Here is a 56,069-nt window from a genome sequence, read left to right as displayed (position 1 = left end):
TTGATGAGCGCGCGGCCCAGCGCCACACGCTGCGCCTGCCCGCCGGAAAGCTGTTTCGGCAGACGGTCTAGCAGCGGCTCGATTTCGAGAATGCGCGCGACATTGTCGATTGCCTTTTCGATTTCGGGTTTTGCGACACCGGCGATCTTCAGGCCGAAGGCGAGATTGCCGCGCACCTTCATATGCGGATAAAGCGCATAATTCTGAAACACCATGGCGATGGAGCGCTTGCCGGGCGGCAGGTCGTTGACACGCTGGTCGCCGATCAGGATTTCGCCGCCGGTGATTTCCTCCAACCCCGCCACCATGCGCAGCGTCGTGGATTTGGCGCAGCCGGAAGGGCCGACGAATACCATAAACTCACCATCCTCGACATTGAGATCGATGCCGTGCACCGCCTTGAAACTGCCGCCATAGACTTTTTCGAGATTTTTAAGTTGAACGCTTGCCATTTTCAGCCCTTGACCCCGCCAGACGAGATCCCTTCAATGAAATACCGTTGCGCCGCGAAGAACACGATCAGCGCAGGTGCGATCGTCAGCACCGACATCGCCAGGATGCGGTTCCATTCGAAGGCTTCGGTGGTGTCGATGGAGAGTTTGAGCGCAAGGCTCACCGGATATTTGTCGACCGAGGACAGGTAGATCAGCGGCCCGAGAAAATCGTTCATCGTCCACATGAACTGGAACAGGCAGACCGAAATCAGCGCCGGGGCCAGCATCGGCACGACGATGTAAATCAGCGTCTGCAAGCTGTTGGCGCCATCCACCCGGGCGGCCTCTTCCATATCCGATGGCAGTGAGCGCAGGAACTGCACCAGCATGAAGACGAAGAAGGCATCACCAGCGAGCGCGGATGGCACCCAGAGCGGCAGGAAGCTGTCCAGCCAACCGAGATCGCGGAACAGGATATATTGCGGAATGCGGGTGACGACATTCGGCAAAAGCAGGATGGCGATGACCGAGCCGAACAGGATTTTCTTCAGCGGAAAATCGAAGCGGGCGAAGGCGTAGGCCGCCATAGTGCAGGAAATCGCCGTGCCGATGACCTTCGGCAGGATGATCAGGAAAGAATTCCAGAAGAACCGGCCGAACGTATAAGGCGTCGAGGTTTCCCAGCCGCGGACATAGCCGTCCAGTGTCGGGTTTTCCGGGATGAAACCGGCACCGGAGAAGATTTCCGAATTGGTCTTGAAGCTTGCGCCCACCAGCCAGATCAGGGGATAAAGCATGATGAGGCCGACCGCGAAGAGAAGCACGTAGCGCACCGAGGTGGAAAGCAGCCTGAGCCTTGCCCGGCGGGCCGCCTGCATGTCGTTGAGGGTTGCGATATCGGTCATGGTATCAATTCCGCTTGTCGCCGGCGTAATAGACCCACTTCTTCGATGACCAGAAGGCCACGAGGGTCAGCACGGTGATGATGGTGAAGAGCACCCAGGCAATGGCGGAGGCATAACCCATGTTGAACTTCTTGAAGGCCTCGTCATAGATGTAGAGAGGCAACAGGTAAGTGGACTTCAGCGGCCCGCCCTGGGTGATGATGTAAGGTCCGTTGAACTCCTGGAACGCCTGCACCATCTGCATGATGAGGTTGAAGAAGATCACGGGTGTCAAAAGCGGCAGCGTGATGAAGAAGAAGGTTCTCACCTTGCCGGCCCCATCGATGGCGGCCGCTTCATAAATCGACTTGTCAATGGATTGCAGGGCCGCGAGAAAGATCACCATCGCCGAACCGAATTGCCAGCAACGCAGCAGCGTGATGGTGAAAAGGGCGTTGCCAGGATCGCCGAACCAGTCCATCGGCGACAGGCCGACGGCGGCCAGCGCCATATTGGCAAGCCCCTCGCTCGCGAAGATATAGCGCCACAGCACCGCAATCGCGATCGAACCGCCAAGGATGGACGGCACATAAAAGGCAGTGCGGAAGAAGTTGATGAATTGCAGCTTGTAATTGAGGATCGCAGCAATGAAGAGGGCAAAGGCAAGCTTCAGCGGCACCGTCAGGAACACGTAGAACAGGGTGACGTTCAGCGATTTCATAAACGTGCGGTCGCGGGTGAACAGCCGCTCGTAATTGGCCAACCCCGCCCATGTGGGATCGCTCATCAGATCGTAACGGGTGAAGCTGAGATAGAGCGAGCCGAGGAACGGGATGGCCGTGAAGACCAAAAGCCCGACGATATAAGGCGTCAGATATCCCAGCCCGAGGAAACGCTGAGATTTCATAATGCTCCTCCCCGCGTCCCGACGGAACGCGAATGACAGAATACAATTTCGTACAAGTGATTCTCCCGGAACGGCCGGCGGCGAGCGCGCGTGATGGCGCAGTTTCTCGCCGCGACCGATCTCCTCCCTCATTGATACGGCGCATAAAAGCAATTTATGCGGTGACAAAACCAAATTTCCGCGCCAAGGTGAATTAACAAAGACGAGGAAAAAGATGGACGAAATCGAAGGTGGCATACTCTCGTCCGTTCCGCCTGCGGCGCTCAACCTCAACCTGACGCGCGCCACGATCAAGATGGAACATTCGCGCACCTGGCAGATCGACAAATCCAACCCGGTCGACGATCTGATCATTTGTCTGGAAGGGTGCGGACACTATCTTATCGATGGCGAGGCGCGGATGCTGGAACCGGGTGACGCGATGCTGATTTTTCGGGGTCAGCGTTTTATCGGCTGGAACGAGCAGGCCGTCACCTATCGCGGGGTGGCGCAGCATTTCACGCTGGATATTTACGGCCGCCACAACCTGATCGCGCAGATGGACCTGAAACCGAAAGTGAAGCTGAGCCGCTGGCCGCTTTTGGAACCGCTGGTGCGCCACTACCGGCAGAGCGCCCCACCCTCCTCCGTCACGCTTGGCCAGCACCATCTTTTCATGGTGCTTCTCATCGCCTTCATCGACGACGCCTTCCTCGGATGGATCGACCGCCCGAGTTTCCAGCCGGAGGGGACGGAAGGCCTCGATCTTGCGGTGATGAAGGCGATCACCATGATCTCGGCCAATCCGCTCGACCCCGATATTGCCGGCAGGGCGACCGAGGCGGCTCCCTATAATCGCGATTATTTCTTGCGGGAATTCCAGAAGCGGGTCGGTCGGACGCCGCGCAAATATCAGGAGTTCAAGCGCATGGAACGCGCCATGCATTTTCTTGAGGCGGGTCTTTCGGTTTCGGCAGCGGCCGCCGAGGTGGGTTACGGCGACCCCTATTATTTTTCACGCATGTTCAAGCGCACGCTCGGCTTAAGTCCGCGCGACCATATGAACCGGATACGCCGCAGCCGGCACGGCAATCTCATGGCCTTTGACGAACACGAACAGCAAAGGCTGCTTGCCGATGAAATGGAAAAGGCCCCGGCATAGCGGGGCCTTGTAACGAAGGAGTATGATTATCCCGAATTGACCTATGCCGCCTTGAATGGAGGCAGCTTGAACAGCGCTTCCGGGTTTTCCACCAGCGCCCGATGGCGCGCCGCTTCATCCGGCAGCCAGCCGAGTATGAGTTCCGCAAGGCGGGCATCGTCGGGATAGGCGGCCGTTTCGCGAATGGAATTATGCGGCCAGTTGGTGCCCCACACGATTCGTTCCGGCGCATGGGCGGCGACAACGCGCGAAAAGGCGGCGACGTCCTCATAGGGCCAGTTCTCACGCGAACTTTCGTAAACGCCGGCGAACTTGAACCAGAGATTGCCGCGGTCGATGAGTTTCAAAAGCGCCGCCATTTCCGGGCCATCGGTTTTGATGCCCTCGAAGAACTTGCCGTGATGATCGAACACCCAACGCGAGCGGATGTTCTGAAGGCGCGGCAGATGATCGAGAAGACCATTGCCGTCGAATTGCACCGCCACCATCCAGTCGGCCGCATGCGCGCGCTCGTCCACGGCTTCCAGCTCGGACAGGTTTACCGCACCGCCCGGCAGGTCCATGATGCGCGCCCCGACCGCGCCGCTGGCGGTAAGCTTTTCCATGTCCTTTTCGGTCGTCGTCGCATCGATGATGACCACGGCGCGGGCTGCCTCACCCATCTCTGCGACGCAGGCGAGCGTGTTGCCATTATCGCGCTGATGGGCATTGCCCTGCGTGATGATGACCCGGTCTATCCCGAGCCATTGCATGAGGCGACGATAATCCTCCGGTCCAGGCAGAGCGCCCGGCGGCAGGCCAGGGCCACCCGGCAAGGCAGGATAGTGGGGCAGGTACATGTGCATCTGCGTATCGACCGCGCCTCTCGGAAAGGCAGGATTCGGCGCTACGCCGCTCAGTTTTCTGACGAGTTCGCTCATGGGTCTGGCATTCTGAATTCGGTCAATGCGTCGCGGTTGATCTCGATGCCGAGACCGGGACCATCGGGAATGGCGACAATGCCGTTCACCGCCTCGAGAGGCTTTTGCAGCACGGCCTGGCGGAACGGATTATGGGTGCGGTCAAATTCCATGATTGGCTCAATGGGATTGACCCGCACCGGATCGGGCGTCATCGCCGCCATGAATTGCAAGGCGGCGGCAATCTGCACACCGGTGCCCCAGACATGCGGCACGATGCGCACGCCGTGCAGCGTGGCGAGCGCTGCAATCTTCTGGGTTTCGGAAAAGCCGCCGCAGCCGCAGAGATCGGGCTGGAGAATATCCACGGCGCCGGCGCAAAGCGCCTGCCACATGCCATAACGCCCGTGCCAGGTCTCACCGCCCGCAACCGGGATCGGCTGGCCCGCCCGCACCCGGGCATAGGCATCAAGCTGTTCGGGGACCACCGGTTCCTCGAACCAGTCGATGCAATATTCAGCGGCACGGTTGCCAAGCGTGATGGCTTCGGTAACGGTGTAGCCGTGATTGGCGTCGATCATCAGCCGCATATCCGGCCCGATCGCTTCGCGCACGGCGGCGATGACGCGAAGGTCTTCCTCGATGCCGAAGCCGATCTTGATCTTGCAGGCATGAAAACCCTCTGCCCGCCGCTGCGCCATTTCGGAGGCGTTGTCGGAGACTCGGTCGACGCCATCGCGCTTGAAGCTGCCGGTCGCGTAGGCCTTCACGCTTTCGCGCCAGCGCCCGCCAAGCAGCATCGAGATTGAAGTGCCGTAGTGCTTGCCCTTGATATCCCAGAGCGCGATATCGATGCCCGACAATGCCGTGAGGCTGAGGCCGCGCTGGCCCTGATCACGCAGGGCATTATAAAGCACCGCCCAGATCTTTTCGGTCTGGCGCGGATCCTGGCCGATGAGCCAGCCGGAATAGGCCTGAACCACGGCCGCGTTGGGCCTCGCCGGACCGAGGCATTCGCCCCAGCCGACGGTCCCGTCGTCGCATTCGATTTCCACCAGAACATGGGCCCGCCGGTCGAAACGCATGGAGGCGCTTTCGAACGGCGTGTCCAGACGATGTTCAAGCAGATGCGTCCGCACCGCTGTGATTTTCATCGCTCCCCTCCCGTCATTCCGTCCTCAGGCCTTGCGCTTGTGCGTGCCGATCAGGGCTTCGAGCATTCCAACTTCCTCATTGGTCAGATCCTTCAGCGGCGCACGCACCGGACCGGCATCGAAGCCCTGCAGGCGCACGCCAGCCTTGATGGCGGAGACGGCGTAACCCTTGGCGCGGTTGCGGATCGCCATGAACGGATAGAAGAATTCCGTCAGGATACGCTCGCAGGTGGCGCGTTCGCCGGCTCGCAGGGCGGCGTAGAACTCATTGGCAAGACCGGGAACGAAGTTGAAGACGGCCGAGGAATAGGTGGTGAAACCAGCGCCGAGATAGGCTTCGGCAAACAGTTCCGCCGTCGGCATGCCACCGAGATACATCAGGCGGTCGCCCATCTTGGCGGTGATCTGGCGAACGAGGCCGATATCGCCGGTGCCGTCCTTGAAGCCGACGAGGTTCGGGCATTCGTCGCAGAGACGCGCCAGCGTATCCGCCTGCAGCACGGAATTGTCACGGTTGTAAACCATGACGCCGATGCCGACCGATTGGCACACCTTCTTGATGTGGGCGTAAAGCCCTTCCTGCGGCGCATCGATAAGGTAATGCGGCAGAAGCAGGATGCCGTCTGCGCCGACCTTTTCGACCGAGCGGGCAATATCGACGGCGATCTCGGTGCCGTAACCACAGCCGGAAACGATGGCGGTTTCACCGGCCACATCCTTGGCGGCGGAAACGATAGTCGGAATTTCATCCGGTTTCAGCGAGAAGAATTCGCCCGTACCGCCGGCGGCAAACAGCACCGGCGCCTTGTAACCGGCGAGCCACTCCACATGCGCCCTGTAGCTATCGGCGGCAAAACGACCCTCGGCATCGAAATGGGTGACCGGGAAGGACAGCAGACCGGAGCCGAGCGCCGTCTTGATTTGTTCGGGGTTCATCATCGAAATTCCTCTGCAAGTTCACTGACTGAACGTCACCTAAGCTGCTCACCATAGATTTGTCAACAATTCATCATACAAGTTATATGATGAATTTTGAAAACTGGCGCGGATCAGCGCGCCAGCCAGCCACCATCGACATTCAGAATGGCGCCATGCACATAGTCCGCCGCCGCAGATGACAGAAAAACCGCGGCCCCGGCGATGTCTTCCGAGCGCCCCCAGCGGCCGGCCGGGATGCGCTCGAGAATGGCCTTGTTACGGGCCGCATCGGCGCGTAGCGCCTCGGTATTGTTGGTTTCGATATAACCGGGCGCAATGGCATTCACATTGATGCCCTTGGCGGCCCATTCATTCGCCAGGAGTTTGGTTAGGCCGGCGACACCATGTTTCGCCGCCGTATAGGACGGCACGCGAATACCGCCCTGAAAGGAAAGGAGCGAAGCGATATTGACCACCTTGCCGGACCGGCCTTTCGCCAGCAGCTCTTTTGCAAAAGCCTGGGTGGTGAAAAACAGCGCCTTGAGATTGACGTCCATCACCTCGTCCCAGTCGAGTTCGGAGAACTCGACGGAATCGGCACGGCGGATGATACCGGCATTGTTGACGAGAATATCAAAACCGGCGCCGGCAAAACTGTCCTTCGCCGCCAGCGGATCGGCAAAATCGATGGACAATGCGCTGGCCTTGCCGCCGTCACTGGCGATCATCTCCAGCGTTTCATCCGGCGCGCGGCGGGCGGCGCAGACCACCTCCGCACCGGCCGCGGCGAGCCCAACCGCAATCGCCTGGCCAAGCCCCGTATTCGCGCCGGTGACGAGCGCCTTACGCCCCTGAAGCGAAAAGGGATTCTTCATTTCAGGTCTCCCGGCTGAATGAAGTCCATGTCGGTGTAATCGACATTGTCGCCCGCCATGGCCCAGATGAAGGTGTAAGAACCGATGCCGGCGCCGGAATGGATGGACCAAGGCGGGGAAATCGCGCCCTCTTCATTCGAAATGAACAGATGCCGGGTCTCCTGCGGCTCACCCATCAGATGCAGCACGCGGGACTTCTCATCCATGCCGAAATAGAGATAGGCCTCCATGCGGCGGTCATGAATATGCGAGGGAACGGTGTTCCAGACGGAACCGTCCTCCAGCGTCGTATAACCCAGCACCAGCTGGCAGCTTTCCATGACCAGCGGATGGATGAACTGGTTGATGGTGCGCTTGTTGGAGGTTTCGGTCGCGCCGAGCTTGACCTCTTTGCTGCTGGCCAGCGTCACGAGCTTCGCCGGCAGGCTGCGATGCGCCGGGCAGGAGGTGATGTAGAATCGCCCTGCCCCGTCAAAGGTCACCGCGCCGCTGCCTGCACCGAGATAAAGCACGTCACCGCGATTGAGGGTGTAGGTCTCGCCGCCGGCGCTGACCGTTCCGGTCTCGCCGATATTGACGATGCCCATCTCGCGCCGGTCGAGGAAGGACGGTGTTTTGGTTTCTTCCACCTTGTCCAGCGTCAGCGGCGCACCGTTCGGCACAGCACCGCCCATCACGAAGCGGTCATAATGGGTATAGATCAGCCTGATTTCGCCGGAACGGAACATGTCGTTGGCGAGGAAATGCCGACGGAGCCCTTCGGTATCCAGCGTTTTTGCATATTCCGGGTTCACGGCCTGCCTTGTTTCAACGGTCAACATCAAACTCATCCCTCATGATTGTTGCGTATATCACATAATATATGTTATCCGCTTTTTGTACGATCTGTATGACAAGGTCAAGGGGTGAAGCCATATCTCGACCGCATCGGAGACGTGCAAGCGCTAAGGGAGACTGGCAATGAAACGGCTTCTTGTTACCGGTGCGGCAGGCCAACTCGGTCGCATGATGCGTCAACGTCTCGCACCAATGGCGGAGATTTTGCGTCTTGCCGATCTCGCCCCGCTCGATCCGGCTGGGCCTAACGAGGAATGTGTGCAATGCGACCTAGCCGATGCGGCAGCCGTCGACGCTATGGTGGCCGGCTGCGACGGCATCGTGCATCTGGGCGGCATCTCCGTGGAAAAGCCCTTCGAGCAGATTCTCCAGGGCAATATCATCGGGCTGTATAATCTCTATGAGGCCGCCCGCGCCCACGGCCAGCCGCGCATCATCTTCGCCAGTTCGAACCATACGATCGGTTATTACCCGCAGACGGAGAGGCTTGGACCGGATGTTCCCTTCCGCCCGGATGGGCTTTACGGCGTCTCCAAATGTTTCGGCGAGAGCCTTGCCCGCATGTATTTCGAGAAATTCGGCCAGGAGACCGCGCTTGTCCGCATCGGCTCCTGCACGCCGGAACCCCTTAATTACCGCATGCTGTCCACCTGGTTTTCGCATGACGATTTCGTCTCGCTGATCGAGGCGGCGTTCCGCGCCCCCGTGCTCGGCTGCCCCATCGTCTGGGGGGCGTCGGCCAACGATGCGAGCTGGTGGGACAATTCGCATCTCGGCTTTATTGGATGGAAACCGAAGGACAATGCCGAGGCCTTCCGCCGGAAGATTGCCGAAACGACGCCGCAGCCGGATGCGCGCGACCCGATTGTCCGCTTTCAGGGTGGCGTGTTTGTCGACAACCCGATCTTCAAGGAGACGTGAAATGTCGCACGGACGTTTCCCGCTAAAAAGGCGGGATTGCATGCCAGGCCGCGAATGACGTATCGAGGAACGGTGCACGCAACCGACATTTTTTAGAACGGCGACCAAGATGACAAAAGCGACAAGCTCCGAACCGGCATCTCCACAAGGCAGAACGCTTGTGGTGAAGGTTTCGGAGGAACTCCGCAGCCAGATCGCCAAGGGCCGTTACAAGACGGGCGAACGCCTGCCCTCCGAAGCGCAGATGACGCAGGAATTCGGTGTCAGCCGTACCGTGGTGCGGGAGGCGATCGCCTCGCTGCGATCCGACGGTCTGGTGGAGCCGCGTCAGGGCGCGGGTGTTTTCGTACTGGAACCCGCACCTACGGAGCGACGTCCCTTCCACAATGTCGATCTTGCGCGCGTCTCCTCGCTGATCGAAATGCTGGAATTGCGCACCGCCGTCGAAGGTGATGCCGCCGGTCTTGCCGCCATTCGCCGCTCGCCGGCGCAGGAGGAAAAGATCATCGAGGCCTTCGATGCCTTCCGCGCCAGCGCCACCAGGGGCGTGCCGACGGCGGAAGCCGATTTCGCCTTCCATCTCGCCATTGCCGAAGCGACCAACAATCCCCGCTTCAGCGAGTTTTTGCAGGTGCTCGGCCCCACCCTCATTCCGCGCCGCGCCGTGGCCGAAAACGGCGCGGAAACCGTGCTTTCGCCCGCCGATCTCGCCCGACTCGTCGGTGAACACGAAGCGATCCTGATCGCGATACAGGACGGCGACGAAGAGGCGGCGCGCAGCGCCATGCGCAGCCACCTGAAAAGCAGCCAGACGCGTTATCGCTCCATGCTGCGCGCGCCGCGCTGAGATCGCCAGTTAAAACCGCATTGCATGACCGAGGAGAACGATATGCAGCAGCTTCCGACCTTCCCCACCGTTTCCCCCGACGATGGCGTGGAGCGCACCGTGCTTTCCGAAGCGCCGGAATTGATGGTGGTCTCCTTCCGCTTCAAAACCGGCGCCGAAGGCAGGCTGCATAGCCATCCGCATGTGCAATCCACCTATGTCGCCAGCGGCAGCTTCCGCTTTTACCGCGACGGTGAGGCCTATGATCTTCAGAAGGGCGACAGTCTCGTCATTCCCGGCCATATCGAGCATGGCTGCCTGTGTCTGGAAGAGGGCGAGCTGATCGACTGCTTTACCCCGCGCCGCGACGATTTCCTCTGATCCGGCGCTCAGTTCGCCGATAAATCCCGCAGGGTGCGTGGCAGGCTATTCATGCATTCCGCGCCGGAGGCGGTGACAAGGAACTGGTCCTCGATCATCAGCGCTCCCAGTCCTTCGCCATAAAACGGCGCTTCAACCGCAACGACCATGCCGGGAAGAATGATTTCCGGATTGTCATGGGAAAAGAACGGCCATTCCTCGATGCCCACGCCACCGCCGACGGAATGCCCGAAATGGCCGCGATAATATTCGCTGAAACCATCGCTGCGCATCGAGGCCAGCATGGCGGCGTGCACCGCACCGAATGTGTTGCCGGGCCGAAGCGCTTCCAGCCCACGGGCAAAGGCCGCCTCCAACGCGCTGAAAACATCGGCGGCCAGCGGCGAGACCGGCCCCCACGAAAAACTCCGCGCGCCATCCGATGAATAACCGTCGACCAGCGTGCCGACATCGGCCTTGATGAGCGCTCCCGGCGTGACAACCGCCGCCATATCCGACAGGGCCGGGCCGACGGAAATATAGTCCCAATGCCCGCTCAGCGAAAAACCGGATGTCGCAGCATGCGCCTGTACGCCGGATTTCCAGGCGGCGGAGAGCTGACCAACGGCTGCTCCCGGTCGGACGGCGGCCGCCATCGCGACCAACCCTGCCTCAGCAGCGGCTGCCGCCTGCCTGAGAAGTTTGATCTCGCGTTCGGATTTTACCGCCCTCAGACGTTTGAGCACCGTAGAACCATCAATCCAGTTCACGTGGGGCAGCGCCTGACGCAGGGCCAAAAAATCGGCGGCAGGCATGAATTCAAGGTCCACACCAATACGCGCCGCAGACAGCCCGCGCTCCCGCAGCAGATCGGAGAGCAGGCCGAAACAGGCGGCACGATCGAATGTCTCCGGCCGCGGCCCACCGGAATTGTTGCGGCGATAGGCGTCATCTACCTGCGGGACGGTTTCGGCACCGGACAGATCGACCATATCGATCCAGATGCGATGGCAGCGCAGATCGACATCAGGTACCGCCTTCCTGACGAGCGGAGCGGCATGATCGCTGACAACGGCGGCGAGCGTCACCCCGGCATCGGCTGGAACGAGCGCAATCGCTGAACCAGCCCTGCCCCACATGGTCGCCACGCCGGCAGGAGCACCAACGGCATAACGGAAGGCTTCGGGCTGGAACAGCACCAGCGCATCAATGTCCGCCTCCCGCATCAGCTGCTGCGCACGGCTTCGGTCGATATCGCTCATGGGAACCCCGGTGATTGTTTGGCGGCAGGTTTGTGAACCTACGCTTTAGCAGTCACCGGGAGAGGAAAGAAGGTGGAAGATGACCTCTCTATGCCGAGTATTGTCAGTTGCGCGAGCGCTTCCCGCTTGTTTCTTCTCCCCGGCGGGGAGAAGTCCGCGGCAGCGGGATGAGGGGGCAAGGGTAGAGTTATCCGGAGAGCTGGCCCCCTCATCCGACCCTTCGGGCCACCTTCTCCGCGGCGGGGAGAAGAAACGGGCGACAACATCTTGCCCAATATCGTTGAGGCGGTGGATAAACCCGCCGCCTCATTACTTTTCACGCCTCCAGCCACTTCACCTGCTCGGCTGTCAGCCTGATATCCAGCGCCGAAAGACTGTCCTCCAGCTCCGCAATCGTGCGCGGCCCGATCAACGGAATGACCGGGAAAGGCTGGGCGATGACATAGGCGAGCGCGATATGGATCGGGTGCCGCCCAAGTTCCTGGGCAAGCTCGATCGCCCTGTCCCGGCGAACGAAATTGCGGTCGGAATACCAGACGCGGACGATTTCTTCATCGTCCTGCTTGTCCCGCCCGGCACGCTCGGTGAAGAAACCGCGCCCCTGGCTGGACCAAGCGAAGTTGGGGATCTGACGCTGTTGCAGCCATTCTTTCCACTCGTCATCCGATGCAGCGACGCAGCCCGCCCAGATAGGGTCGAGCATTTCCGCCAGCGAAAAATTGTTGGAAAGCGCGGCCGGCGCCTGCTTGCCGTTCTTCGCAGCATAGGCGGCCGCCTCATCCATACGTTCGCGTGTCCAGTTGGAGCCGCCAAAAATGCCGCGAATGCGCCCGCGCCGGACTTCGGCATCCATGGCGTCGACGAACTCGCCGACCGGAACCTCCAGATTATCGCGATGCATGAAATAGGCATCGACATAATCCGTCTTCAGCCGCGCGAGCGACTGATCGAGCTGCTTTGCGATCATATCAGGATAGCAGAGCGGCGAATGTGCGCCCTTGCCGATCAGCACGATCTCTTCGCGCGGCACGTTGCGGCTGGTGTGCCAGTCGCCGAAAATCGTCTCCGTCCTGCCTGCGCCATAGACATAGGCCGTATCGAAGAGGTTGCCGCCCGCTTCATAGAAGGCATCCAGCGTCAGCGATGCGGAGGCGAAATTGGGGAAGAATTCGAAACCGAGCGCGACCACGGAAGCGGGTTTGGCAAGGCCCGGAATCTGCCGCTTCGGCACTGCGTTTCCGGCCACGACCTTGCCGCCGGCAATATTCGCGACGCGCGACGTTGCTTTTTCAACGCTGTATTCAAGCCCGACGGAAGCCCGCCATTGATCCATGACACGCAGATTGCCGAGGCTGTCCGCCCAGGCCATGCCGGGTACGTCGAATTCCTTTTTGCCATGCCGGATCGCCTCGCCGGCCGCGTCGACCTCGAAGGAATAAAGCCAACGATCCTCCGGCAACTCGATGGTTTCCACCTTGTCGCCCCTGATAATATCGATCCGCCCGGTGCCGCCCTTGTGGCCGGCGGCGAACCAGAAATCCTTGACCTCGATACGGCCCTCCGAGCCGATGATGCGCAGCACATTGTCCTGCGCCGCCATGATCGAGCACGAAACTTCGGCGACAATGCCGTTTGCGAATTTCAGCACGGCCGAGGCCCATTCATCGACGCCCGACTGGCCGAGATGGGCGACGCCCGCCACCTTTTCCGGTTCGGCGAAGGGTTTTCCGTCCACGGCGCCGGCGATCAGCCGCACCATGGAAACCGGATAGCCGCCGACATCGAGAATGCCGCCACCTGCCGTTTCATTGGCGAAAAGCCGGTGATCGCCCCGGAACGAGCCCATGTTGAAACCGAAGCTGGAGCGGATGATGCGGATATCGCCGATGGCGCGGGCTTTCACGAGTTCCAGCAATTTCGACGTCTGCGGATGCAGGCGATACATATAGGCTTCGCCGGCGAAAACGCCGGCCTTTTTCGCCTCGTGGAAAATGGCGTCGGCATCATAGGCTGAGAGCGCGATGGGTTTTTCCACCAGCACGTTCTTACCCGCCCGGATCGCCTTGATCGCCCATTCGGCATGGCCGGTGTGGGGTGTGGCGATGTAGACGGCGTCGATATCGGGATCGGCAAGCAGCGCATCGTACCCATGGATCACACGCGCACCGGCAAAGGCCTCGGCAAGGCCGGGCCTGTCCGGATTGCGTGTGGCGATGGCCTCTAACCTGCCGGTTCGGGAATGGGCAATGCCATCGGCAAAAGTTCTGGCGATGGTGCCCGGGCCGATGATGCCCCAGCGGATCGGTTGTTCGGTCGTCATGAAATCCTCGTCCTTCATATCAGTCTTGGGTGCTTGGGAAAGGGTTCAGCGCAGGCGGTCGCCCTTGCTGTCGAAAAGGAAAGCCCTGCGGGCGGAAAGGCCGACAGTCAGTCGGTCGCGATTGCCGACATCGCGCGATTCTGGCCGCTCGATGATGAGCTGCTCGCCGCCTTCGGTCCGGGCATAGACATAGCTGGTATTGCCGAGATGTTCGGCGACATCGACATGAACGGTGAGATCGGCATCGCCCGCGTCCGCATCGGCAAAATGTTCGGGCCGCATGCCGAGCGACACTCTGGCTCCCTCGTTCAAACGGGCCGTGACCGGCAGGCTCAGCCGCACAGTAGGATCGCTGTCGAGGGAGAGCGTGACGCCCTCCGCGCTGCTGCCGACGATGGTGGCGTCGAGAAAATTCATCTTCGGCGAACCGACGAAACCGGCAACGAAACGGTTGGCGGGATCGTCGTAAAGATCGAGCGGCGCGCCGACCTGCTCGATATTGCCCGCCCGCAGCACGACGATCTTGTCGGCAAGCGTCATCGCCTCGGTCTGGTCATGCGTCACATAGATCATCGTGGTGCCGAGCTGCTTGTGCAGCCGCGAGATTTCCACGCGCATCTGCACCCGCAATTCCGCATCGAGGTTCGACAGCGGCTCATCGAAAAGGAAGACCTGCGGTTCGCGCACGATGGCGCGGCCGATGGCCACACGTTGGCGCTGGCCGCCGGAAAGCTGTTTCGGGCGTCGCTCCATCAGCTCGTTGATCTGCAGGATTTCCGCGGCGCGTTTGACCCGCTTTTGCGTATCGGCCTTGGGGTTACCGTTCATCCTGAGCCCGAATGAGAGGTTTTCGGCCACCGTCATATGCGGATAAAGCGCATAGGACTGGAACACCATGGCAATGCCACGATCGGCCGGATCGGCATCGCTGACCGTCTTGCCGTCAATCACGATATCGCCACCGGAAATATCTTCCAGCCCGGCGATCATTCTGAGAAGCGTGGATTTGCCGCAGCCGGAGGGGCCGACGAAAACGACGAATTCCCCGTCTTTCACCTCCAGATTTGCGCCATGGATCACCTCCAGCGCGCCATAACGCTTCACAACGTTTTTGAGCGAAAGTTCCGCCATGCGGCCTCCCCTTACTTGACTGCCCCGGCGGAAATGCCGGCGATGAAGTGGCGCTGCAAAGCCACGAAAACCACGAGGATGGGTGCGGTGAGCAGCACGGCCCCCGCCATGATGCCGCCCCATGACACTTTGGTCAGCCCGATGAGGGTGCCAAGCGCCACGGGTGCGGTCATCATTCCTGGGCGGGAATTGATGAGAAGCGGCCAGAGGTAATTGTTCCACGAGGCCAGGAAGAGAATGATCGACAGTGCCGCCATGGTGGGCCGTGCCAGTGGCAGGGCGATGCGCAGGAAAATCTGCCATTCCTTGACGCCCTCCACCCTTGCCGCATCGAAAAGCTCGGTCGGCATCATCGAGAAGGATTGCCGCATGAACAAAACGCCGAGGGAATTGAACAGCGGCGGCACGATCAGGGCCACCCAGGTGTTGGCCAGCTTGAATTCGCGCGCCACCATGATGAACTGCGGGATAACGACAACGGCAAAAGGCAAGGTAATGGTCCCGAGAATGATGGCGATCACCACCCGGCGTCCGGCAAAGCGGTAACGCGCCAGCGCCCAGCCCGCCATGGAGGTCAGGAACACCGAAAGAACTGTGTAGATGACGGCAACGGTGATCGAGATGAACATGGCCCTGAGGAAATTGGTATCCGCCTGCAGGTTGTTGAAATTCTCGATGAAGTTGGTGGAGGGCGCCAGCACGATATCAGGGCTGAAAATGCCGTAATCCGGCATGGTCGAGAATACGAACATCATCCACAGCGGAAACAGCCAGACGATGGCAAGCGGCGTCAGCGCCGCATGCAGGGCGATCTTCTGCCAGAAAAGCGATCTCGATTTCGATCTCATTTCGGCTCCTTCCCGACCCAGAGATTGAGGAGTGAAATGGCGATGGCAAGCGCCGCCATGGTGTAGGCAATGGCCGAGGCGTAACCGAAGTTGAGCGACGTGAAGCCTTGGCGATAGAGGAACAGCCCCAGCGTTTCCGTGCCGCCGCCCGGCCCGCCCCTGTTAGTGATGAGGAAGGGCTCGGCAAACAGCTGCATGGTGCCGATGACCGACAGCACGACGCAGAACAGGATGATGGGTTTAAGCAACGGCAGGGTGATGTAAAAGAACTGCTGCCGCTTGCTGACCTTGTCCAACGTCGCCGCTTCATAGACATCGCCAGGAATGGATTGCAGACCGGCCAGGATGATGATGGCGTTATACCCCGCCCAACGCCAGGTGACCGCGATGATGACGAGCGCCATGGCCGCATTGGCATTGTCGAACCACGAGACGGGCGAAAGGCCGACGGAGGTGATGAGCTTGTTAATGATGCCGAAATCGGCGCTGAACATCAGCCGGAAAACCGCCGCATAGGCTACCTCGCCGACAACGACAGGTGCAAAGAAGGCAAAACGGTAAAGCGGCCGTGCTTTCAGCAGCGGCGAGTTCAAGAGCACCGCCATGACGGTGGCGAGCGCGATCATGACTGGCACCTGAATGACCAGAATGATCAGCGTATTATAAAGCGCATTATAAAAGGCCGGATCGGAAACGAGCCGCCCCCAGTTCATGGAGGGCGCGAACCGCCATGGGTTGATGCGGGTATTCTGGAACGACAGCATGAACGAGCTGATGATCGGCCAGACCCAGAAGGTGGCGAAAATCAGGAGATAGGGCGCAAGGAACGCATAAGCGATCCTGTTCCTAGACGGCATGACGACCTCCAGAAGCCGGACGATGGCCGGATAAATGGAAAAGCTTTGAGGCCTGCCCCCGTTTGAGGGCGAGACCATTGCAAGGCGGTGCGGCCTATTTCTTCTCCCCGAGGGGGAGAAGGTGGCCCGAAGGGTCGGATGAGGGGGCGAGCTCTCGGTCTATCGCTAACGTCGCCCCCTCATCCCGCTGCCGCGGACTTCTCCCCCTCGGGGAGAAGAAACCCGTGGCACCCGCTCGGCTCCTGAACCACCGGTTTACTCCGCGACCGGCAAACCCGTCGCCGTTTCGATCTGCTTGGCCGCATCATCGAGCGCGGCTTTCGCATCGGGATAGCCGCCGGCGAAATATTTGGTCTGCGTCGCCTTGTAGATCGCATCCGCATCCGACTGGAACGCCGTGCCACGGCTCGGCACGATCTTCGGCAGGGTGGCGAGAATATCGGCCCAAACCGCTTGGCCGCCCCAATAGGGCTGTTTTTCCTTGACGAAAGGATCATCGATGGCAGACAGCAGCGAGGGAACGAGGCCGAAGGATTTCAGCATCGTCACCTGCCCTTCATTGGTGGTCAGCGCGTAATCGATATATTTCCACGCGGCTTGCTTGTGCTCGGATGTCGAGCTGATCGCCAGCGACGAACCGCCGAGATTGGCGGCATGCGGACCGTCCGGCGTCAGGCTCGGCATCAGATAGACGCCCCATTTGCCGGAGAGATCGGGAGAGCCTGAGCGGATGGTGCCCTCGTACCAGGCGCCATACATCTGGCTTGCGGCCCTGCCGGCGGTATTGGCCTGGATTTTTTCATCCCAGATCGCCGCCGTGATGATGCCGGCGTCTTTCATCTCCTTGACCTTTTCGAGGGTCGCGACACAGGCGGGCTGGTTGATGGTGATGGACTGGCCATCGGTCGAAAAGTAACCGCATCCCTGCTCGTTGGCGATCATGCGAAACCATTCGCTGTCGCCGTTAAAATCGGCCTGCGCCATGACGGTGCCGGGATTGGCGGCCATCACCTTCTTGCCGGCGGCGATGAAATCGTCCCAGCTCTTGATGGTCGCCGGATCGACGCCTGCTTTTTCATAGAAGTCACGGCGGTAGAACACGGCCACCGGACCGGAATCCCATGGAACCGCATAGGCGACACCGTCAACCTCCAGTTCCGTGCGCTTGAAGTCAGGGAAAAGCGCCTGTTTCTCAGGCGTATAGCCAAGATCGGTCAGATTGGCGAAACAATCGGGAAAACGGCTCCAGAACAGTTCCGCTTCGAAATTTTCAATGGTGACGATATCAGGAAGACCATCGCCGCCGGCTGCGCAGGCAGCCAGCGTCTTGTCAAAAACCTGATCGTTTCCAAGGTCTTCAACGACGATCTTGATATCCGGATTCTGCTTGTTGAAGCCTTCCACCGTGGATTTCAGCGCGGAAGCCGCGACGTTCCAGCTCCAGATGGTGACGGTTTCGGTTTGCGCGAAAGCCGGAGCTGCGAGAAGCAGCATGGCCGTAGACGCGCCAAGAAATTTCAAGCACATTGAAAACCTCCCTTTTTCAATTGCCGTTCTTCAGCGAACATGGGCACATTAGCGGCGGCAGGAAATCTGTCTCGTACAAAGGGAATGTCGATTTGGCGAAAAGTAAGGTTGCCGAAAGAGCTTTTTACCAGCCCGGTGCGAGCAGCATCGAAGGTATGCCGACAACGCTTCAGCTGTTCCACAACCACCCGCCCATCATGCTCCGGCCCCACTGGCACGCGCAGGTGGAGGTGAATTACCTGATGTCGGGATCAGTGCATTACCGCATGGGCGATCACGACCTGACGCTCAACGCCGGCCAGATGTGTATCTTCTGGGGTGGCCAGCCGCACCAGATGGACCGTTCTTCCGATGATTCCTTTTACGCGGGTGCGCATCTGCCGCTGGTGCATTTCTTTCGCATGCGCCTGCCGGTCGCCGTCTCCAGCCAGTTGATGGGTGGTGCGACAATGGTGAGCGCCGAGACGGATAGGGCGGATGCGGAAAATTTCGGCCGCTGGTTCCGTTACGTCACCTCGGGCAATCCGGTGAAAGCCCAGCATGCGGTGGAGGAACTGCTGCTAAGGGTCGAGCGGATGTTCCTCGAGCCGTACACCGTCATCTCCTCTGCCCTCAATGGAAAACGCAGACAGGATGACGAGGGCATGGCGCCCTCCATTGGCGTGGTGCGCATGTGCGACTTCATCGCCGCCAATTTTCTCGACGATATCGACGCGACGGAGATTGCCCGCGCCGCGTCGCTGCACCCGAAATATGCAATGAACCTGTTCCGCAAATCGACGGGCATGACGCTAATCAAATATCTCACCCTGCTCCGGCTTTCCCGCGCACAGGCGATGCTGATGACGGGCAAGGACAATATTCTGCAAATCGCCATGGAAAGCGGTTTCGGCTCGGTCAGCGCCTTCAACAAGGCCTTTCGCCAGATCGCCGGCATGTCGCCTTCCGATTTCCGCCGCGACATGCGGGCGACGGCGGCTTAATCTTCACTATCGGCGAAAGCGGCGCTGCGCTGCCGCGCCGCCTGACGGTAAGCGCGCGGCGAACTGCCGAGCATCCGCCGGAACATGGTGGTGAAAGCCGGGATGTTTTCATAACCCGCATCCAGCGCCACATTGGTCACCGCTTCGCCCGCCGCCAATCTCGGCAATGAGGCAAAGATGCAGGCCTGCTGGCGCCAGGTAACGAAGCTCACCCCCATCTCCCGACGAAAAAGGCGTGTGAAGGAGCGGCGGCTGATGCCCATTGCCGCGGCCCAGTCGTCGATCTCCACCCGCGCCACCGGCTTTTTAAGGAAGTCACGGCAAAGCGCAGCCAGCCGCTGATTGTCCGGAAAAGGCAAGCCCAAAGGGCGTTCCGGCAGGCGATTCACCTCATCCAGCAAAAGGGCGCGCACCAGGCCCTGCCGGTGAAAGGCCGACGGCTGGTGCTCTTCGGCCAACAATTCGGAAATAAGGCTCGAGGCCAGATCGGTTACTTCCACGACCTTTGGAGACATTGCCTGGAAGAGATCGGGATGGACGTAGATCGAGTGCATCTCGACCGTGGATATGACTTCGGCCTCATGTTGCAGGCCTGCGGGAATGAGCAGCCCGTGACCGGGCGGTATCATCCAGCGCCCGTCCGCCGTGCTGACGAGCACCACACCCCGGCGCGCGCACCAAATCTGCACACGGCTATGGTTATGGGGCGGCGTGCGATGCCCGGTCGGATAAACCCGATGAAGCGCCAGTACCGGCTCGTTAGTGCCGTCAATCAATTTCAGGCTACGCTCATGCTCTTCAAGCGTTACGCCCACGAACTGCGCAGATTTGATTTTAGCCATTTGGCCCACTCACAAAGAAAATCGTCCAGAACACAAATGCAGGCCAGAAACAATATGAATAAAAGCGGGAAGAAATAAAGACGTGTTTCCCGTTGTTTGAGCGGGAATCTGAAGAGGATTTACCATGGCAACCGTCACCAGCACCGGGTTCAACCCGCAACGCACGGCGTTTTCAATAATCGCAGCCGCCAGCTTCTGCCATATGCTGAACGACATCATGCAATCGCTGCTGACGTCGCTTTACCCGTTGCTGAAAGCCAATTACGCGCTTGATTTCGTACAGATCGGCCTGCTCACCTTCGCCTTTCAGGTCACTGCATCGCTGCTGCAGCCGGTCGTCGGCATGGTGACGGATCGCTGGCCGATGCCGTTTTCCCTGCCCGTCGCCATGCTGTCCACCTGCGCCGGCCTCATCACGCTCGCCTTTGCCCACAGTTTCGAGGTTCTGGTGATCGGCGCCTGCCTCATCGGCATCGGTTCGGCGATCTTCCATCCGGAAGCATCCCGCGTTGCGCGCCTGGCATCCGGCGGCCGACACGGTCTGGCGCAATCATTCTTCCAGGTGGGCGGCAATACCGGCACGGCCATCGGCCCGCTGCTCGCCGCTTTCATCGTCATCCCGCTCGGCCAGTCGAGCCTGAGCTGGTTCTCGCTGATCGCGCTCCTCGGCTTCGGCGTGCTTTCCTGGGTCGGCGTCTGGTACACCCGCCACCGCCGCGCAACCGTCGGCAAGGCCGCGGCCAGCCGCGCCCTGCCCCTCTCGCGCGGCACGGTGATGATGACGCTACTGGTGCTGGTGGTTCTGACCGCCACCAAGAATGCTTATCTCGCCAGCCTGTCCAGCTACTTCACCTTCTATACAATCGACAAGTTCGGCCTTGGCGTACAGGACGCGCAGGTTCTGCTGTTCCTTTTCCTCGGGGCTTCGGCACTCGGTGTGTTCTTCGGCGGCCCGATCGGCGACCGTTTCGGCTCCCGCGTCGTCATCTGGTTCTCGATCCTCGGCGTCATTCCCTTCGCGCTCATGCTGCCCTATGCCAACCTGTTCTGGACGGCGGTTCTGGTGGTTGTCATCGGCTTCGTCTTCTCCTCCGCTTTCTCGGCCATCGTCGTGTTCGCGCAGGAACTGGTGCCGGGCCGCGTCGGCCTCATCGCCGGAATGTTCTTCGGTTTCGCCTTCGGTTTCGGCGGCATCGGGGCTGCGGTTCTGGGCGTCTATGCGGATAAGGAAGGCATCGAATTCGTCTACCGCATCTGCTCCTACATGCCGCTGCTCGGCCTTCTGACAGTGTTCCTGCCGAAACTGCCGAGCCACCGCTAGGACCGGCCAATAGCGGCGGTCATTTCAAATCTGACCGCCGCCCCGCATCAGGCCGATTTTCGCAACATGAGGTCGGCACTGAGGAGAATGCGATCACGAATGCGGGTCGACTGACCCGCCTCCTCGTTCAGCTTCTGAAAAAGAAGCTCGATCGACAGCCTGCCGATCTCGTTATAATTCTGCGCCACGGTCGTAATCGGCGGGTTGGCGTAACGCGACAGCGGATGATCGTCATGACCGGCAACCCGCAGATCATACCCGGTGCCATGGCCGACCTTCATGCCCTTCTGCGAGGCAGCCGAGATGACGCCGAAAGCGATCCGATCATTGGCGCACAGGATGGTTCGGGAGGGCAGATCTCCCATTCGTTCGAAAAGCCGGCTCGCCTCATCGAACGCAAACCGCTCGAAATCCCATCGCGCGGGCTTCGCGACATCTAGGCACAAGGGTTCGCGGCCGAGACGCCGCATAGCCTCCTCATAGGCTATACGGCGCGTCGAGGAGTTGTTGTTGACCTGCGGCATATCGAAATAGCTGGGCGGCTCACCCGAGCGGCAGAGGTAATCAACGATCAGGTCAACGCTCTGCCTGTTATCCGTGCCGACAAAGGCCGACATCTCGTCCAGCGGCGAGTCGACATAGACGATGGGGATGGTAGCGGCGAGCTGTTCTAGTGTCGAGCAGTGCGATGTAACACCCAGCGGCGCGATGATCGCGCCCGCGATGTTCATGGACTTGAAAGTACGGATGGCACGGTCTTCGATTTCCGGCTTTCCATCCGAAGACAGCACGAAGGCAAGAAAACCGGCGTCGTTGGCAATCGATTCGATACGGTTCGTCAGGGCCATGTAGAAAGGGTCGGCATAGTTCGGAATGACAATGCCAATAATATTGCTGCGACGGCGGTTGAGATTGACGGCAAACATATTCGGCCGGAAGCCGGATTTTCTAAGCGCCTCCTCTATTGTGTCCCGCGTCTTCTTACGCACCGAGGACGGGTCATTGAAGTATTTGGATACCGTCGGGCGAGAGAACCCGACGAACTCCGAAAATTCCTCCATCGTCCTGATAGACTTGGCCACAATGTTACCCCCAATGAAAGAATCATGGGTAGATTACATCGCTCTTTCCTGTCGCGAAAGACCGATCATATGAGCCTCCCGGAAGCCAAAACATCAGAGCGTACAAACTATACATTCTTTCTCATAACATAAGTAGAATAGCTTCAAGTATCAGGTTCCATCGATCCGGGCGCCGCTCCTGTCGAAGACATGCAGCCGCTCCTGCGGGAAACCGACCCGAAGGGATTTGCCCGGCTGCAACAGCGCCCGGTCTGACGAAAACAGCTTGAACGGCAATCCGTGCACGGTGAGATGCAAGATGACGCCGAGGCCGGTCGGCTCGACCAGATCGACCGTCGCTTCAACATCACCCTCGGCCAGCGCAACGGTGACATGTTCCGGACGGATGCCGAGCGTGACCGGCTCGCCATCGGCCAGCTTCACATCCCGGCCAAGCTCAAGGCGCGTGCCGTCACTCAGCACGACGAAACTGCCGCCATTCTCCCGTCCGATCCGGCCTTCGAGGAAATTCATGCCCGGTGAGCCGATAAAGCCGGCAACGAAGAGATTGGCGGGACGGTCATAGAGATCGAGCGGCGCCCCGATCTGCTGCACATGGCCGGCATTCATGGCGACGATACGGGATGCGAGCGTCATGGCCTCGATCTGGTCATGGGTAACGTAAACCGAGGTGGCACCGAGATCGGCATGCATGCGTTTGATTTCGGCGCGCATCTGCTCGCGCAGCCGCGCATCGAGGTTGGACAGTGGTTCATCGAACAGAAAGGCCTTGGGCTGGCGCACGATGGCGCGGCCCATGGCGACACGCTGGCGTTGGCCGCCGGAGAGCGCCTTCGGGCGGCGGGCGAGATAGGGATCGAGGCCGAGTTTCGCCGAAGCACCGGCCACCGCCGCCGCGATGGTTTCTTTCGGGCTGCGACGCAGGCGAAGGCTATAGCTCATATTGTCGGCAACGCTCATATGCGGATAGAGCGCGTAGGATTGAAACACCATGGCGATATCCCGGTCCTTCGGCCGGCGATCATTGACGCGCTCACCGTCGATGGACAGGTCGCCGGACGTTATCTCCTCAAGTCCCGCGATCATGCGCAGCAACGTCGATTTTCCGCACCCGGATGGGCCGACGAGAACGATGAACTCGCCATCACCAATATCAAGATCGACGCCATGCAGCACGGCGAGGTCGCCATAGGTCTTGCCGACATTCTTCAGCTCGATGGAAGCCATGGGATTATCCTTTCACCGCGCCGGCCGTCAGGCCCTGCACGAGATAACGTTGAATAAGCAGGAAGAAGAGGCAGGCCGGAATGAGCGCCAGAACGCCCGCCGCCATCATCTGTCCGAAATCGACGGAGAATTTAGACACGAAGGTCAGAAGGCCAACCGGGAAAGTGGCGCTCTGGTTGCCGGAAATCAGCATCAGAGCAAACAGCAGCTCGCTCCATGCGGCGGTGAAGACGAAGCCGAGCGTTGCGGCAATGCCCGGCAGCGTCAGTGGCAGAATGATCTGGCGAAAGGCCGTAAACCGGCTCGCCCCGTCGATCATTGCGGCCTCTTCCAGATCCTTCGGAATGCCGTCGAAAAAAGACTGCATGAGGAAGGTGGCGAAAGGCACGTTGAAGGCGGTGTAGACGATGACGAGACCCGTCAGGCTGTTGGTGAGGCCGAGCGGCGACAGCATCTTGAAGATCGGCGCGACCAGCATCACCAGCGGGAACATCTGGGTGATCAGCATCAGGGCGACGATCCAGTATTTGCCCTTGAAACGGAAGCGTGACAACGCGTAACCCGAAAGTGACGAGAGTACCGTTACGGCAAGCGCCGTGGAGCCAGCGACGATGACGCTGTTCTTAAAAAATGTCGGGAAGGCGCTGTTTTCTATGACGAAACGATAATGGTCCCATGTCGCCCGCGACGGCCACATTCGCACACCTTCGCTGTAGAGCAGATCATTCGGCGTGACGGAGACCTTGAGCAGCCAGAACAGCGGGAACAGCGCAAAGGCGATATAGGCGAGGATCGCCAGACGATGGGCAAGGGTGAAAAATATCCTTGATGTCATCGGTCAATCCTTCTCGATCAGGCGCTGGCGCAGCAGCACGATCAGCATGGAATAGGCAAGCAGCAACACCAGCAGCACCAGCGCAATGGCCGAGGCATAACCGAAATCCAGACGCCTAAAGGCCTGGGTGAAGATGTAGCTGGCGACGATCTGCGTGCGGTCGGCCGGTCCGCCATTGGTCATGACGATGATGAGATCGGCGAAATTGGCAATCCAGACGGTGCGCAGCAGGATGGTGATGGCGATGGTGGGGGCGAGAAACGGCAGGGTGATCGAGGTGAAACGCTGAAGCGGATTCGCCCCGTCGATTTCCGCAGCCTCGTAGAGATCGCGCGGAATCGCCTGCAATGCGGCAAGCAAAGTGATGGCGAAGAAGGGAATGCCCCACCAGACATTGGCAATGATCGGCCCCCACATGGCGAGATGCGGATCGGCGAGAATATTGTTGGGTGCGGATAAAAGCCCGAGCGACGCCATCCAGTGCGGCAGCGGCCCGATGACCGGGTTGAACAGCCATGCCCAGTTGAGACCGGCGAGAAAGGTCGGCACGGCCCATGGCAGAAACACCAGCGCCTGAGCGAGCCCCCTGCCTGCGAAAGGCTTATCCAGCAGCAGTGCCAGAATGAGGCCGAAGAAGAATTGCAGGAAAACCGAAGCGCCTGTCCACCAGAGCGTGTTTTTCAGCGCCCGGTAAAAGGCCGCGTCCTGCGACAGAGCCTCCAGATGTTTCAGGCCAACGAAACCGCCGGAGAACGGGTTGAGCAGCTGCACGTCGCGAAACGCATAGGAGAGGCCGAGCACCAGCGGCACCAGCATGACGGCGACGATGAGCACCAGAACGGGCGCGCTGTAGAGCCATGGTTCGGCCCAATCAGCAAACCGCCGCATTGCGGGCTTGCCAGCCGGTTTGCGCGCAGCCACCGGCCCGGCGCCATGGGCATAGGACATTGTATCGCTCCCTGATCGGACGACGGAACGGACGGGTTTTCCAGCCTCTCGGCTCACCGATCCGAAAAATTGCAAGAAAAAGCCTGTCGCAGCGAAGGCCGGCAAGACCCGCCGCACGGGCATTTGCGCCCGCACGGCTGGTGCGTGTCGTTACTTCGAGGCGAGGAACTTCTGCTGCGCCTTCGTCATGTAATCCGCCCATTGCTTGGCGAGGTCTTCCGGCGTGATGTCGCCGAGCAGCGCTTCCTGAGAGGTCTTGATCACGAGCGAGTCCTTGAAGAAGGCGAATTCCTCAAGATAGGTCGGCATCGTCGTCGGCACGGCGTTCTTGTCCGCCAGTTCATCGAACCAGCCCTTGAACTGCTCGCTGGCATAGAAGGGGTCCTTCTCCGCCGACTTGTGCACCGGCAGCGCGCCCGTCTTCTTGTTCCACTCGATATTGCCTTCCGGTCCCTCAAGCGTCTCGATCAGCTTCCAGGAAAGGTCCTTGTTTTCAGACTTCGCCATCATCGACCAGCCGGCGAAACCAATAGTCGGGAAGGTCTTGCCATCGGGTCCCTTCGGCATGGTCATGACGCCGAAATCTTCCGGCTTCATGCGCTGGGCAATGGCGATCAGCGCATCCGGATCCTGATCGAGGAAGGCGCAGGTGCCGGAATAAAAACCGGCGACGATCTCGTTAAAGCCCCAGTTGACGCTGTCCTTCGGCGCCAGGCCGTTCTTGTAAAGATCGATCACATAGGTCAGGCCCTTCACCCAGCCGGGGCTATCGAATGTGGAAGTGCCGTCCTTGGTGAAAAACTCGTTCGAGCCAGCCATGGACGCGCCGAACATGACCCAGCCGTTGAGGCCGCCAGGGCCGCCGCGCAGGCAATAGCCATATTTACCGGGAAGGGCCGCCACTTTCTTCGAGGCGTCGGCGAATTCGTCGAGCGTCTTCGGCGGCTCCTTCACGCCGGCCTGTTCCAGCAGTTTCTTGTTGTAGAACATGGCGCGGAGATAGAAACCGTAAGGCAGCATATAGGCGGTATTCTTCACATCGCGGCCGAGTTCGAGCGTGCGCTCGCTCAAGCCCGCCGTGTGTTCCCACTTGGCGAGATAGGGTTCAAGGCTCTCCAGCATGCCGTTATTGGCATAAAGCGACAGCCAGGTATCAGGCATTTCCATCACATCGGGAATATCGCCCGCGGAAACCATGGTGGCGAATTTCTGGAAGGCCTCGCTCCACGGCAGCGAGATGATCTCTACCTTGGTGCCGGGATTGGCCGCTTCGAATTTCGAGACGATGCCCTTCAGCGTTTCGGTGCGTTCCGGGCTGGTGATGACTTCCACCAGTTTCAAGGTCGTGTCCGCCAGCGCCGTTCCGGTCATCAGGGCGGTGAAGATTGCTGCTGCTACCAGTTTTTTCATGTCGTTCTCCCCTTTTTGTGGTCAGTTTAAAAAACGTCAGGCGGCGGAGGCCGCCTTGATCGCGGGTTCGAGATCGTTCCAGAGCGCTTCCGTGCCCTCCAGCCCGACATGCAGGCGCACGGAGCGTGCGCTGATGCCGAAGGTGTGGGCGGAGTTTGGCTGCGCCTTCTGTTCGAGCACCACTTCGCCCGGAACGATCAGGCTTTCATGCCCGCCCCAGGAAACACCCAATTTGAAAAGCTTGAGCCGGTCGGCAAAAGCGCGCACATCCACCCCTTCCTTGAAGATGAAGGAAAACAGGCCCGACGTGCCGTTGAGACCCGGCGGCAGGCGGTTCGCCAGCCCGGGATGGCAGACGGTTTCCACGACGTCGAGCGCGTGAAGACGCGTTGCGATATCCAAAGCCGAGGCCTGATGCGCCTTCATGCGCAGCGGCAGGGTGCGCAGTCCGCGAATGAGCAACCATGCGTCGAAGGGAGACATCTTGCCGCCGAGATAGGGATAGGTTTCCGCCCGGATGCGGTCGATCATCGCCTTCGAACCGGCAACCACGCCGGACACCACATCGCTATGGCCGCCGAGATATTTCGAAGCCGAATGCACGACCAAATCGACGCCAAGCGAAATCGGCTGCTGGAAAACGGGGCTTGCCCAGGAATTGTCGATGACGGTGACCGCGCCATGACGCTTGCCTATGGCAGCGAGCGCACCGACATCATGGGCTTCCATCACCCAGCTTGTCGGGCTTTCCATGTAGAACAGCTTGGCGCCTGGCATCGCCTTTTCAACCGCCGCCTCATCGCGACCGTCGACGTAGGTCACCTCGATATTCATGCGCTGCATGAAGGTGCCGAACAGGCGGAAGGCATCGGGATAGACATGGCGCACTGCGACGATGCGGTCGCCCGGCGAAACGAAGGAAAGCACGGTGGAGGAAATGGCCGACATGCCGCTCGCAAAACCGAGCGCTTCTTCCGCCCTTTCGAGCTTCGCCAGCATTTCCTCGAACAGCCGCACGGTGGGATTGAGCCCGCGCGTATAGACCGGCCGCACCTTTTCGCCGCGATAGGTGGAGACCATCTCGTCATAGCTGGAAAAGGTGAAAAGCGAGGTCTGCACGATGGGCGGCACCACGGCGTCGAAGGCGTGGGCTTCGTCATGGGCGACGATCAAAGAGGCGGGATCGAACAGATCGTTGCCATGGTTCATTTCGACATGTCCTTGATATCCTCCTCGACGACGGCGAGGATTTTCAGTGTTTCTTCACGGGCGGTCTCCGCATCGCCCGCAGCGATCGCGTTGAACAGGGTGCGGTGAAAGGGAAAGGAGCGACCGGCGAAATCCGGGCGGTCGAACGGTTTCGACCAGAAACGTTCGAAACCTTCGCGCATCTGCTCCAGAAGCTGCTTGAACAGCGTATTGTGGGTGGCGTCGTAGATCGACAGATGGAAGGCAAGGTCGGCTTTACCGGAGGTGCCTTCGGCCAGATGCACCCGCTCCATCTCATCGAGCCGCGCTTCCATGGTGGCGATATCGTCTGCCGTGCGGCGACGAGCGGCGGCCATGGAGGCCTCCACTTCGATGCCGCGTCGTACTTCCAGCGTCATCAGCAGCGCGTCGCGCAGGCTTTCGGCATCGATGGAGATCGGCATATGCACGGTGGCGGCGGAAATCGGTTTCAGGAGGTAGTTCCCGCTGCCCTTTCGGCTGTCGATCACACCGAGCGCCTGAAACTTACGGATGACTTCGCGGATGGTGGACCGCCCCACGCCCAGCGCCGCCATAAGTTCCCGCTCCGCCGGCAGCCGATCTCCCGCCTTCAGTCCAGCCCGCTCCACATACTCGGAAAGCGCCGCCTCCACCTGGCGCACACGGTCGCTCGGCGGAATCGGCTGCATGAGTTCCCGGCGGGACCTGTCCAAAACGCATCCCCTAAATTGGTCTGACATCTTACCATTTCAAAAGGTAAAAGGAATGTCAACGGGCAAGGGACGCTGTACGCTCCTCTCAGCAAAATCTCGTATGCTGCTGAAAAAATAGAGATAATGAAGTACCCAATGTGTCTCTTGGGTTATTGGTGCAGCAAAAAAGTAACTGCGCGATCCCTCGATATCGAAAAGTCAGAGTGCGGGCTTGAAGGGAATCGATTGTGCCGCATCACGACGACTGAGAGCCGCCGATTAAGCCGTCTTCACGCGAGCCACCTGACGCGCCAATGCGTCGGCATGCTCATTGCCGACAGTGCCGGAATGCCCCTTGCACCATTCTACGGCCACATGGGGATGCTGCTCGAGCAAGGTGTCGAGCTGCTGCCAGATTTCCCTGTCAGGGATCGGTCTTCGGCGGCTACGCTGGTTGGGCGTGATGCGCGTCCAGCCATTGTTGCGCCAGATCGCTCGATACCGCCGACAGCCCTCAATGACATGAACCGCATCCGTCCAGAGCGTGACTGCCCGCGTTGGCGCCTCAGCGGCGATCCACAACATGGCATTCAGGACGGCGAGGACCTCGAACGTATTGTTGGATGTGCCGACCGCCTTGCCCGAGGCCGAATGGATTTGGTCGGCTGTTTCATAAACGACGAACGCCCATCCTCCGAAACGGGAGGCATCATCGAAGGAGCCGTCGGTGAAAATGTGAAGCGCATCGGACATGACAGGTTGTGTAGTACCCAATCGGAAACCACTAAAGCAACACGCCATTTGAGAAGGTTTCTTCGGTGCCAATAGCGTTTCCCCCTCGCAGGCAGCCAAAAAGCGCGGGGAGAAAAGCAGAAAGGGCGGCGCAAGCCGCCCTCCCCGACTCCACAACGAAAGAGCTGAACTTACTGGCCGAGAACCGCCGCCGTGATCGTCTGCATATTGTGATTGATCATGTCGATATAGGTCGAAGCCGGGCCATCGGCAGTCGAAAGCGCGTCGGAGTATAGCGTGCCACCAACCTTGAGACCGGTTTCGCTGGCGATCTGGTCGATCAGCCGCTTGTCGGTAATGTTTTCGACGAAGATCGCCGAGGCCTTGTCATGTTTTACCTGGTCAACGAGCTTGGCGACATCGGCGGCCGACGCTTCTGATTCCGTTGATACGCCTTCGGGCGCAAGGAAATTCAGACCATAGGCATGCTCGAAATAACCGAAGGCGTCATGCGAAGTAATGATGACGCGTTTTTCCGGCGGGATGGCGGCGATCTCGGTCTTCACCTTCTCGTTCAGCGCGGCAAGCTTGGCGATATAGGCGTCCGAATTGGCGGTGTAGGTGGCGCAACCGGCCTTGTCGACTTCGCAAAATGCGCCGGCAATGTTCTTCACGTAGATTTCCGCGTTCTTGATCGACTGCCAGGCATGTGGATCGTATTCGCCGTGATGGTGATGCCCCTCATGGCCGTGGTCGTGATCATGGGCCTCGGCGGTCTCATGGCTGTGGCCGGCTTCTTCGGCCTTGTGGTCGTGGCCATCCTCTTCCTCGGCTTCCGGATGGGCGTGACCTGCCGGCTCTTCAGAAAGCTTGAGCGGCTCCACACCCTTGGTCAGTTCCACCACCGGCGCCTTGGTGCCGCTGGTGTCGATCAGCCGCTTCAGGAAGCCTTCAAATTCCAGACCGTTGACCAGCACCACATCCGCCTTGCTGACGGCGACGGCATCGGCCGGGCGGGGTTCATAAACGTGGGCGTCACCATCCGGCCCCACCAACGTGGTGATCTCCACGCGGTCACCGCCGACGTTTTTAGCAAAATCGGCGATGATCGAGAAGCTCGCCACGACCTTGAGTTCGGCGGCGGACGCCTGCGCCATCAGGACCGGGGAGAGGGAAAGAAGGCTGACGCCAGTGGCGAGACGGAGGGTTTTGAACATGAAGGTTCTCCTTTTTCGAACGCTGTTTTCAGGCCGTCCTGTGACGGCCGGAACCGAGAAGATCGCTGAGCACGCCGCGCGTGCCGACGAGGATGGAGAGGGCGTAAATGACGCCCGCGGACAGGATGATCGCCGGGCCTGATGGCAGCGATGCGTGATAGGAAAGGAGCAGGCCCGCAAAGCAGGACACCATGCCGATGCCGATGGAAATGAAGCACATGGGTGCGACACGGTTCGACCAGAAGCGGCTGGCGGCGGCGGGCAGCATCATCAGCCCGACCGAGAGCAGCGTTCCCAGCGCCTGAAAGCCGCCGACGAGATTGAGCACAACGATGGCAAGGAAGAGGAAATGCACCGGGCTGCCCCAGTTGCTGACCGAGCGCAGAAACAGGGGATCGAGACATTCCGCCAGCAGCGCCCGCCAGAAGGTGATCATCACCACCAACGTTACGATGCAGATGCTGCCGATCAGGCCGAGCGCCTCATTGTTCAGCGCCAGCACCGTGCCGAACAGCACATGCATGAGATCGACGCTGGAACCGCGCCATGAGACGAGCAGCACGCCGAGCGCAAGCGAGATGAGATAAAAGGCGGCAAGGGAAGCGTCTTCCTTCTGGATGGTGAAGCGTGACACAGCGCCGGCGCCGAGCGCGACCAGAAGGCCGACAGCCAGCCCGCCGATGGTCATGGGCAGGATTTCCAGCCCGTAGAACAGAAACCCGACCGCCGCCCCCGGCAGGATGGCATGAGACATGGCGTCGCCCGTCAGGCTCATGCGGCGCAGCATCAGAAACACCCCGACCGGGCCGCAGCTGATGGCAAGGATCAGCGCACCGGCGAGCGCCCGCTGCATGAAGACATATTGGACGAAGGGTTGGATGAAGATATCAGCCATGGGCATTCGAATTCGCGCGTGAGTGGTCATGGGAATGGGAACGGGCGGTGGCAGCGTGCGGACTTGCCCCGACGATCTGCAGCGAAGGTGCTTCGGCCGGATCGCACCAGGGCGCATTTTCTTCCCACGCCTCGTGAAAATGCCGCGCCTGCCGGATGTTCTCGGACTTCAACACCTCGGCCGTAGGACCCAGCCCGACGAGCTTTCGGGCGAGGAACAGGGTCTCTGGAAAATGCTGCCGCACGAGCTGGAAGTCATGAAGGACCGCCAGCACCGTGCGCCCCTCGGCCACCCATGACTTGATCAGGACCATAAGGTCGGCAACAGTCTTCTCATCGACGGCGTTGAAGGGTTCGTCGAGCAGGATCAGCTGCGCATCCTGCAACATCGCGCGCGCAAACAAGGCTCGCTGCATCTGGCCACCGGACAGTGAGTCTATATTTCGCTTTTCAAAACCGGAAAGCCCGACCGCCTCCATCACGCGGCCCATCGCCGCCCGGTCTTCGGAACGGTGGCGGCCAAACAGGCCGCGTTTCGGCCAGAGACCAAGCGCCACCAGATCCCGCACCTGCGCCGGAAAGGAGCGGTCGAGTTCCGATTGCTGCGGCAGATAAGCGACGGACAGATTTGGGCTTAACCGGCATTCCCCGCCGAGCGGTTTCAAAATGCCGGCAATGCCTTTCATCAGCGTCGATTTTCCAGAGCCATTGGCGCCGACCACCGCAGTGAGCGAGCCTTTGGCGATATCGCCATTCAGATGATGCACGGCCGCGCGGCCGGCATATCCAAGCGTCAGGTTTTTGAAGGTGAGGCACGGATCGCTCATCGATCCCTCCAAGGCAGGATGTCATTCGATGGCCCTTGATATGTAATGTTATTACATTCGTCAAACGAATACGTAATGAAATAACATTAACTATCGGAAAGATGCGTTGCGCTTCGCATAAGTCACAGCCCCCGCATAGCGGGACACTTTTTTTCTGTCGCCCGTTGACAGGTGGACGATGTGTAATGTTATTACGTTACATCACAAAGACGGGGTAGCACCGAACCCGTCGTTTTCAGATCGTCCGCGTGGTCGCCATGAGGTGCACGCGAGCGTTGCCAAAGAACGAGGTCCTTATGTCGCACAAACTTCCCGTCACCGTGCTTTCCGGCTTTCTGGGCGCCGGCAAGACGACGCTCCTCAACCATATTCTCGCCAATCGCGATGGTCTGCGTGTGGCGTTGATCGTCAATGACATGAGCGAGATAAATATCGACGCCGCGCTGGTGCGCGATGGCGGCGCCAATCTCTCCCGCACGGAGGAGCAATTGGTGGAAATGACCAATGGCTGCATCTGTTGCACGCTGCGCGACGACCTCCTGAAGGAGGTGCGGGCGCTGGCCGAACAGGGGCGTTTCGATTACCTGCTGATCGAATCCACCGGCATCGCCGAGCCGCTTCCGGTCGCTGCGACCTTCGATTTTCGCGACGAAAACGGCCGCAGCCTTTCCGATGTTGCGCGTCTCGACACCATGGTGACGGTGGTGGATGCCGCCAATCTTCTCAACGATTACGGTTCGTCCGATTTTCTGGCCGACCGGGGCGAAACCGCAGGCGATGGCGACAACCGCACCATCGTCGATCTCCTGGTGGAGCAGATCGAATTTGCCGATGTCGTCGTCCTCAACAAGATCGGCACCGCGACGCCAGAGGAGCGGGACGCCGCCCGCAAGATCATCGTCGGGCTGAACCCGGATGCAAAACTCATCGAGGCCGATTTCGGCAAGGTGGCGTTGAAGGAGGTTCTGGGCACCGGCCGTTTCGATTTCGCCAGGGCGGAAGAACACCCCCTATGGTTCAAGGAATTGCACGGCTTCAAGGACCACATTCCCGAAACCGAGGAATATGGCATCCGCTCCTTTGTTTACCGCGCCAAAAAACCCTTCGACCCTGTGCTGTTCCAGCGCTTCATCGACCGCGCCTGGCCAGGCGTAGTGCGCGCCAAGGGCTTCTTCTGGCTGGCGACGCGTCCGCGTTATGTCGGCGAGATCAGCCAGGCCGGCGCGTTGGTGCGTACCGGCAAGATGGGCCTGTGGTGGTCCGCCGTGCCGAAAGAGCAATGGCCGCGCGAGAAGCAGTTCCTCGATATGATGAAGCACTATCTCGATCCGGTCTTCGGCGACCGCCGGCAGGAAATCGTCTTCATCGGCTCCGATCCGATGAACGAGGCGCGCATCCGCGCGCAGCTCGACGCCTGCCTGATCGATACCGAGGCATTCACACCGGATGCATGGCTGCACCTGCCCGATCCTTTCGCAAGCTGGGACCGGCAGGCGGCTTGATCGTTCCTCGCCCTTATTTTAGCCGGGCGTGTGCGCCTTTCGTCTTCTCTCCGCCGGGGAGAAGAAACAGGCCGCCCCGTTTCTTGCGAAACACTACAGAAAATTCAGCGTCACCAGCGCCAGAACGAGATAACGCCCAACCTTGGCGACGGTGACCAGCAGCAGAAACACTGGCAGCGGTTCCTTCATGATCCCGGCGGCAACCGTCAGCGGATCGCCGATCAGCGGCACCCAGCTGAGCAGCAGGGACCATTTGCCATAGTGCCGATACCAGTTCTGGGCGCGCTCCAGCGCCGCCTCACCGACCGGAAACCAGCGTTCATGCCGAAAGCGCTCGATGCCGCGGCCGAGCAGCCAGTTCGCAAAAGAGCCGGCGACATTGCCGGCGCTGGCCACGACGACCAGCAGCCAGACGGGCTGTGATTTCAGAAGGATGAGGCCGGCCAATGCGGCCTCCGACTGCATGGGTAGAATGGTCGCTGCTATGAACGCCGTCAGGAACAAACCCGCATATACCGCCAGATCGGCCATTGCCCGCCCTTCATCCTCCACGAATCCCGTCGCTGCCCCTGAAGTGGCGGATGAGGGCGGCGGCGGTCAAGCGCATCTTGAGCCTGAAAACGGGTTCTCAAGCCGAATTCGCGGCGATGGCGCGCACGATATCGTCATGATCCACGGCGAGAAGCGCCTTGTGGATGGATAGTTGCCGGCTTGTGCCGGAAGCCGACAGGATGACGATCACCGTTTCGCGCGGCGGGCAATCCGGCAGGGCGCAGGAAAGCTCGCTGACTGTAATAATGTCTTCGGGGTGGAGATGCAGCAAATCGCGGGACCATTGCTTCACAAGACGGGCCTGCGAGACGATTGCGGAGCCGCTGCGCGCAAGCGGATTGTTCATACCCTGCCCTTTCGCGCCGCCTGCGCGGCCAATGTCTCGAAGAGAGCGCGGATCGGCTGCTGCGGCATCTCCATGCCGATCAGCACGATGCGCGTGCCACGATTGCCATCCGGCCAGCGCTCCAGGCGGGTCAATGGATAAAGCCGATGCTGCACCGCATGGGCGATAACCGGCCGCTCCGGATCATCCGTCGCGCCGAAAATTCCCTTGAGTCGCAGCAGGCCGGAATGCACATTGCTGGTGACGAGCTCCAGAAAAGTGACAATCGCTTGCGGATCAAAAGCGCCGTCAAAGGTAAGATCGAAAGCCTCGACCCCGACGCCATGGCGGTTGATATCGTGCTGGTGGGCGGCATGAAGGCTCAGCCTGTCTGCCGCAAGCCATCCCGGCGCATCCTCCGGCTTGCCGCGCAGCGAATAATCCGAGGTTGCAAACAACGACATCAGATCGAAATCGACCGCATTGCGGTCATGAAACGAGGCCGCAGGATTGAGATCGGCGAGGCTTTCGCGGTCCACGGCTGCAGCATCGACAAGATCGGTTTTCGTCAGGACGATATGATCGGCAAAGGCAAGCTGTTTCCAGCCTTCGATAAAGCTGTCGAGCATCGCCGGGCCGGAGACAACGTCGAAAGCCGTGACCACGCCGGAAAGATGAAAATGCCGCGCCACGATGTGATCGCGCAGGCCAAGCGCCGGCGTTCCGCCAGCGATCAGGCTGTTGATGATAGGTGCGGGATCGGCAAGGCCGGTGGTTTCGATGACGACCCGCGATACTTCCGGCATCACGCCTTCCAGAAAGGCCTGATGCAGCTCGTAAAGCGAAGTGCGAATATCGCTGGTGGCGGTGCAGCAGATGCAGCCCGTTGTCGTTCTGAAATATCGCTCAGACCCCGTCCGCACCAGACCGTGATCAATGGGAACTGCGCCGAATTCATTGACGATGACCGCGGCGTCGTGCATGGCCGGCTCAGTCAGAAGCGCATTCAGCAACGTCGTCTTGCCTGCGCCCAGAAAACCCGTCAGCAGGGTAACCGGCACTGTGCGGGCAGGTGGCGCGACGGCCGAATCGTCCCTGGGATCGACCGCATTCTTCCGCTTCATTCCGAACACATCCGCACCTTCACCATCCAAAAATTCGCCGCACCATAGTACGTAATGTAATAACGTATCAATTGCGATTATTTGATTTCTGGCGCGCGCTAAACCAGCGCCAGCGCGTCGCCAACGGGCAGGCGCATGAAAAAACCACGGAACGAAGAAAATGGAATAATAAAACCGTTTCCTTCACTTTCGTTTTAATCGTTCCACGTTCTCTTGCATTTTCATTAGAGTTCGCTTTTAATCAGATCGCTAATGCAGAAAAGATCGCCCGCAGCCGGATCATGGAGGAACGACTGCAATAAGGGGCTGTATCTTTTACTGTTTTCATAACGGGAGGAATCGCCTTGAAAAAACTCAGCTACCGCCTTGCTGCGGCATCCGCGCTTTCGTTTTTTGTCACATCGAATGCTTTCGCTGCGACGGAGATTCAGTGGTGGCACGCCATGACCGGCGCGAATAACGAGGTCGTGGATACGCTTGCGAAAGAATTCAACGACAGCCAGAAAGAATACAAGATCACACCGGTCTTCAAGGGTACTTACCCGGAAACGCTGAATGCCGGGATTGCGGCGTTCCGCGCCAAGCAGCCGCCGGCGATCATTCAGGTCTTCGATGCCGGTTCGGGCGTGATGATGGGGGCCGCCGGCGCCATCAAGCCCGTTGCGGACGTCCTGAAGGAAGGGGGATACACCTTCAACAAGGATGAATATCTGGCCGGCATCGTGGCCTATTATTCCAAGCCCGACGGCACCATGCTGTCCTTCCCCTACAATTCGTCCTCGCCGATCCTCTATTACAACAAGGATATCTTCCAGAAAGCCGGCCTCGACGCCGACAACCCGCCGAAGACGTGGCCGGAAGTTTTCGAAGCCGCCAAGAAGATCAAGACCAGCGGCGCCGCCCAATGCGGTTTCACCTCCACCTGGCTCACCTGGATCCAGACCGAGAACTTCGCCGCCTGGAACAACGTCTCCTATGGCAGCAATGAAAACGGTCTTGGTGGCACGGATGTGAAACTTGCGGTCAACGCGCCGCTCTTCGTCGAGCATTTCCAGGCGATTGCAGACCTCGCGAAGGACGGCACTTTCCGTTATGGCGGCCGCACTTCAGAAGCCAAGCAGCTGTTCATGTCCGGCGAATGCGGCATCCTGACCGAATCCTCCGGCGGCCTTGGCGATATCGTCAAGACCGGCATGAATTACGGCATCGGCCAGCTTCCTTATTATGAGGGCCATGGTCCGCAGAACACCATTCCCGGTGGCGCCAGCCTCTGGGTCTTCGGCGGCAAAAGCGACGCCGAATATAAGGGCGTGGCCGAGTTCTTCCACTTCCTCTCCCAGACCAAGATTCAGGCGCGCCTGCATCAGGTCTCCGGTTACATGCCGGTGACGATCGCGGCCTATGAGGAAACCAAGAAATCCGGATTTTATGACAAGAACCCCGCCCGTGAAACGCCGCTGCTGCAGATGATGGGTAAGCCGCCGACAGAAAACTCCAAGGGCGTGCGTCTCGTGAACCTGCCACAGGTGCGCGATATCATGAATGAAGAGTTCGAGGCGATGCTGGCCGGCAAGCAGGACGCGAAAGCCGCCCTCGACAAGATCGTGGAGCGCGGTGACGCCGCCATCAAGCAGGCCGCCGGCAACTAAACGATCCCCTGCCCCGCCCGCATCCTCAACAGGGTGCGGGCGGCATTCCCATCTCATCAGGAGATCGCCGTGCAAAGCGTCGTATTCCCCAACAAAATCCTGCCCTATCTGCTGGTCGCGCCGCAGATCATCCTCACGGTGATCTTTTTCTTCTGGCCGGCAAGCCAGGCGCTTTACCAATCGACCATGCGCGAGGATGCCTTCGGGCTAAACAGCAATTTCGTCGGTCTGGCGAATTTTTCCGCCGTGCTTTCAGACGAAAGCTATCTGAACTCGCTGCAGGTCACGATCATCTTCAGCATCCTGACCGCGCTCGTCTCCATGGGGCTGGCGCTGCTTCTGGCGACGGCTGCCGACCGCGTTGTGCGCGGCAAGGGCTTTTACCGCACCATGATGATCATGCCCTATGCCGTCGCCCCTGCGGTTGCCGGCATGTTGTGGCTCTTCATGTTCAACCCGGCCATGGGCACCTTCTCCTATATCCTGCGCCGTAACGGCATCATGTGGGACCCGCTGCTCAACGGCGACCAGGCCATGCTGCTCGTCGTCGCGGCTGCCGCCTGGAAGCAGATCAGTTACAATTTCCTGTTTTTTGTCGCAGGCTTGCAGGCAATTCCTAAATCACTGCTGGAAGCCGCCTCCATTGATGGCGCGCGCGGTTCGCGGCGCTTCTGGACCATCGTTTTCCCGCTGCTAGCACCGACCACCTTCTTCCTTCTGGTCGTCAACACGGTCTACGCCTTCTTCGATACCTTCGGCATCATCCATGCCGTCACCGGTGGCGGCCCTGCCAAGGCGACGGAAACACTGGTCTACAAAGTCTATAATGATGGGTTCGTGAACCTCAATCTCGGCTCTTCCGCCGCGCAATCCGTGATCCTGATGGTGATCGTCATAGCGCTCACCGCCTTCCAGTTCCGCTTCGTCGAGAAGCGCGTGCATTACGGCTGAGGATTTCCCATGATTGAAAATCGCCCGGTCGCCCGTGTGGTCGCCCATCTGATGCTGGTACTCGGCATCATCATCGTGGCCTTCCCGATCTATTACACCTTCGTCGCCTCCTCCATGACGTCGACGGATATCATCCGCCCGCCCATGTCGCTCCTGCCCGGTGACCATCTTGGCGCCAATTACGCCGAGGCCATGGTTGGCGGTGTCGAAAGAGTGGTCGGTGTGAGCCTCGAACGGCTGTTGTTCAACAGCTTCGTCGTGGCGCTCGCCATCGCCATCGGCAAGATCGTTATTTCGTTCCTGTCGGCCTTCGCCATCGTGTTTTTCCGCTTTCCCTTCCGCATGGGCTTTTTCTGGATGATCTTCATCACGCTCATGCTGCCGGTGGAAGTGCGTATCCTGCCGACCTACAAGGTCATCGTCGATCTTGGGCTGATCGACACCTATGCGGGACTGACGCTGCCGCTGATGGCGTCCGCGACGGCGACCTTCCTGTTCCGACAGTTCTTCCTGACCATTCCCGGCGAGCTGGTCGAGGCGGCGCGTATCGACAATGCAGGGCCGTTCCGTTTCATGCGGGATATCCTGCTGCCGCTGTCGAGAACCAATATCGCCGCCCTTTTCGTGATCCTGTTCATCTATGGCTGGACCCAATATCTCTGGCCGCTGCTCGTCACCAACGACGCCAAGATGAACACGATCATCATCGGCCTCAAGCGGATGGTGGATTTTACCGACGCTTCGACGCCCTGGAATTATGTGATGGTGACGGCGATCCTCGCCATCATCCCCCCGATTATCGTTGTGGTGCTGATGCAGCGCTGGTTCGTCAAAGGTTTGGTGGAGACCGAAAAGTAATGGCAAAAATTGCGCTGAAAGACGTCCGCAAGGTTTATGGCGGCAATGTCGAGGCCATCAAGGGCGTGTCGATGGACATCGCCGACGGCGAAATGATCGTCCTGGTCGGCCCCTCCGGCTGTGGAAAATCTACCCTGCTGCGCATGATCGCCGGGCTGGAAGGCATATCCGGTGGCCAGATCATCATCGGCGACCGCGTCGTCAACGATCTCGAACCTTCCGACCGCGACATCGCCATGGTGTTCCAGAATTATGCGCTTTATCCGCATATGACGGTGCGCCAAAACCTTGCCTATGGCCTGAAGAACCGCAATACGCCGAAGGAGGAGATCGAACGGCGAATTACCGAGGCGGCAAAGGCGCTAGAGATCGAACAGTTCCTGGAGCGCAAACCGCGCCAGCTTTCCGGCGGCCAGCGCCAGCGTGTGGCCATGGGCCGCGCCATCGTGCGCAAGCCGGCGGCCTTCCTATTCGACGAGCCGCTCTCCAACCTCGATGCCAAGCTGCGTGTGCAGATGCGCGTGGAAATCCGCCGCCTGCAACGTTCGCTCGCCACGACAAGCGTTTATGTCACCCATGACCAGATGGAGGCGATGACGCTGGCCGACCGGCTGGTGGTGCTGAATGCCGGCCGCATCGAGCAGATGGGCACGCCGATTGAGCTTTACGAAAAACCGGCCACCACCTTCGTCGCCACCTTTATCGGCTCGCCTTCCATGAACCTGCTGAACCATGACGCAACATCGGCAAACGGCTCTTCCGGCTGGTCGGTGCAGGGAACCGCGGCACTGCCGCAGGGCGTCGCCACGCTCGGCATCCGCCCCGAAGATATTACTCTCGCCGATGAAGCCCCCGCAGATGCCGCCTTCACCGGAACCGTGCAGGTGGACGCCGTGGAGCTGGTGGGCGCGGAAAGCTACGTGCACGGCTCCTTCGCTGACGGCACCACCATCGTTTTCCGCGTTCACGGCCGCTCGCAACTGCGCATCGGCGAAACGCTGAAGATAGCCGCACAGGCAAAGGATTTTCACCTGTTCGATGCGGCGGGGAAGAGAATCTAAACTTGCCTACGAAAAGGGACACCCGCCAGTCGGCGGGTGCTCGCACTATCGCTAGAATCTCCGCCAGCTCCTTACCAGACGAGTTCCACTTGCGGCCGGCCATTGGAGGTTTTCTCCACGGTGCGACCGGACGTATCGACATTGCAATGAACGCGCTGCCGGAAAGCGGAAAAGCTTTCGAAAGTCACCACATCCACGGGATCATCGAGATGCAGGGTCAGCCGGTAGCGTTCGGGATCGCCGCCGAGCGCCTGCACACCCAGAACGGAAGCCACGAAGGGTTGGCCGAGGTAAAAACCTTCCACCCTTGACCCCAGAAGATAGGGGTTGAAGGCGGGGCGGTTGCCGGCCGATGCGTGGAGGGTGTTCCAGTCGCGGAAGCCATATTGCGCGGCGATGAGTTCCAGCGCTTTCGAATGGGTGATTGCCTGCCCCTGATCCTCAAGGGCGGCGCGCAGGCGTTTTGCCTGTTCCTTCAGCCCCTCAAGCGCGGGAAGCGGTTTGGACACGTTCATAACGGTTCTCCAACATGCGCATGCCGACTATTCCGAAGGGGGTCCGCGTTGCCATCGACGACATGCAAAACATGGGATGACCGTTATTGAAGAAAGAGCTTCACCAAGGGCGTAAACGCCTGCGGACGGCCGGGGCTCTTACGCCCGTGGCCGTCCCTATAGCTCAGAAAGCGTCGCCCGTCAAAGGCAGCGCGCAGCCGATCCCGTGATCAGAAGCGATAGGTGATACCCGCGCCGATCAGCCAGGGATCGAGCTTGGCCTTGCCGCTGATCGGCGTGCCACCCAGTTCGGCGGTCCAGTCGGTCTTGAGGAAGATTTTCTTCACGTCGAAGTTCACGCCCCAATGTTCGTCAAGCATATAGTCGAAACCGACTTGCACGGCAGCACCTAGCTTGTTCTTGACATCGAGATTGCTGAAACCGGGCTTTTCCGACTGGTTATAGAACAGCGAATAGTTCACGCCCGCGCCGATGTAAGGCTTGAACGCACCGAAATCGGTGAAGTGATATTGCAGCGTCAGTGTCGGCGGCAGCAACCACGTCTTGCCGACAGGCGTGCCGGCGAGCACGCCCTCGCCATCGATCTTGGCGTAGGTGGTGCCGAGGATGAGTTCGGCCGCAAAGTTTTCAGTGAAGAAATAGCTGATGTCGAGTTCCGGGATCACGGTGTCCGAATAGGACAGGCCCGCGCCCGGCACGCCATCGACGCTGCCGCTGTCATGGGTGATGACGCCGAGGCCGCGCACGCGCAGCATCCACGGGCTTGCCGCCGCAATCGCCTCTTCGGCGGTGGGGGTCGGCGCTGCCTGGGCCAGATCGGCGGCCATGGCATTGGCGGATACCAGCATGGCCGCAACACCAGCCGCGACACTGGCAAACAAGGCGGGTTTTTTGTTTCTGTTCGTCATTCCATCTCTCCTATAGCGCACCGCAGCCGGGCAAGTCCCCGGAACCGGCTGATGACGGCGGGCTTTCGCGAATCTTCGCCCGCCGCAACCGCTTCGGAACCACTATGACGAAGGGGAAGGCAGGCCGATTGAGATGGATCAAACCGGGACGCCGATCATGGATCGGAACGATCAACCGGCAAACATTGTGACAATTACGCAACAAGCGCCGTCCAGCGATCGAAAAGCGGATGCACAACGCGCCCGGCAGATACCGGAAAAATACAAAAAAGGCCTGCATTTGCAGGCCTCAGACCGCTGACAAACCCGTCGATATTTTCGGCGGGTTTTTTCTTTTTCGGGATGATGACGTTTTGTTGTCGTCTTTTGCGGGTGAACGGGAGATAAGATGAGCCTCGTTTCCTCATCCCCAGGCGGGTTTGGGTGCTTTCGTGAGCGCCATCGCTATTTTCTTGATGTTCTGGGCGCTCGCGGCGAGCAGGCACTGCCATCTAACCTTGATCAAGCCGCGGAAGCGGGCATAGCGGTGCCCGTGGAGCTGCTTGGCATCGGCGAAGGAGCGCTCCACCGTTTCCTTGCGCCGCTTGTAGATCGCCTTGCCCCACGCCGTCTTTCGATGAACATCCGTGCGTTCGCGTGCATCTTGCCAGACATGCCGGGTGATGGTTCGTATCGAGCCGGCATTGGACGTGCAGGAGGCAAGAAGCGGGCAGTCACGGCAGATGGAGGGGTCTGAGCGATAGTGCCTGTAACCGCTGCGGTCGGTCGTCGCATAGGTCAACAGTTGTCCTTCAGGGCAGTGGTAGCCATCGGTCTCTGGTTCGTAGACGAACTTCGACTTGCGCATCATCCCGTCTTTGGGCGGGGTCGGGTTGCGATAGCCGGTCACGCCGAGGATATCTCTGTCCTCCAGACCCTTGGCAATGCCTGCCGTGGCATAGCCTGCGTCCAGCCCGACCGCCCCGACATGAAAGTCGAAGCGTTGGCGCTGCCGGTCGAGCCGCTCCAGGTAGACGATACTGTCATGCACATTGGCCGGCGTTACATGCGTATCGGTGATGATCGCATGGCGGCCGTCAACAGTGCGGTGATCGAGATAGAAGAAGCCCTTGGGCTTGCCGTCGCGCACCATATAACCGCTATCGGGATCGGTACGGCTGACCTTCGTCTCCTTCACCTCCGGCTCGCGCTGTTTCTCCCTCAACGGCTTCTGCCCATGGGATATGCGCTCCGCCTCGATCGCTCGATCCAGATCGGCCCAATAATCGGCCCGCGACTTCTGGAGCATGGCCAGATCGTATTTGCCCTTGTTGGCATTGGCCTTCAGATGGGTCGAATCCGTATAGAGCACGGTCCCATCCACCAGACCATGCCGGATCGCCTGCTCCACGATGGCATCGAAGATATCCTGGGCAACCTCCGTCCCGTTGAAGCGACGGCGGCGGTTCTGCGACAGCGTCGAGGCATCGAAGACAGGATCGGTCAGCTTCAGGCGCAGAAACCAGCGATAGGCGACGTTCACCTCGATCTCGCGCATCAACTGCCGCTCCGAGCGAACACCGAACAGGTAGCCGATGAACAGCGCCTTGAACATGCGTGTGGGATCGAGCGGCGGACGGCCGTTGTCGGCACAGTAAAGACCGGCAACACGATCATGGATAAATGAGAAGTCGATCACCGCGTCGATCTTGCGAAGCAGGTGATCTTTCGGGACCAGGCTATCGAGCGTCACCATCTCGAGAGCGGTCTGTTCAGGAGCAGGTTTCTTCAACATGTCCCAATGAATCATAAACCCCCAGCTCACGCCAGAGGTTTGTCAGCAGTCTGAGGCCTGCATTTGCAGGCCTCCTTCCAGTGCATCATCTCTATCACGCGGCCTGGGGCGTCAGGGTTGCGGAGCCCGGCTTGCGCAGAAGCAGAACCGAGACGGCCGCGATCATGCACATCAGACCGGCAATCTGCAGTGCGGGCATATAGGTATCGAAATCGCTCTTGAAGAACCCGGCGCCAAAGGCGGCGGTAGCGGCTCCCAACTGATGGCCGGCAAACACCCAGCCGAAAACGAGACCGGCCTTTTCACGGCCGAAATTCTCGGCGGCAAGTTTCACCGTCGGCGGTACGGTCGCCACCCAATCCAGCCCATAAAAGACGGCGAAGACCGAAAGCTCCACGAAGCTGAACCCCGAGAATGAGAGATAAAGCAGGGACAGGCCACGCAGACCGTAGAACCAGAACAGCAGGAAGCGATTGTCGAACCGGTCGGAAAGCCAGCCGGCGAAGATGGTGCCGAAGAAATCGAAAATACCGATTACCGCCAGCGTACCCGCCGCCGTCACCGCGGCCATGCCGAAATCGCCGCAGATCGAAATCCAGTGGGTCTGGATGAGACCGTTGGTCGAAAGCCCGCAGACAAAGAAAGTGCCGAAAAGCACCCAGAACACCGGGTTGCCCGATACGCTCTTCAAGGTCACCAGCGGCGATGCCAGTGTGGCGAGGAGATTGTGATCCTGCTTGACCGGTTTTGCCACCGCTGTCTCGCCATAGGCCGGCAGGCCGACATCGGCGGGATGGTCACGCATCAAAAGCAGCACGAGGACCATCGCGGTTGCGATCACCGCAACGGAAAGGGTCAAAGCGGTTCGCCAGCCGTAGGCTTCCGTCAACGCCGCCAGCAGCGGCAGGAAAACCAGCTGGCCGGTAGCGTTGCTCGCCGTCATGAGGCCGATCACCAGGCCGCGACGCTTGGAGAACCAGCGTGTCGCCACGGTGGCGCCCAATACCAGCGCGGTCATGCCGGTGCCGATGCCGATCACCACGCCCCAGAGCAGCAGCAATTGCCATACCTCAGTCATGAAGAAAGAGGCGACAATGCCGCCCATGATCAGGGCAAGCGCGGTGGACACCACCTGCCGGACGCCGAAATGATTCATGAAGGCGGCGGCAAAAGGCCCGAGCAGGCCAAAAAGCACCAGCCTGACGGCCATTGCGGAGGAAATATCGGCAATATCCCAGCCGAATTCCTGATGCAGCGGCTGGATCATCACCCCTGCGGACCCCATCGCACCGGCGGTGGCCAACATCGTCAGGAAGGTGGTTGCAGCAACGAGCCAGCCATAATGCAGATTTCTGCCGGCCATCCAGCTGGCAAGGCGTGTGGAGAGCATGTTCAATTTCCCTTTCCAGCGGCCGCGGCCGATAGTTTACGGGTATATACCCTGTATTGCGGGCAGATACCCGCTTATGTCCCAAAAAATTACAGAGCTGTGAGCAGTTCCTGTAATTGTGCTGTCTTCTCAGGCCCAAGCCGGGCCTCGATTTCATCCTGCACGCCATCCCAGAGCGGCGCGCCCGCTTTCAGGATCGCATGCCCTTCCCTCGTCACGGTCAGCATCGCTTCCCGTTGATCCTCGCCGTGACCGATGGCCACCAGACCCATGCGAGCCAGCACCTTGGCGTTGCGGCCGACTGTGGAGCGATCCAGTTCCACCCGCGTAGCCAGATCGGTCAGCGAGACAGGCGCGGTGCGGTTGATATTCCGCAACAGGCTGAACTGACCGATATTGACGCCAAGCGGCGCCAGGGCCTCGTCATAATAAGACGAAACCTTGCGGGATGCTTTGCGCAACAGAATGCAGTGGCAACTATCATTTGGCATTTGTCTCGGGTATATACCCGTAAATTTCTACGCGCAAGAGGCGACTGAAAACTATCGACGGGAAAGGCCGCACGCTCGGATCACAGCGTAAAAACAAACCCCCGGTTTTAGGCCGGGGGTTGATATCAGTATCGGGCCTTATCTCAGGCAGAGAGCCTGCGGCCGCTTGCCACCAGCAGGCCGGCAACGCCATCAAGCCAGCCGGCTTTCAGCTCCAGCGCCAGGAAACGGCTGCGCTCGAACGGGCCGGGCATGATGAGGTGCTGGGCCTTGCCGGCGAAAAAGCCGAAGCGCTCGTAATAAGGTGCATCGCCAACCAGAAGAACGGCGCCGTGTCCACGCTTGGTTGCCTCGGCAATGGCAGCGCGCATCAGCGCCGAGCCGATGCCTTTCCCCTCATGGGCGGCATCGACGGCCAGCGGGCCGAGCAGCAGCGCTTCGACGGCGCGGCCTTCGCGCGAGATGCCGGCCTCGACGTTCCACAGGCGCACCGTGCCGATGACATGGCCGTCCTCATCGCGGGCGACGAGCGCCAAGCCTTCGGCCGGAACGCGGCCGGCGCGCAGCTTTTCGGAAGACTTGCGGCGGCGGCCGGCGCCCATGGCGCGGTCCAGCAGGCTCTCACGGGCGACGACATCGCCCGGATTTTCCTGATCGATATGAAATGTCTGCGGTGTGAAAAACGCCCGTACCGAATTCAAAAGAGCGGCCATCCTTGGCCTCCCGTCACACTACCGCCCACACGCGGCCCTTGATGAAAATTGGTGGAGCCGTTCCGGCCCGCCGACACGCTTTCCTCGGCTGGAAGAGGTGCAGCAAGCAGGGATTTGCGCAACAGCACAATCGGCAGGGCCGGAACGGAAGCTTGGTCGAGACGCCGCCCTTTTCAGCGGACGGCGCTCGGACTTTTTGACCTGCGCATCGGGTTTTCCGAAAACCGCGTTACACTTTTCGGCCCGATGCTTAGATGACGTAAGCCTTCAGCGGTTCGAAGCCGTTGAAGGCGACAGCCGAATAGGTGGTCGTATAGGCGCCCGTGCCTTCGATCAGAACTTCGTCGCCGATAGTCAGAGAGACCGGCAGCGGGTACATGTTCTTTTCATACAGCACATCGGCGCTGTCGCAGGTCGGGCCGGCCAGAACGCAGGGCTCCATCTCGTCCTGATCTCGCTCGGTGCGGATCGGGTAACGGATCGCCTCGTCCATCGTCTCGGCGAGACCGCCGAATTTGCCGATGTCGAGGAACACCCAGCGGTGGTTGTCATTGTCGGACTTCTTCGAGACAAGAACGACTTCCGCCTTGATGACGCCGGCATTGCCCACCATGCCGCGGCCCGGCTCGATGATCGTCTTCGGGATCTGGTTGCCGAAGTGCTTGCGCAGCGCCGTGTCGATCGCCTGGCCGTATTCTTCGGCAGCCGGAACGTCGCGCAGATACTTGGTCGGGAAACCGCCACCCATATTGACCATCTGCAGATGGATGCCCTGCTTGGCAAGCGACGCAAAGACGCGCTTGGCATCGGCCAGCGCCGCATCCCATGCGTCGAGATTCATCATCTGCGAACCGACGTGGAAGGATACGCCATAGGATTCAAGGCCGAGCTGATGGGCGTAAACGAGAACGTCGACAGCCATCTGCGGCACGCAGCCGAACTTGCGCGACAGCGGCCATTCCGCACCTTCGCCATCCGTCAGCACGCGGCAGAAGACGCGCGCGCCGGGAGCGGCGCGGGCGACCTTCTCGACTTCCTCATGGCTGTCCACGGCGAAGAGATCGATGCCGAGCGCATGGGCGCGTGCAACATCGCGTTCCTTCTTGATGGTGTTGCCGAAGGAGATACGGTCGGCCGTCGCACCGGCATCGAGCGCCATCTGGATTTCAGCCACGGAGGCGCAATCGAAGTTGGAGCCGAGCGAAGCGAGCAGCTTCAGGATTTCCGGAGCCGGGTTTGCCTTGACGGCATAGTAGATGGCGCTGTTCGGCAGGGAGTGCCGGAAAGCGTTGAAATTGTCGCGCACGACGTCGAGATCAACCACGAGGCAAGGGCCTTCGGGACGTCGGGTCTTGATGAAGTCGAGAATGCGTGCAGTCGTCATCGATGTATTCCCTGTTAAACCGGCTTCGGAAAAATCCGAAGGACAAAGGACGCTCGAGATATGCATTCGAGTCAGCCGGTGGAGGCGCAGAATCGATAGCATACGCTCAAGGCGCGAATGTGAACGACGCCCTGCCAGAGCATCATTCGGCTTTGTCTGCCATTGATTGGAGGGAATGACCCGACCGCACTTCAGGCAATGATGGTGTGCCTCTTTAGTACCCCGGCTGATGGAAAGCCGGCAGAGAACCAGAAAGGCCCGCACCGTCGTTGCTTCGTATGTCCTCGCATTTCCCGGTTGGCCGGAATAGCGACTGGAGGGGTTAGTTCCAGGTACCTTACCTAAATCCTCACCACATCGAGGACTCGGCGGACACACATGGGCACGTGCGACTTTGGGCAGCACGGGAGATAAGAATATTCGCAGTCATAATCAAGAGGATTTTTTCACCAAAGAGCGGATTTTTTCGGCAATGAATTAAGGGTTGAACAGTCCGTCCTCGCCGTTCAATTATATAGAACGAACCGGAGGATTTTCATGGACACGCTCACCCGCATCCGCGCCTTTATCGATGTCGTCGAAGCGGAGGGTTTTTCCGCCGCGGCGCGCAAGACAGGGCGATCCAAGGCGCTCCTGTCCAAATATGTGCGGGAACTGGAGGACGATCTCGGCGCGCTGCTCCTCAATCGCACCACCCGGCAGTTCTCGCTGACGGAGGCCGGGCACACCTATTACCGCACGGCTTCCGACATTTTGAAGGAGATCGATAACCTTGCCGATCTGGTGCGCGAGAAGAATGCCGATCTGAAGGGTAAGCTCAGGATTTCCGTTCCCCGCACCTTCATCGACGCCGATGTCGGCCAGAGCCTGATCGACTTCGCCAAGGAAAATCCGGAACTCTCGCTCGAAATCGTCGCGGAAGACCGATTCGTGGATCTGATCGAGGAGGGTTTCGATCTCGCGGTTCGGATAACCCGACTGGAGGACTCGGGCCTCATAGCCCGCAAGCTTTCCGATTTCCGGGTCTATGCGGTGGCGACGGCAGATTTCGTGGCGAAACACGGGCCACTCCATGGCCCGCAGGATTTCTCCCGCGTCCCCTTCATCATCGACACCAATACACGGTTTCACAATACGGTGCGGTATCTGGAGCCGGATGGCGGTTCGAACTCCGTCACCATCAGCGGACCGATCGAGGTCAACAGCCCGCAGGCGACGCTACGCGCCGCCCGTGCCGGGCTCGGCATCGCGCTCGTGCCGGATTTCATCGCCAGACCCTATATCCAGTCCGGCGAACTGGTGACGCTGTTCGACGATTATATTTCCAAGGACAGGGGTATCTATGCGGTCTATCCGCATCGCCGCTACCTGCCCGCCAAGGTGCGCAGCTTCGTGGACTATCTCTCGGCCTGGTTCAGGAAGAACGGGTAGTCCGCAAAATGAAACGCCCGCCTTGCGGCGGGCGTCGGTACTAGCGGAAAATCAGATCAGAACGGCGAATCCGGGAAGTAGAACTGCTCGGCATTGTCCTTGGTGATCAGCGTCGCATCGAGGATATATTCACCCGCGACCGGCACCTGATCGTAGAAGTGCCCAGCGGTCAGTTGCATGGCTGTCGCCACCATTGCCGGCGGATAGAGTACGTCGACAGGCACCAGCTTGTCGCCGTCCATCACCTTCTTGATCATGTCCTTGGAGCCGGCGCCCGCAACGATATACTGGATATCGGTGCGTTTCGCCTGCTGGATGGCTTCCAGCACGCCGATAGCCATGTCGTCATCCTGACACCAGACCACGTCGATCTTCTTGTATTTGGTCAGATAGTCCTGCATCACACGGAAGGCGTCGTCGCGGTTCCAGTTGCCGTACTGGCGGTCGAGAACCTTGACGTTCGACCCTGCGATGCCCTTGTCGAAACCATCCTGACGCTGCTGGTCGATCGGGATCGGCAGACCGCGAATGACCACGACTTCGGCATCCGGCGTCGTCTTCTTGATGTATTCGCCGGCCACCTGGCCAAGCGCGGGGTTGTTGCCGGCAACATAGAGATCGCGGATCGAATTGTCGTTGACGCTCGGCGCGCGGTCGACCAGCGCGACGAAGGTGCCCTTGTCCTTGATCTCCTTGATGGCGTTGACCAGCGGATCGGGATCGGATGGCAGCACGACAAGCGCATCGAGCCCCTGCACGGCAAGATCCTGCAGCGCATTTGCCTGATTGGCGGCGTCCGGCGACGTCTTGACGATGACGTTGAGCCCCGGATGCTCCTGCATCAGCAGCTTGGCCACACGCTCGGCATGATAGACGACGCCCGCCGTCCAGCCATGATCGGCCGCTGGAATGGAAACGCCGATGGTGACCTTCTTGTCCTGCGCGTGAGCCGGACCCGCCAGCACCGCAGCCAGCGCGGCAAAGGCCACGCCGATGAATTTTCTACGCATAGTCTCTTTCCTCCCAAGACCGGGGCGTTCCTCCTTCGACCGCGCCTGCCCCACTGGCGCGGCGTGATACGTCACCTGCGGCTGAGCGAGCGCTGCACCAGCATGGCGATGATGATGATGGCCCCCTGAATGGCGCCGATCAGATATTCGCTGACGAAGTTCGACAGGATCATGATGTTGCCGACGATCTCCAGAATGAAGGCTCCGCAGATCGTCCCCCAGATGCGCCCTACCCCGCCTCTCAGCGCCGTGCCGCCGACGACGACGGCGGTGATGGCCTGCAACTCCCACAACATGCCTGTGGTGGCCGAAGTGGAAGCGAGGCGCGGCACGTAAAGCAGCACCGCAACGGCGACACACAGCCCCTGCACCACATAGGCGATGGTGCGCACCCGGGTGACCGAAATACCGGAATAACGCGCTACATCCTCGCTGGAGCCGACGGCCGTCAAATGCCGGCCGTAACGGGTGCGATAGAGCACGAAGGCGGCGATTGCAGCGGTGACGAAGATGACGATGACCGGCACCGGCACGCCGAAGACATTGCCGAAATAGACCGGACGATAAAGCGTCTGGATTTCCGGATTGCGCAGCGTGATCGCCCCGCCCTGCGACAACCATGTGGTCAAGCCGCGATAGATGCCCATGGTGCCGAGAGTGGCGATAAAGGGCTCGATACGGCCGATGGTGGTGATGAGACCGTTCGTCAGCCCACAGGCAGCACCGATGGCGAGCGCCAGCGCCATGGCGGTGAGCAGCATTAAAAGCGGACTTGCGATGACGCCGCTATTCATGAACAGGATCATCAGGCTGGCGACGAATGCGACCATGGCGCCGACGGAAAGATCAAGCCCGCCCGATGTGATGACGTAAGTTGCGCCGAGCGCGATGATGGCGATGAAGGCGCTGCGCGTAGTGACGTTCAACAAATTGTCGATGCCGATGAAATTGGGATTGGCGATGGCGCCGAGAACCAGCAGCAGGGCCAGCGCCACGAACGGCGCGACGGCGCGCAGGTCCCAGTCCTTCGAGGTCTTCGGCGTTTTGCCGTTGTCAAATGCGGCCTCAGTCATATTTCCCCTCAGTCTCTTTTGTCAGGCCATGTTTCCCGGGACACGGGCGCTCAGGCGGGTTCCTGCGTATGAACACCCGTCGCCAGTGTCACGATGTCGTTCTCGGTCATGCGCTCACCCGTCACCTCACCGACGATCCGGCCCGACCGCATCACCAGAATGCGGTCGCAAATGCCGATCAGCTCCGGCATTTCCGAAGAAACCACGATGATCGAACGCCCCTCATCCGCAAGCCTGGCGATGAAGCGGTAAATTTGCTCCTTGGTGCCGATATCGATACCGCGCGTCGGTTCGTCGATGATGACGATGGATGGATCGAGCAGCATCATCTTGGCCAGCAGAAGCTTCTGTTGGTTGCCGCCGGAAAGCTGGCCCGCCAGCAAATCCTTGCGGCCGGTGCGGATGTCGAAATCCCGGACCGCATCATCGAGCGCCGCCGTTTCCCGGCGGGTATCGATCTGAAACAGCCGGCTGAATTTCTTGAGCGCGGCAAGCGTGAGATTGACACGCAAATCCTTGGCGAGCAGCAGGCCCTTGCCCTTGCGGTCCTCGCTCAGGTAAACGATTCCGGCCTTCAGGCTGTCTTCCGCCGTTGCGAAATACACCGGCCTGCCGTGATGACGCACCGTTCCCCGACCGGCGCGCAGGCCGAGTATCCCCTCCATAAGCTCCGTTCTGCCCGCGCCGACCAGACCGGCAAAACCGAGGATTTCGCCCCTGCCCAGGCTGAAACCGGCATCCTGAGCATAGGCCGGAACGGTAAAATGCTCCACCTGCAGAACCGGCTCGTGCTCTCCGCCGGCGACACGGTCCGGATAAAGCTTGGCGACGTCGCGCCCCACCATCAGACGCGCCATATCCGCAGGCTCCAGCGTCGATGCCGGATGGGAGGCGACCAGTCTGCCGTCTCGCAGAACCGTCACCCGGTCGGCGATCTCCTTCACCTCCGGCAGACGATGCGAAATATAAAGCACGGCCACGCCCTTCGCCCGGATGTCCCTGATGACATTCAGCAGCGCATCCGTTTCGATGGGGGTAAGGCTCGCCGTCGGCTCATCGAAAATGACCACCCGGTGCGGCACCAGCAGCACACGGGCGATCTGCACGAGCTGCCGCTGGGCAATCGACAGGCTGCCGACAATGGCGTCCGGATCGATCGTACCGCCAAGATCGGCAATCGCCTTGCGGGCGCCGGCGCGCATCGCGCGATCATCCACCGTCGGACCTTTGCATAATTCACGGCCGAGATAGATATTCTGGGCCACCGTCAGATCCGGGGCCAGCAATATTTCCTGATGCACGAGGACGATGCCGCGATGTTCGGCGTCCACCGGTCCGGTGAGCGCAACGGCCTCGCCATCGATGCGGATTTCCCCGCCCGACGGCTTCTCATTGCCGGCCAGAAGCTTCATCAGCGTCGACTTGCCGGCGCCGTTCTCACCGATGATCGCGTGGACCTCGCCGGCCTGCACCGCAATCTCGATGTCCTTCAGAACCTGTACCGGACCGAAAGACTTCGATAGCCCAACCGTCCGTATCAAGGCCGGGTCTGGAGATTCGTCAGCAAAAGCCATGCGCCCTCACCGGTGTCCCGTAAGAACGGACGGCGCTTGTCCCTTAATTTTATTTGAAATGACCATGTGCGAACTCCTCCCAAAGCCCGAAGAAGAAGCTAGCGTTCGTTTTGAGGTACGTAAAGCAATTTTCGCTGGTCTTTTAGAATACACTCAAATTTGACCGTATGAACCGCAAACCAGAAGGTCCCGGAAGTCCCGTCATGATGCGGAGGAGCGCTGGAAACCCTTCATCAGGCGGTGCACGGCTTCGGCACCCTCCCTGGCCAGATCGAACCGCTTGCCGAACAGCAGCCAGTCGGAGCACATGCCTTTCAGCAGCCAGTATAGCGCATCGAGCGCAGAGTCCGCCGTCCAGTTGTCGTTGAATGCGCCTTCCGCCTGCGCCCGTGCGAAAGCGGCCTCGAGCCGATCCTTGTGATACCGATCCAGTTCTTCCTGCGCGTGCAGCACCGGAGCGAACTCATCGGAGTAATTGGTGCGCAGGCTGATGGTCATGATGCGCTGGCGCTGTTCATCTTTTGAAAGAAGCGTCAGCCATTTGCAGGCGGCCTCCTCGATCTTGGCCAGCAGAGCCAGCCCCTTGACGTCGGGGTCGCCGAAATCGAGCAAATCCGATTCCGGCAGGGACACCGATTGATAGAGGCCGATAAAGAGATCGCTCTTGCTGGAAAAATGCCAGTATATGGCACCACGCGTGACGCCGGCCGCAGCCGCCACCTCATCCAGAGAGCTGTTGGCCACACCCTTCTTGAAGAACACCCGCTCGGCGGCGGCAAGGATCGCCTGACGCGTCTCTTCCGCCTCGGCCTTGGTTCGGCGCATGCTGATGTCTCCTTCCAGTCGCGGCACGGCGCTTTCGCCCCGTGCCTTGTTTGCAGTGCCCGCCTGTCAGCCATATGAATGCAATCACATGACTGTCGGCCCGGACTCCACTCCGGTTTTATTCCGCCGGCGACACAGCGTCAGCAGCAATCTTGTCCTCCTTCTTCCGATCCCCGAAAAACTTCATGACAAAAACGAAGAACACAGGAACGAAGAAGATCGCGAGGATCGTCGCCGAGATCATGCCGCCGAGAACACCGGTGCCGATGGCGTTCTGGCTCGCCGCACTGGCACCAGATGCGATCGCCATGGGCAACACACCGAGCGAGAAGGCAAGCGAGGTCATCAGGATCGGTCGGAAGCGCAGATGCGCCGCCTCCACCGTCGCATCATAGGTGGATTTTCCTTCCGCCCGCAAATCCTTGGCGAATTCGATGATCAGGATCGCGTTCTTGGCCGAGAGACCAATGATGGCGACAAGACCCACCAGGAAGTAGACGTCGTTCGGCATGCCGCGCATCATCACCGCCGCCACCGAACCGATGACCCCGAGCGGCACCACCAGCATGACGGAGAGAGGGATGGACCAGCTTTCGTAAAGCGCGGCCAGCAGCAGGAAGACGAACAGCACGCTAAGGCCGATCAGGGCCGGCGCCTGTGAGCCCGACTGGATTTCCTGCAGCGACTGGCCGGTCCATTCGAAACCGAAACCACCAGGCAATTCACGCGCCAGACGCTCCATTTCGGCAATCGCATCGCCGGAGGAGTAACCCGGCGCGGACTGGCCGCTGACTCGGATCGCCGGATAGCCGTTATAACCGACCACCTGCGAGGGACCGCGCACCCATTCCACCGAAGCGAATGAGCTGACCGGCACCATGCCGCCATTGGCGTTGCGGACGTTGAGGTTCAAAAGATCCTCGGTCTTCATGCGCTGGCCCTGTTCCGCCTGCACCGTCACACGCTGCATGCGGCCGGCATTGGGGAAGTCGTTGACATAGGACGACCCCATATTGGCCGAGATGGTGGCGTTGATGTCGCTGAAGGTCACACCGAAGGTATTGGCCTTTTCACGGTCGATGACGAGATTGACCTGCGCCGCATCCGGCATGCCTTCGATGCGAAGACCGGCAAGGATGGGGCTCTGGCGGGCGGCGGCCATGAGCTGCGCGCCCGCCGCGCTGAGTGCGGTTTGACCGGCACCCGACCTGTCCTGAAGACGGAAGGTGAAACCGCTCGAGTTGCCCAGCCCCTGAATGGGCGGCGGTGACAAGGCAAAGGACATCGCGTCTGGAAGTCCCCACAGCTTGCCGTTGATCCGGGCGGAGATAGCGGCAGCCGAATCCTCCGGCCCGCGTTCGCTCCAGTCCTTCAGCGTCGCGAAAGCGAGACCCGCATTCTGGCCGGAGCCGGAGAAGGAGAATCCCGAGATCGCAATGACGCGCTCCACCGCCGGCTCTTCCATGAAGATTTTCTCGATCTGCTGGATGGATTGCAGCGTGCGCTCGGTGCTGGCTTCCGCCGGCGCCTGAATATCGACGATCAGATAGCCCTGATCCTCGTTGGGCAGGAACGAGCTTGGCAGCTGCATATAGGCCCAGCCGAGACCGGCAAGCAGCGCCGCATAGATGATCATGAAACGGCCGGAGCGCTTGATGATGCCCCCCACCGACGAGGAGTATTTGTGCGACGCCTTATCGAAATTGCGGTTGAACCAGCCAAAAAATCCTTTTTTCTCGTGATGCCCTGCCTTGATCGGCTTCAGGAACGAAGCGCAGAGCGCGGGCGTGAGAGACAGTGCCAGGAAGCCCGAAAACAGGATGGAAACCACCATCGTCAGACTGAACTGCTGGTAGATGATGCCAACGGCTCCGGGGAAAAAGGCCATCGGTACGAACACCGCGGTCAGCACCAGCGTGATGCCGATGATGGCGCCCGAAATCTGGCCCATGGCCTTGCGGGTCGCCTCCTTCGGCGGCAGATGCTCCTCCGCCATGATGCGCTCAACATTTTCCACGACAACAATAGCGTCGTCCACCAGAATGCCGATGGCGAGAACCATGGCGAACATGGTGAGCACGTTGATCGAAAACCCCGAGACATACATGACGGCGCAGGTGCCGAGCAGCGCCACGGGCACCACCAGTGTCGGAATGATCGTGTAGCGGATGTTCTGCAGGAAGACGAACATCACCACAAAGACGAGGATCATTGCCTCTATCAGCGTGTGAATGACCTTCTCGATCGAGATCTTGACGAAGGGACTGGTATCATAGGGTATCTCATACTCGATGCCCTGCGGGAAATAACGCGACAACTCCTCCATCGTCGCGCGAACGCCTTCGGAGGTCTGCATGGCATTTGCGGTCGGCGACAGCTGGACGCCGATGGCAGCACTGGGCTTGCCGTTGAGGCGGCTCGAGAAATTGTAGCTCTCGCCCCCCACTTCGACACGTGCGACATCACGCAGCCGCACCGATGAGCCATCGGGATTGGCGCGCAGCACGATGGAGCCGAATTCCTCGGGCGAGGTCAGCTGGCCCTGGACGTTGACGGTCGCGGAAATCTGCTGGCCGACAGGGTTCGGCGATGCGCCGATGCGGCCGGCGGCAACCTGCGAGTTCTGCGCTTGAATGGCG

General features: G+C 59.9%; 54 protein-coding genes (2 of these 54 cut by a window edge). 13 read left to right on the top strand and 41 right to left on the bottom strand.

Annotated features, from left to right (window positions below):
• The 3 genes in view from O9X91_RS11340 to O9X91_RS11330 are tightly spaced (at most 4 nt apart) and all read right to left on the bottom strand, a layout consistent with a single transcriptional unit that may run on beyond the window.
• Positions 1-452, bottom strand: partial view of an ABC transporter ATP-binding protein gene (locus O9X91_RS11340; protein WP_142913958.1) — the beginning only. Its footprint begins 649 nt before the window's first position; the window shows 452 of its 1,101 coding nt (coding positions 1-452); the start codon lies at positions 450-452; the stop codon falls past the left edge of the window.
• Between the two features lie 2 nt (positions 453-454).
• The gene (locus tag O9X91_RS11335) at positions 455-1,339 is read right to left on the bottom strand and encodes a carbohydrate ABC transporter permease (RefSeq protein ID WP_142913959.1); all 885 of its coding nucleotides are present in this window, start codon (positions 1,337-1,339) and stop codon (positions 455-457) included.
• Between the two features lie 4 nt (positions 1,340-1,343).
• Positions 1,344-2,225 (bottom strand): carbohydrate ABC transporter permease, encoded by an 882-nt coding sequence (locus tag O9X91_RS11330; RefSeq protein WP_142913960.1) that lies wholly within the window; start codon positions 2,223-2,225, stop codon positions 1,344-1,346.
• A gap of 214 nt (positions 2,226-2,439) precedes the next feature.
• On the opposite strand from O9X91_RS11330, the gene O9X91_RS11325 reads away from it, so the two are divergent.
• Positions 2,440-3,366, top strand: coding sequence for a helix-turn-helix domain-containing protein (locus O9X91_RS11325; protein ID WP_173990575.1), 927 nt, complete (start codon positions 2,440-2,442; stop codon positions 3,364-3,366).
• 41 nt (positions 3,367-3,407) lie between these two features.
• Here the strand turns inward: O9X91_RS11325 and O9X91_RS11320 are convergent, their stop codons facing one another.
• The 5 genes from O9X91_RS11320 to kduI all read right to left on the bottom strand — a co-directional run bounded on the left by O9X91_RS11320 (position 3,408) and on the right by kduI (position 8,033).
• Positions 3,408-4,286 carry a D-galactarolactone isomerase gene (locus O9X91_RS11320; RefSeq protein WP_269833930.1) on the bottom strand — a complete coding sequence of 293 codons (879 nt, stop codon included), beginning with the start codon at positions 4,284-4,286 and terminating at the stop codon, positions 3,408-3,410.
• Positions 4,283-5,419, bottom strand: a complete 1,137-nt coding sequence (locus O9X91_RS11315; RefSeq protein ID WP_142913963.1) for a D-galactarolactone cycloisomerase — start codon at positions 5,417-5,419, stop codon at positions 4,283-4,285. The genes O9X91_RS11320 and O9X91_RS11315 overlap by 4 nt, the downstream gene beginning before the upstream one ends.
• Before the next feature lie 24 nt (positions 5,420-5,443).
• Entirely contained in the window at positions 5,444-6,355 is a 912-nt protein-coding gene (gene kdgD, locus O9X91_RS11310; protein ID WP_077984359.1) for a 5-dehydro-4-deoxyglucarate dehydratase, read from the bottom strand.
• Between the two features lie 113 nt (positions 6,356-6,468).
• Positions 6,469-7,212, bottom strand: coding sequence for a 2-dehydro-3-deoxy-D-gluconate 5-dehydrogenase KduD (kduD, locus tag O9X91_RS11305; RefSeq protein ID WP_142913964.1), 744 nt, complete (start codon positions 7,210-7,212; stop codon positions 6,469-6,471).
• Positions 7,209-8,033, bottom strand: coding sequence for a 5-dehydro-4-deoxy-D-glucuronate isomerase (gene kduI, locus O9X91_RS11300; RefSeq protein WP_142913965.1), 825 nt, complete (start codon positions 8,031-8,033; stop codon positions 7,209-7,211). The genes kduD and kduI overlap by 4 nt, the downstream gene beginning before the upstream one ends.
• 139 nt (positions 8,034-8,172) lie before the next feature.
• Here kduI and O9X91_RS11295 point away from each other — a divergent pair, with 139 nt between their 5' ends.
• The 3 genes from O9X91_RS11295 to O9X91_RS11285 all read left to right on the top strand — a co-directional run bounded on the left by O9X91_RS11295 (position 8,173) and on the right by O9X91_RS11285 (position 10,177).
• Positions 8,173-8,970, top strand: coding sequence for an NAD-dependent epimerase/dehydratase family protein (locus O9X91_RS11295; RefSeq protein ID WP_142913966.1), 798 nt, complete (start codon positions 8,173-8,175; stop codon positions 8,968-8,970).
• Positions 8,971-9,079: 109 nt separating this feature from the next.
• The gene (locus tag O9X91_RS11290) at positions 9,080-9,817 is read left to right on the top strand and encodes a FadR/GntR family transcriptional regulator (RefSeq protein ID WP_077984217.1); all 738 of its coding nucleotides are present in this window, start codon (positions 9,080-9,082) and stop codon (positions 9,815-9,817) included.
• 42 nt (positions 9,818-9,859) lie between these two features.
• Positions 9,860-10,177: a cupin domain-containing protein gene (locus tag O9X91_RS11285; protein ID WP_003522691.1), complete on the top strand. Its 318-nt coding sequence runs from the start codon at positions 9,860-9,862 to the stop codon at positions 10,175-10,177.
• An 8-nt stretch (positions 10,178-10,185) separates the two neighbouring features.
• Here the strand turns inward: O9X91_RS11285 and O9X91_RS11280 are convergent, their stop codons facing one another.
• The 6 genes from O9X91_RS11280 to O9X91_RS11255 form a co-directional block, all read right to left on the bottom strand.
• Positions 10,186-11,418, bottom strand: a complete 1,233-nt coding sequence (locus tag O9X91_RS11280; RefSeq protein ID WP_142913968.1) for a M24 family metallopeptidase — start codon at positions 11,416-11,418, stop codon at positions 10,186-10,188.
• A gap of 316 nt (positions 11,419-11,734) precedes the next feature.
• A complete protein-coding gene (locus O9X91_RS11275; RefSeq protein ID WP_269833929.1) occupies positions 11,735-13,738 on the bottom strand; it encodes an aldo/keto reductase in 2,004 nt (667 codons plus the stop codon).
• Positions 13,739-13,783: 45 nt separating this feature from the next.
• Positions 13,784-14,869: an ABC transporter ATP-binding protein gene (locus O9X91_RS11270; protein WP_269833928.1), complete on the bottom strand. Its 1,086-nt coding sequence runs from the start codon at positions 14,867-14,869 to the stop codon at positions 13,784-13,786.
• 11 nt (positions 14,870-14,880) lie between these two features.
• A complete protein-coding gene (locus tag O9X91_RS11265; protein WP_077984220.1) occupies positions 14,881-15,717 on the bottom strand; it encodes a carbohydrate ABC transporter permease in 837 nt (278 codons plus the stop codon).
• Positions 15,714-16,574, bottom strand: coding sequence for a carbohydrate ABC transporter permease (locus O9X91_RS11260; protein WP_269833927.1), 861 nt, complete (start codon positions 16,572-16,574; stop codon positions 15,714-15,716). Before O9X91_RS11260 ends, O9X91_RS11265 begins: the two co-directional genes overlap by 4 nt.
• Before the next feature lie 255 nt (positions 16,575-16,829).
• Positions 16,830-18,101: an ABC transporter substrate-binding protein gene (locus tag O9X91_RS11255; RefSeq protein WP_269833926.1), complete on the bottom strand. Its 1,272-nt coding sequence runs from the start codon at positions 18,099-18,101 to the stop codon at positions 16,830-16,832.
• A gap of 92 nt (positions 18,102-18,193) precedes the next feature.
• Here O9X91_RS11255 and O9X91_RS11250 point away from each other — a divergent pair, with 92 nt between their 5' ends.
• Entirely contained in the window at positions 18,194-19,084 is an 891-nt protein-coding gene (locus tag O9X91_RS11250; RefSeq protein WP_269833925.1) for a helix-turn-helix domain-containing protein, read from the top strand.
• Here O9X91_RS11250 and O9X91_RS11245 read toward each other — a convergent pair.
• Positions 19,081-19,926, bottom strand: coding sequence for an AraC family transcriptional regulator (locus tag O9X91_RS11245; protein WP_142913975.1), 846 nt, complete (start codon positions 19,924-19,926; stop codon positions 19,081-19,083). The genes O9X91_RS11250 and O9X91_RS11245 overlap by 4 nt on opposite strands.
• 124 nt (positions 19,927-20,050) lie before the next feature.
• Here O9X91_RS11245 and O9X91_RS11240 point away from each other — a divergent pair, with 124 nt between their 5' ends.
• Entirely contained in the window at positions 20,051-21,247 is a 1,197-nt protein-coding gene (locus O9X91_RS11240) for an MFS transporter (protein ID WP_077984224.1), read from the top strand.
• A 47-nt stretch (positions 21,248-21,294) separates the two neighbouring features.
• On the opposite strand, the gene O9X91_RS11235 is transcribed toward O9X91_RS11240, so the two are convergent.
• The 11 genes from O9X91_RS11235 to aztA all read right to left on the bottom strand — a co-directional run bounded on the left by O9X91_RS11235 (position 21,295) and on the right by aztA (position 32,320).
• On the bottom strand, positions 21,295-22,308 hold the full coding sequence (locus tag O9X91_RS11235) for a LacI family DNA-binding transcriptional regulator (protein ID WP_142913993.1): 1,014 nt from the start codon (positions 22,306-22,308) through the stop codon (positions 21,295-21,297).
• 171 nt (positions 22,309-22,479) lie between these two features.
• A complete protein-coding gene (locus O9X91_RS11230) occupies positions 22,480-23,556 on the bottom strand; it encodes an ABC transporter ATP-binding protein (RefSeq protein WP_142913976.1) in 1,077 nt (358 codons plus the stop codon).
• A gap of 4 nt (positions 23,557-23,560) precedes the next feature.
• A complete protein-coding gene (locus tag O9X91_RS11225; protein WP_077984227.1) occupies positions 23,561-24,391 on the bottom strand; it encodes a carbohydrate ABC transporter permease in 831 nt (276 codons plus the stop codon).
• Positions 24,392-24,394: 3 nt separating this feature from the next.
• A complete protein-coding gene (locus tag O9X91_RS11220; protein WP_142913977.1) occupies positions 24,395-25,339 on the bottom strand; it encodes a carbohydrate ABC transporter permease in 945 nt (314 codons plus the stop codon).
• Positions 25,340-25,489: 150 nt separating this feature from the next.
• Positions 25,490-26,749: an ABC transporter substrate-binding protein gene (locus O9X91_RS11215; protein WP_142913978.1), complete on the bottom strand. Its 1,260-nt coding sequence runs from the start codon at positions 26,747-26,749 to the stop codon at positions 25,490-25,492.
• Between the two features lie 36 nt (positions 26,750-26,785).
• Complete coding sequence (locus tag O9X91_RS11210; protein ID WP_142913979.1) at positions 26,786-27,958, bottom strand: PLP-dependent transferase; 1,173 nt, start codon at positions 27,956-27,958, stop codon at positions 26,786-26,788.
• Positions 27,955-28,647 (bottom strand): FadR/GntR family transcriptional regulator, encoded by a 693-nt coding sequence (locus tag O9X91_RS11205; RefSeq protein WP_162520603.1) that lies wholly within the window; start codon positions 28,645-28,647, stop codon positions 27,955-27,957. The genes O9X91_RS11210 and O9X91_RS11205 overlap by 4 nt, the downstream gene beginning before the upstream one ends.
• Before the next feature lie 282 nt (positions 28,648-28,929).
• Complete coding sequence (locus O9X91_RS11200) at positions 28,930-29,403, bottom strand: ribonuclease H family protein (RefSeq protein WP_142913981.1); 474 nt, start codon at positions 29,401-29,403, stop codon at positions 28,930-28,932.
• A 170-nt stretch (positions 29,404-29,573) separates the two neighbouring features.
• Complete coding sequence (aztC, locus tag O9X91_RS11195; RefSeq protein ID WP_077984232.1) at positions 29,574-30,599, bottom strand: zinc ABC transporter substrate-binding protein AztC; 1,026 nt, start codon at positions 30,597-30,599, stop codon at positions 29,574-29,576.
• Positions 30,600-30,627: 28 nt separating this feature from the next.
• Positions 30,628-31,494, bottom strand: a complete 867-nt coding sequence (gene aztB, locus O9X91_RS11190) for a zinc ABC transporter permease AztB (RefSeq protein WP_142913982.1) — start codon at positions 31,492-31,494, stop codon at positions 30,628-30,630.
• Complete coding sequence (gene aztA, locus O9X91_RS11185; RefSeq protein ID WP_142913983.1) at positions 31,487-32,320, bottom strand: zinc ABC transporter ATP-binding protein AztA; 834 nt, start codon at positions 32,318-32,320, stop codon at positions 31,487-31,489. The genes aztB and aztA overlap by 8 nt, the downstream gene beginning before the upstream one ends.
• 296 nt (positions 32,321-32,616) lie before the next feature.
• Between aztA and zigA the strand changes: the two genes are divergently transcribed.
• Positions 32,617-33,822, top strand: a complete 1,206-nt coding sequence (gene zigA / locus O9X91_RS11180; protein WP_142913984.1) for a zinc metallochaperone GTPase ZigA — start codon at positions 32,617-32,619, stop codon at positions 33,820-33,822.
• Between the two features lie 93 nt (positions 33,823-33,915).
• Here zigA and O9X91_RS11175 read toward each other — a convergent pair whose 3' ends face one another.
• The 3 genes from O9X91_RS11175 to O9X91_RS11165 all read right to left on the bottom strand — a co-directional run bounded on the left by O9X91_RS11175 (position 33,916) and on the right by O9X91_RS11165 (position 35,823).
• Positions 33,916-34,353, bottom strand: coding sequence for a YqaA family protein (locus O9X91_RS11175; protein WP_142913985.1), 438 nt, complete (start codon positions 34,351-34,353; stop codon positions 33,916-33,918).
• A 97-nt stretch (positions 34,354-34,450) separates the two neighbouring features.
• Positions 34,451-34,720, bottom strand: a complete 270-nt coding sequence (locus O9X91_RS11170) for a hypothetical protein (RefSeq protein ID WP_142913986.1) — start codon at positions 34,718-34,720, stop codon at positions 34,451-34,453.
• Entirely contained in the window at positions 34,717-35,823 is a 1,107-nt protein-coding gene (locus tag O9X91_RS11165; protein WP_142913987.1) for a CobW family GTP-binding protein, read from the bottom strand. Before O9X91_RS11165 ends, O9X91_RS11170 begins: the two co-directional genes overlap by 4 nt.
• Positions 35,824-36,161: 338 nt before the next feature.
• On the opposite strand from O9X91_RS11165, the gene ugpB reads away from it, so the two are divergent.
• The 4 genes from ugpB to O9X91_RS11145 all read left to right on the top strand — a co-directional run bounded on the left by ugpB (position 36,162) and on the right by O9X91_RS11145 (position 40,342).
• Complete coding sequence (gene ugpB / locus O9X91_RS11160; protein ID WP_169538598.1) at positions 36,162-37,472, top strand: sn-glycerol-3-phosphate ABC transporter substrate-binding protein UgpB; 1,311 nt, start codon at positions 36,162-36,164, stop codon at positions 37,470-37,472.
• A gap of 69 nt (positions 37,473-37,541) precedes the next feature.
• Entirely contained in the window at positions 37,542-38,423 is an 882-nt protein-coding gene (gene ugpA / locus O9X91_RS11155; protein WP_077984238.1) for a sn-glycerol-3-phosphate ABC transporter permease UgpA, read from the top strand.
• Positions 38,424-38,432: 9 nt separating this feature from the next.
• Entirely contained in the window at positions 38,433-39,281 is an 849-nt protein-coding gene (gene ugpE, locus O9X91_RS11150) for a sn-glycerol-3-phosphate ABC transporter permease UgpE (protein WP_077984239.1), read from the top strand.
• The gene (locus O9X91_RS11145) at positions 39,281-40,342 is read left to right on the top strand and encodes a sn-glycerol-3-phosphate import ATP-binding protein UgpC (RefSeq protein ID WP_142913989.1); all 1,062 of its coding nucleotides are present in this window, start codon (positions 39,281-39,283) and stop codon (positions 40,340-40,342) included. Before ugpE ends, O9X91_RS11145 begins: the two co-directional genes overlap by 1 nt.
• A gap of 71 nt (positions 40,343-40,413) precedes the next feature.
• On the opposite strand, the gene O9X91_RS11140 is transcribed toward O9X91_RS11145, so the two are convergent.
• Positions 40,414-40,857: a glyoxalase superfamily protein gene (locus O9X91_RS11140; protein WP_077984241.1), complete on the bottom strand. Its 444-nt coding sequence runs from the start codon at positions 40,855-40,857 to the stop codon at positions 40,414-40,416.
• Positions 40,858-41,066: 209 nt separating this feature from the next.
• A complete protein-coding gene (locus tag O9X91_RS11135) occupies positions 41,067-41,765 on the bottom strand; it encodes an OmpW/AlkL family protein (protein ID WP_142913990.1) in 699 nt (232 codons plus the stop codon).
• A gap of 157 nt (positions 41,766-41,922) precedes the next feature.
• Here O9X91_RS11135 and O9X91_RS11130 point away from each other — a divergent pair, with 157 nt between their 5' ends.
• On the top strand, positions 41,923-42,066 hold the full coding sequence (locus tag O9X91_RS11130) for a hypothetical protein (protein ID WP_161596391.1): 144 nt from the start codon (positions 41,923-41,925) through the stop codon (positions 42,064-42,066).
• A gap of 102 nt (positions 42,067-42,168) precedes the next feature.
• On the opposite strand, the gene O9X91_RS11125 is transcribed toward O9X91_RS11130, so the two are convergent.
• The 5 genes from O9X91_RS11125 to odc2 form a co-directional block, all read right to left on the bottom strand.
• Positions 42,169-43,539, bottom strand: coding sequence for an IS1182 family transposase (locus tag O9X91_RS11125; protein ID WP_269834264.1), 1,371 nt, complete (start codon positions 43,537-43,539; stop codon positions 42,169-42,171).
• 94 nt (positions 43,540-43,633) lie between these two features.
• Positions 43,634-44,929, bottom strand: coding sequence for an MFS transporter (locus O9X91_RS11120; protein ID WP_142911840.1), 1,296 nt, complete (start codon positions 44,927-44,929; stop codon positions 43,634-43,636).
• Between the two features lie 89 nt (positions 44,930-45,018).
• Positions 45,019-45,420 (bottom strand): MarR family winged helix-turn-helix transcriptional regulator, encoded by a 402-nt coding sequence (locus O9X91_RS11115; RefSeq protein ID WP_142911841.1) that lies wholly within the window; start codon positions 45,418-45,420, stop codon positions 45,019-45,021.
• 143 nt (positions 45,421-45,563) lie between these two features.
• Positions 45,564-46,133 carry a GNAT family N-acetyltransferase gene (locus O9X91_RS11110; RefSeq protein WP_142911842.1) on the bottom strand — a complete coding sequence of 190 codons (570 nt, stop codon included), beginning with the start codon at positions 46,131-46,133 and terminating at the stop codon, positions 45,564-45,566.
• A 250-nt stretch (positions 46,134-46,383) separates the two neighbouring features.
• Positions 46,384-47,517, bottom strand: coding sequence for an ornithine/lysine decarboxylase (gene odc2 / locus O9X91_RS11105; RefSeq protein ID WP_080796126.1), 1,134 nt, complete (start codon positions 47,515-47,517; stop codon positions 46,384-46,386).
• Between the two features lie 537 nt (positions 47,518-48,054).
• Here odc2 and O9X91_RS11100 point away from each other — a divergent pair.
• Entirely contained in the window at positions 48,055-48,948 is an 894-nt protein-coding gene (locus O9X91_RS11100) for a LysR family transcriptional regulator (protein ID WP_077984248.1), read from the top strand.
• Between the two features lie 56 nt (positions 48,949-49,004).
• On the opposite strand, the gene O9X91_RS11095 is transcribed toward O9X91_RS11100, so the two are convergent.
• The 5 genes from O9X91_RS11095 to O9X91_RS11075 all read right to left on the bottom strand — a co-directional run.
• On the bottom strand, positions 49,005-49,958 hold the full coding sequence (locus O9X91_RS11095; protein ID WP_077984249.1) for a substrate-binding domain-containing protein: 954 nt from the start codon (positions 49,956-49,958) through the stop codon (positions 49,005-49,007).
• 71 nt (positions 49,959-50,029) lie between these two features.
• On the bottom strand, positions 50,030-51,031 hold the full coding sequence (locus tag O9X91_RS11090; protein WP_077984250.1) for an ABC transporter permease: 1,002 nt from the start codon (positions 51,029-51,031) through the stop codon (positions 50,030-50,032).
• Between the two features lie 50 nt (positions 51,032-51,081).
• A complete protein-coding gene (locus O9X91_RS11085) occupies positions 51,082-52,605 on the bottom strand; it encodes a sugar ABC transporter ATP-binding protein (RefSeq protein WP_269833905.1) in 1,524 nt (507 codons plus the stop codon).
• A gap of 201 nt (positions 52,606-52,806) precedes the next feature.
• The gene (locus O9X91_RS11080; protein WP_077984252.1) at positions 52,807-53,430 is read right to left on the bottom strand and encodes a TetR family transcriptional regulator; all 624 of its coding nucleotides are present in this window, start codon (positions 53,428-53,430) and stop codon (positions 52,807-52,809) included.
• Positions 53,431-53,548: 118 nt separating this feature from the next.
• Positions 53,549-56,069: the 3' portion of an efflux RND transporter permease subunit gene (locus O9X91_RS11075; protein WP_142911844.1), read on the bottom strand. The gene runs 614 nt beyond the window's last position; the window shows 2,521 of its 3,135 coding nt (coding positions 615-3,135); its start codon lies beyond the right edge, outside the window; it ends in the stop codon at positions 53,549-53,551.

This window comes from Agrobacterium salinitolerans (assembly GCF_027498475.1).
Taxonomy (GTDB): Bacteria; Pseudomonadota; Alphaproteobacteria; order Rhizobiales; family Rhizobiaceae; genus Agrobacterium; species Agrobacterium salinitolerans.
The sequence above is the reverse complement of the archived record's forward strand: the minus strand, read 5'-3'. Positions and strand labels throughout refer to the sequence as shown.

What these genes read in the sequence shown, in the direction of transcription:
- O9X91_RS11335 (WP_142913959.1), bottom strand. Translation starts at nt 1,339, where the DNA reads ATGACCGATATCGCAACCCTCAACGACATGCAGGCGGCCCGCCGGGCA.
- O9X91_RS11330 (WP_142913960.1), bottom strand. Translation starts at nt 2,225, where the DNA reads ATGAAATCTCAGCGTTTCCTCGGGCTGGGATATCTGACGCCTTATATC.
- O9X91_RS11325 (WP_173990575.1), top strand. Translation starts at nt 2,440, where the DNA reads ATGGACGAAATCGAAGGTGGCATACTCTCGTCCGTTCCGCCTGCGGCG.
- O9X91_RS11320 (WP_269833930.1), bottom strand. Translation starts at nt 4,286, where the DNA reads ATGAGCGAACTCGTCAGAAAACTGAGCGGCGTAGCGCCGAATCCTGCC.
- O9X91_RS11315 (WP_142913963.1), bottom strand. Translation starts at nt 5,419, where the DNA reads ATGAAAATCACAGCGGTGCGGACGCATCTGCTTGAACATCGTCTGGAC.
- kdgD (WP_077984359.1), bottom strand. Translation starts at nt 6,355, where the DNA reads ATGAACCCCGAACAAATCAAGACGGCGCTCGGCTCCGGTCTGCTGTCC.
- kduD (WP_142913964.1), bottom strand. Translation starts at nt 7,212, where the DNA reads ATGAAGAATCCCTTTTCGCTTCAGGGGCGTAAGGCGCTCGTCACCGGC.
- kduI (WP_142913965.1), bottom strand. Translation starts at nt 8,033, where the DNA reads ATGTTGACCGTTGAAACAAGGCAGGCCGTGAACCCGGAATATGCAAAA.
- O9X91_RS11295 (WP_142913966.1), top strand. Translation starts at nt 8,173, where the DNA reads ATGAAACGGCTTCTTGTTACCGGTGCGGCAGGCCAACTCGGTCGCATG.
- O9X91_RS11290 (WP_077984217.1), top strand. Translation starts at nt 9,080, where the DNA reads ATGACAAAAGCGACAAGCTCCGAACCGGCATCTCCACAAGGCAGAACG.
- O9X91_RS11285 (WP_003522691.1), top strand. Translation starts at nt 9,860, where the DNA reads ATGCAGCAGCTTCCGACCTTCCCCACCGTTTCCCCCGACGATGGCGTG.
- O9X91_RS11280 (WP_142913968.1), bottom strand. Translation starts at nt 11,418, where the DNA reads ATGAGCGATATCGACCGAAGCCGTGCGCAGCAGCTGATGCGGGAGGCG.
- O9X91_RS11275 (WP_269833929.1), bottom strand. Translation starts at nt 13,738, where the DNA reads ATGACGACCGAACAACCGATCCGCTGGGGCATCATCGGCCCGGGCACC.
- O9X91_RS11270 (WP_269833928.1), bottom strand. Translation starts at nt 14,869, where the DNA reads ATGGCGGAACTTTCGCTCAAAAACGTTGTGAAGCGTTATGGCGCGCTG.
- O9X91_RS11265 (WP_077984220.1), bottom strand. Translation starts at nt 15,717, where the DNA reads ATGAGATCGAAATCGAGATCGCTTTTCTGGCAGAAGATCGCCCTGCAT.
- O9X91_RS11260 (WP_269833927.1), bottom strand. Translation starts at nt 16,574, where the DNA reads ATGCCGTCTAGGAACAGGATCGCTTATGCGTTCCTTGCGCCCTATCTC.
- O9X91_RS11255 (WP_269833926.1), bottom strand. Translation starts at nt 18,101, where the DNA reads ATGTGCTTGAAATTTCTTGGCGCGTCTACGGCCATGCTGCTTCTCGCA.
- O9X91_RS11245 (WP_142913975.1), bottom strand. Translation starts at nt 19,926, where the DNA reads ATGGCTAAAATCAAATCTGCGCAGTTCGTGGGCGTAACGCTTGAAGAG.
- O9X91_RS11240 (WP_077984224.1), top strand. Translation starts at nt 20,051, where the DNA reads ATGGCAACCGTCACCAGCACCGGGTTCAACCCGCAACGCACGGCGTTT.
- O9X91_RS11235 (WP_142913993.1), bottom strand. Translation starts at nt 22,308, where the DNA reads ATGGAGGAATTTTCGGAGTTCGTCGGGTTCTCTCGCCCGACGGTATCC.
- O9X91_RS11230 (WP_142913976.1), bottom strand. Translation starts at nt 23,556, where the DNA reads ATGGCTTCCATCGAGCTGAAGAATGTCGGCAAGACCTATGGCGACCTC.
- O9X91_RS11225 (WP_077984227.1), bottom strand. Translation starts at nt 24,391, where the DNA reads ATGACATCAAGGATATTTTTCACCCTTGCCCATCGTCTGGCGATCCTC.
- O9X91_RS11220 (WP_142913977.1), bottom strand. Translation starts at nt 25,339, where the DNA reads ATGTCCTATGCCCATGGCGCCGGGCCGGTGGCTGCGCGCAAACCGGCT.
- O9X91_RS11215 (WP_142913978.1), bottom strand. Translation starts at nt 26,749, where the DNA reads ATGAAAAAACTGGTAGCAGCAGCAATCTTCACCGCCCTGATGACCGGA.
- O9X91_RS11210 (WP_142913979.1), bottom strand. Translation starts at nt 27,958, where the DNA reads ATGAACCATGGCAACGATCTGTTCGATCCCGCCTCTTTGATCGTCGCC.
- O9X91_RS11205 (WP_162520603.1), bottom strand. Translation starts at nt 28,647, where the DNA reads ATGCAGCCGATTCCGCCGAGCGACCGTGTGCGCCAGGTGGAGGCGGCG.
- O9X91_RS11200 (WP_142913981.1), bottom strand. Translation starts at nt 29,403, where the DNA reads ATGTCCGATGCGCTTCACATTTTCACCGACGGCTCCTTCGATGATGCC.
- aztC (WP_077984232.1), bottom strand. Translation starts at nt 30,599, where the DNA reads ATGTTCAAAACCCTCCGTCTCGCCACTGGCGTCAGCCTTCTTTCCCTC.
- aztB (WP_142913982.1), bottom strand. Translation starts at nt 31,494, where the DNA reads ATGGCTGATATCTTCATCCAACCCTTCGTCCAATATGTCTTCATGCAG.
- aztA (WP_142913983.1), bottom strand. Translation starts at nt 32,320, where the DNA reads ATGAGCGATCCGTGCCTCACCTTCAAAAACCTGACGCTTGGATATGCC.
- zigA (WP_142913984.1), top strand. Translation starts at nt 32,617, where the DNA reads ATGTCGCACAAACTTCCCGTCACCGTGCTTTCCGGCTTTCTGGGCGCC.
- O9X91_RS11175 (WP_142913985.1), bottom strand. Translation starts at nt 34,353, where the DNA reads ATGGCCGATCTGGCGGTATATGCGGGTTTGTTCCTGACGGCGTTCATA.
- O9X91_RS11170 (WP_142913986.1), bottom strand. Translation starts at nt 34,720, where the DNA reads ATGAACAATCCGCTTGCGCGCAGCGGCTCCGCAATCGTCTCGCAGGCC.
- O9X91_RS11165 (WP_142913987.1), bottom strand. Translation starts at nt 35,823, where the DNA reads ATGAAGCGGAAGAATGCGGTCGATCCCAGGGACGATTCGGCCGTCGCG.
- ugpE (WP_077984239.1), top strand. Translation starts at nt 38,433, where the DNA reads ATGATTGAAAATCGCCCGGTCGCCCGTGTGGTCGCCCATCTGATGCTG.
- O9X91_RS11145 (WP_142913989.1), top strand. Translation starts at nt 39,281, where the DNA reads ATGGCAAAAATTGCGCTGAAAGACGTCCGCAAGGTTTATGGCGGCAAT.
- O9X91_RS11140 (WP_077984241.1), bottom strand. Translation starts at nt 40,857, where the DNA reads ATGAACGTGTCCAAACCGCTTCCCGCGCTTGAGGGGCTGAAGGAACAG.
- O9X91_RS11135 (WP_142913990.1), bottom strand. Translation starts at nt 41,765, where the DNA reads ATGACGAACAGAAACAAAAAACCCGCCTTGTTTGCCAGTGTCGCGGCT.
- O9X91_RS11130 (WP_161596391.1), top strand. Translation starts at nt 41,923, where the DNA reads ATGGATCGGAACGATCAACCGGCAAACATTGTGACAATTACGCAACAA.
- O9X91_RS11125 (WP_269834264.1), bottom strand. Translation starts at nt 43,539, where the DNA reads ATGTTGAAGAAACCTGCTCCTGAACAGACCGCTCTCGAGATGGTGACG.
- O9X91_RS11120 (WP_142911840.1), bottom strand. Translation starts at nt 44,929, where the DNA reads ATGCTCTCCACACGCCTTGCCAGCTGGATGGCCGGCAGAAATCTGCAT.
- O9X91_RS11115 (WP_142911841.1), bottom strand. Translation starts at nt 45,420, where the DNA reads ATGCCAAATGATAGTTGCCACTGCATTCTGTTGCGCAAAGCATCCCGC.
- O9X91_RS11110 (WP_142911842.1), bottom strand. Translation starts at nt 46,133, where the DNA reads ATGGCCGCTCTTTTGAATTCGGTACGGGCGTTTTTCACACCGCAGACA.
- odc2 (WP_080796126.1), bottom strand. Translation starts at nt 47,517, where the DNA reads ATGACGACTGCACGCATTCTCGACTTCATCAAGACCCGACGTCCCGAA.
- O9X91_RS11100 (WP_077984248.1), top strand. Translation starts at nt 48,055, where the DNA reads ATGGACACGCTCACCCGCATCCGCGCCTTTATCGATGTCGTCGAAGCG.
- O9X91_RS11095 (WP_077984249.1), bottom strand. Translation starts at nt 49,958, where the DNA reads ATGCGTAGAAAATTCATCGGCGTGGCCTTTGCCGCGCTGGCTGCGGTG.
- O9X91_RS11090 (WP_077984250.1), bottom strand. Translation starts at nt 51,031, where the DNA reads ATGACTGAGGCCGCATTTGACAACGGCAAAACGCCGAAGACCTCGAAG.
- O9X91_RS11085 (WP_269833905.1), bottom strand. Translation starts at nt 52,605, where the DNA reads ATGGCTTTTGCTGACGAATCTCCAGACCCGGCCTTGATACGGACGGTT.
- O9X91_RS11080 (WP_077984252.1), bottom strand. Translation starts at nt 53,430, where the DNA reads ATGCGCCGAACCAAGGCCGAGGCGGAAGAGACGCGTCAGGCGATCCTT.